This window comes from Nocardia sp. NPDC050717, from assembly GCF_040654275.1.
In the GTDB taxonomy this organism is placed as follows: domain Bacteria; phylum Actinomycetota; class Actinomycetes; order Mycobacteriales; family Mycobacteriaceae; genus Nocardia.
Genome location: NZ_JBFAHR010000004.1, coordinates 57,672 through 113,787 on the forward strand (window position 1 = coordinate 57,672; position 56,116 = coordinate 113,787).

The following is a 56,116-nucleotide window of genomic DNA, read 5'->3' on the forward strand; positions in this document are numbered from 1 at the left end:
CCAGGTGCTCGCTGTGCACCAGGTCGCCGCCCGCGATGGAGCCACCGGCCCGGCTCGCCTCGGTCCAGAGCCCGTCGGCGAGCCCGGTGACCACCGGAACGGCCGTGTCGGCCGGGCAGCCGAGCGCGACGACGAACGCGGTGGGACGCGCGCCCATGGCGACGATGTCGGCGGCGTTCTGCGCGATGGCCTTGCGGCCGATCTCGACGGGGCTCGACCAGTCGAGCCGGAAGTGCCTGCCCTCGACGAGCATGTCGGTGCTCACCACGAAGCGGCCGTCGGGCGCGGCGATCACCGCGGCGTCGTCGCCCGGCCCGAGCAGCACGTGCGCGGCCTGCTCCCTGCCCGCGTTGATCAGGTCGATCACCGCGAACTCGCCCAGCTCACGCACCGTCCGCGGACGGCTGTCCTCGCTGATGACCGGCCCCTTCCCGCTGTGCTGACGACCGACGAAATCGCCACGACGGTACCCTTTCGGAGGCGATCGGACACAACGGAGAGGACCAGGCGGTTATGGCGGCGGATTCGTCGGACCCGGCAGCGGCGGACGACCGGGACGGAAAGGCACCAGCCGCGGACCCCTCCGCCGACACGACGAAGCCCACCTCGGACACGCCGGAGGCCAGCGCCGAGCCCGACACCGGCTCGGGCGACGCGTCGCCGAGCGCCGATCCCGAGTCCGCTGCGATCCCCCTCACCAAGTCGACCGATGACGCGGGCACCGAGGCCGAGGCGGATTCCGGCACCGCGGCGGCCGATCCGGTGGCCGCGCCCTCCTACTCCCCCGCGCTGATCGCGACCGCCGTCGCGCTTCCGGTCGTGCTGATCGTCGGCGTGCTCGTGGCCGCCGTCATCGCCCTGCGCGCCCCCGTCGAGCGCGAACCGCTCGCCCTCGGCCCCGTCCCGGCCCCCGCGGCCGACAGCCCGGCCTGCCAGGCCGTGCTCCCGGCGCTCCCCGCCGACCTCGGCGACTACACCAAATCGACCCTCGTCGAACCGGCCCCGCCGGCCACCCGCGCCTGGCAGCACCCCGACGGCGGCGAGCCCATCGTGCTGCGCTGCGGCCTGGACCGGCCTCTCGAATTCAACCGAGCGTCCCCGCTACAGGTCGTCAACGGCGTGCAGTGGTTCCAGGTGCGTGACGAGGTCGGCAAGGTCGGCACCTGGTTCGCCGTCGATCGCGAGACCTACATCGCGCTGACCGTCCCCGACGGCTCGGGCGCGGGCGCCATCCAGAACATCTCCGACATCATCAGCGCCCACCTCCCCGCCCGCGAACCAACTCCCGGCGAGCTGTAGTTCAGCCGGAGCACCGGCCGCCACCGCACCCCCACCACGTTTTCGGCCGCCTCGACGCCGAAACCCCGCGGCGCCAGCCGCAGACGACTCAGCGCAGGCCGGTACCGCGGGCGATCGCCGTCTCGATCAGGGTCGACACCAGCGCCGGGTAGTCGATGCCGGTCGCCTCCCACATCCGCGGGTACTGCGAGATCGGGGTGAAGCCCGGCATGGTGTTGATCTCGTTGATCACCGGCCCGTCCGCGGTGACGAAGAAGTCGACGCGGGCCAGTCCCTGGCAGTCCAGCGCGCGGAACGCGCGGATCGACAGCTCGCGGATCTGGTCGGCCACCTCGTCGTCGAGCTTGGCAGGCACATCGAATTCGCACACGTCGTCGAGGTATTTGGTGGCGAAGTCGTAGAACTCGGGGGCGGCGGCGTCGGCATCGGGCATCCGGATCTCGGAGACCACGCTCGCCCGGACCTGCCCGTCGGCGAATTCCAGGACGCCGCACTCGACTTCGCGGCCGACGATGCCCGCCTCGACGATCACCTTCGGGTCGTGTTCGCGCGCCGCGGCGACGGCCGCGTCCAGCTCGGCCCAGTCGGTGATCTTGGTGATGCCGATCGACGACCCGCCGCGCGCCGGCTTCACGAACGCGGGCAGCCCGATCCGTGCGCGTTCCGCGGCGGTCATGGTGGCGGTGCCGGGCCGCAGCACGACCTGCACACCCACGGGCAGCCCCTCGGCGGCGAGCAACTTCTTGGTGAACTCCTTGTCCATGCCCGCGGCGCTGGCCAGCACACCGGCGCCGACGTACGGCACGCCCGCCAGTTCGAGCATGCCCTGCAGCGTGCCGTCCTCGCCGAACGGGCCGTGCAGGATCGGGAACACCACGTCGACGCGGCCGAGCGCGGCGGAGGCGTCGTCGAGGGCCACCAGGGTGCCGGATCTGCTCGGGTCGGCCGCCAGGGTGAGGGCGGTGCCCGTGGCGTCGACGGCGGGCAGCGACCCGTGGCTGAGCGCGAGTTCGCCGATGCCGTCGGCGAGCACCCAGCCACCCTCGGCGGTGATGCCGATGGGTACCGCTTCGTAGCGCGCGGGATCGAGGTTGCGCAGCACGCTGCTCGCCGACACACACGAGACGGCATGCTCGCTGCTGCGTCCGCCGAACACCACGGCCACCTTGATCCGGTTCGTCATGAACGTCACCGTAACGGTTTGACCGGCGCGGGGCGCTATCGCCCTACTCGGGTTTGATCCGGCGGCCCAGCAGACTGCCGACCGCCTCGCTCACCGAAAGTCCCTCGTGGCACACCCGGTGCACCGCGTCGGTCAGCGGCATCTCCACCTGATGCGCCGCAGCCAGCGCGCGCACCGATGTGCACGACTTCACACCCTCGGCGACCTGGCCATTGGTCGCCTCCTGCGCGGCCAGCATGGACCCGCCCGCGCCGAGCACCGCGCCGAAGGAGCGATTGCGCGACAGCGGCGAGGTACAGGTGGCCACGAGATCGCCCACACCGGCGAGCCCGGCCAGGGTGACCGGCTGCGCGCCGAGCGCGACGCCGAGCCGGATCACCTCGGCGAGGCCACGGGTGATGAGGCTCGCGATGGTGTTGTCGCCGAGGCCCATTCCGGCGGCGATACCGCAGGCCAGCGCGATGACGTTCTTGCACGCGCCGCCGATCTCGCAGCCGATGACGTCGGTGTTGGTGTAGGGCCGGAAGTAGCCGGTGGCGCACGCCCGCTGCGCCACCTCGGCGCGCTCGGGATCGGTGCAGGCGATCACCGTGGCCGTCGGCTGGCACTGCACGATCTCGCCGGCCAGGTTCGGCCCGGAGAGCACCGCGATCCGACCGGGGTCGGCGCCGGTGACCTCCTCGATCACCTGGCTCATCCGCAGCAGCGTGCCGGTCTCGATGCCCTTGGCCAGGCTGAGCAGGGTGGCGTCGGGTCCGATGTCGCCCTTCCAACGGTCCAGATTCGCGCGCAGCGACTGCGAGGGCACGGCGAGCACCACCAGGTCGACCCCGTCGAGCGCGGCCCGCGCGTCGGCGGTGGCGCGCACCGGCGGCAGCTGCACGCCGGGTAGATAGAACGGGTTGCGATGTTCGCTGTTCAGCGCCTCGGCCACCTCGTCGCGTCTGGCCCAGATCGTGACCTCGGTCCCCGCCTCCGCCAACACCTTCGCGAACGCGGTGCCCCACGACCCCGCGCCCATCACCGCCGCCCTCGTCATCTGCTCAATATGCCATGCAAGGATTGAGGGCATGCGTCCGCACACCGTGCACGCCGTGATGGCGGTCAAGCACATCGATCGGGCCAAGAGCAGGCTGGCCGACATGCTGACTCCCGAACAGCGGGAGCGGCTGGTCCTCGCCATGTTCGCCGACACGGTGGTCGCCGCGACGGCGGTGCCCGAGGTGCTGTCGCTGACCGTGGTCACGCCCGATCCGCTGGTCGCCGCCCGCGCCGCGGCGCTGGGCGCGCACGTCATCGACGAGCCCGCGGGCGCATCGGACCCGCTCAACTCCGCGCTGGCCGCGGGTGCGGCCGACGTGCGGGACCGGCACGGTCCGGCCCATCTGCTGGCCCTGCAGGCCGACCTGCCCGCGCTGCGCCCGGCCGAACTGGCCGACCTGCTCACCGTGGCGCCGCACGGCGTGCGTTCGGTCGTCGTCGACCACACCGGCACCGGAACCGCGGCCCTGCTCGTGCGCGACACCGTCGCCGACCTGGCGCCGCGCTTCGGCGTCGATTCGGCCGGCGCCCACCGCGCCGCGGGCGCGCACGTCCTCACCGGGCACTGGCCCGGGCTGCGCTGCGATGTCGACACCCCCGCGGATCTCGACACGGTCCGTACGATCGGTGTCGGGACCCATACCGCGGCCACCTTGCGCGCGTTCGGATTGCCCGCGCACAGCGGCGATCCCGTGCGCACGGTGTGCTAGAGGGTCGCCACGACCGAGTCCTCGGTGTGAGTCCCCCGATGTCGTACTGCGAACTGCGCGGTTTGTAGGGGATGATTGACAGCGTGAGCGATACGGAAACCATCAAGCAGCAGGCCCCGATTTCCCCGCCACCCGCGGCCGCCAACGGCGCGGGCTCCGACACCACCACCCAGCGATTGCCCCGGGATCGCTACCTCAACCGGGAACTCAGCTGGCTGGACTTCAACGCCCGCGTGCTCGCGCTCGCCGAGGACGCCTCCCTGCCGCTGCTCGAGCGCGCCAAGTTCCTGGCGATCTTCGCCTCGAATCTCGACGAGTTCTACATGGTCCGTGTCGCCGGCCTCAAGCGCCGCGCCGAGACCGGGCTGTCGGTCCGCTCCGCCGACGGCCGCTCACCCTCGGAACAGCTGGAGATGATCGCCGCGCGCGCCCAGGAACTGGCCGCCCGGCACGCGCGCGTGTTCATCGACGACGTCAATCCGGCGCTGAGCGCCCACGGCATCGACCTGATCGGCTGGGCCGACCTCGACGACGACGAACGGCAGCGCCTCTCGGGCTATTTCACCGATCAGGTGTTCCCCGTGCTCACACCGCTGGCCGTCGACCCCGCCCACCCGTTCCCCTATATCTCGGGCCTGAGCCTGAATCTGGCGGTGACGGTGAAGGACGCCGACACCGGCGGTGAGCATTTCGCCCGCGTGAAGGTGCCCGACAACGTCGATCGCTTCGTGCGCGTGCGGCGCACCGCGGCGCCCTCGGCGATCGCGGCGTTCCTGCCGATGGAAGAACTCATCGCCGCGCACCTCGATCTGCTCTTCCCCGGGCTGACCGTGGTGGAGACCCATTCGTTCCGGATCACCCGCAACGCCGACTTCGAGGTCGACGAGGACCGCGACGAGGATCTGCTGCAGGCGATGGAGCGCGAGCTGGCGCGGCGCCGTTTCGGCAAGCCGGTGCGGCTCGAGGTCTCCGACGACATGACCGAGCACATGCTCGAACTGCTGCTGCGCGAACTCGAGGTCGATCCGGCCGACGTGATCCAGGTGCCCGGCCTGCTCGACCTGTCGTGCCTGATGCAGGTGTACGGCGTCGACCGGCCCGATCTCAAAGACGCGCCCTATGTTCCGGCCACTCCCGCCGCCTTCGGTGAACGCGAGACCCCGCGCAACGTCTTTTCGGCGCTGCGCGAGGGCGATGTGCTGGTGAACCACCCGTACGACTCGTTCTCCACGAGCGTGCAGCGCTTCATCGAGCAGGCCGCCGCCGACCCGCAGGTGCTGGCGATCAAGCAGACCCTGTACCGCACCTCCGGTGATTCGCCGATCATCAACGCGCTGATCGAGGCCGCCGAGGCAGGTAAGCAGGTCGTCGCGCTGGTGGAGATCAAGGCCCGCTTCGACGAACAGGCCAACATCAAGTGGGCGCGCGCGCTGGAACAGGCGGGTGTGCACGTGGTGTACGGCCTGATCGGCCTGAAGACCCACTGCAAGACCTGCCTGGTGGTGCGCCGGGAAGGGTCGACCATCCGGCGCTACTGCCACATCGGCACCGGCAACTACAACCCGAAGACGGCCCGGCTCTACGAGGACTTCGGGTTGTTCACGGCCGCACCGGAGATCGGCGCCGACCTGACCGACCTGTTCAACTCGCTGACCGGGTACTCCCGCAAGGAGGACTACCGCAACCTGATGGTCGCGCCGCTGGGCGTGCGCGACGGCATCATCGAGCGGATCGACCGCGAGATCGAACTGGCCGAGCAGGGCGACACCGCCGCCCGAATCCGGCTGAAGGCCAATGCCATCGTCGACGAGCAGATCATCGACGCGCTCTACCGGGCGTCCCTGGCCGGCGTGCCGGTCCAGATCGTGGTGCGCGGCATCTGCGGGCTGCGTCCCGGCGTCGCGGGGCTGAGCGAGAACATCGAGGTGCGCTCGATCCTCGGCCGGTTCCTCGAGCACTCCCGGGTGATCGAGTTCGGCGCGCAGGCCCAGACCTGGATCGGCAGCGCCGACATGATGCACCGCAATCTCGACCGCCGGGTCGAGGTGATGGTCCAGGTGAAGGACCCGCGCCTGGCCGAACAGCTCTCGGTGGTCTTCGATTCGGCGCTGGACCCGATGACGCGCTGCTGGGTGCTCCGCCCGGACGGTCGATGGCAGGCCAGCCCGACCGATGCCGATGGCGAGCAGGTCCGCGACCATCAGCAGTTCCTCATGCGCCTGCGACGCCCCGATCAGCAGTGAGCGAAGGCGCAGGGCTGTCCATGCGGGATCCCCGTGTGCAAGCCAATATCTACGCGGCCGGGGCCCTGGTGTGGCGCGCGGGCGACAAGGGCCCGGAGATCGCGGTGATCCACCGCCCGAAATACGGGGACTGGTCGCTGCCCAAGGGCAAGCTCGACCCCGGGGAGACACCGATCGTCGCCGCGGTGCGCGAGGTCGGCGAGGAGACCGGTCTGCCGTGCACCCTCGGCCGGTTCCTCGGGCACGTCACCTATCCGATCCCGGGCCACCGTCAGCTCAAACGGGTCTATTACTGGGCGGCCGAGGCGAAGGCGGGCGAGTTCACCGTCAACGACGAGGTCGACCAGTTGCGCTGGTATCCGCTGGACCGGGTGATGGATCAGCTGTCCTATCCGATGGACCGTCAGGTCGTGCGGATGTTCGCCCGGCTGCCCGCGCGCACCGCGACGGTGCTGCTGGTTCGCCACGCCAAGGCGGGCAAGCGCGGCAAGTTCGACGGGCCCGACGCGCAGCGCCCGCTGGAACCGGCGGGTGCCGCGCAGGCGAAGGCGTTGACGCCGAATCTGCTGGCGTTCGGGGCATCCGAGATCCACTCGGCCGATCCGCTGCGCTGCGTGCAAACCGTGACCCCGTTGGCGGAAGCGCTGAACACCGAAATCAATTGCGAGCCAATGTTTTCCGAGCAAGGTTACGATTCAGCGAAAGACGCGGCGCGACAACGATTTCTGTCGTTGATCACCGATCGGGGCGTCCCGGTGGTGTGCAGTCAGGGCGGGGTGATTCCCGATCTCGTGCAATGGCTCGCCGAGCGGGGCGAGCTCAGCCTGCCGCCCGCGCGCAATCGCAAGGGCAGCGTCTGGGCATTGTCGTTCACCGACGACCGATTGGTCGCGGCCGACCATCTGGACCGCGCACTCACGACCGGATTCGTCAAAGCCTAGAGCGGCCCGACCCGAAACAGCCGAAACGGCCCCGGAATCCCCGGGGCCGTTCTCGGTCCAGTGGTGGGTGATGCGGCCTACGTGCACATTCCCCGACCTGATCCCGCTGCGGCGGGATCAACATCAACGAGCACGACGGGCGGCAGTCTTCTTCGCAGCTGTCTTCTTGGCGGGGGCCTTCTTGGCGGCCGTGGTCTTCTTGGCGGCGGCGGTGGTGGTCTTCTTGGCCGCCGTCGTCACCTTCTTCGCGGGCGTCTTCTTCGCCGCGGTCACTTTCTTTGCCGCCGTGGTCTTCTTGGCGGCGGCGGTCTTCTTCGCGGCGGCCGTCGTCGTCGTGGTCTTCTTGGCGGCGGGGGCCTTGGTGGCTGCCTTACGGGCGGTGGTCTTGGCGGGGCCCTTCGACGGCGTCGCCTTCTTGGCGGCGGTCTTCTTGGCCGCCGTCTTCTTGGCTGCCGCCTTCTTCGCCGCCACGGGGGCGTTCACGCCCCGCTTCACGGCGGGTCCCGACGCGGCCAGCTTCTGCTTGCCCGCGATCACCGCCTTGAACTGAGCACCGGGCCGGAAGGCAGGCACCGAAGTCGCCTTCACCTTCACGGTTTCCCCGGTACGCGGGTTGCGGGCAACCCTGGGGGCACGCTTGCGCTGTTCGAACACACCGAATCCGGTGATCGTGACGCTTTGACCTTTGTGCACGGCGCGAACGATGGTGTCGACCACGTTCTCGACAGCCGCAGTAGCCGTGCGCCTGTCCGTACCCAACTTTTCGGTCAGAACGTCGATCAGTTCCGCCTTGTTCATTGAATCCTCCGCAGACTAATGGCCCGTCGTCGGACCGACTAGGTACCACGGTAAACCCAGTTTGGGCAAGAGTCTATGTGCCACGCCAAAATTCATGTGGTTTAGCACACGTCCAGCTACCGCCCCCAGGGGATGCGCCGCCAATCGCCGGTGGTGATTACGCTTGCGAAATAGGCTCCGGCAGCGTCACGGGTTTCCATGACGGCCTAGCCTTTTCGAACTCGCCGATCGTCGCGGCCTGCCGCAACGTGAGCCCGATGTCGTCCAAACCCTCCAGCAGACGCCACCTGGTGTAGTCGTCAATATCGAACGGCAACACGACGGTTCCCGCCGTCACGGTGCGCGCGGAGAGGTCGACAACCAATTCGAGACCCGGCTGTTCCTCGATCAGCTTCCACAGCATTTCGACATCGTTCTGTGACATCTGCGCGGCCAACAGGCCGCCCTTCCCCGCATTCCCCCGGAAGATGTCGGCGAAACGCGAGGAGATCACGACCCGAAAGCCGTAGTCCGACAGCGCCCACACCGCGTGCTCCCGGGAGGACCCGGTGCCGAAATCCGGTCCGGCGACCAAGACGCTGCCGCGGGAGTACGGCTCGGTGTTCAGAATGAAGTCCGGATCCGCCCGCCAACCGGCGAACAAGCCGTCCTCGAAACCCGTACGGGTCACCCGCTTCAGGTAAACGGCCGGGATGATCTGGTCGGTGTCGACATTGGACCGGCGCAGCGGCACCCCGATGCCTTTGTGAACAGTGAAGGCTTCCATAACGATTCTCCTTCGATCGTGGAGGTCGGGCGCTCAGGCCAGATCGGCGGGCGAGGACAGGGTTCCGCGGACGGCGGTCGCGGCGGCCACCAGCGGCGAGACCAGGTGGGTGCGGCCACCCTTGCCCTGCCTGCCTTCGAAATTACGGTTGGAGGTGGAGGCGCAGCGCTGGCCGGGCTCGAGCTGATCGGGATTCATGCCGAGGCACATCGAGCAGCCCGCCTGGCGCCATTCCGCGCCGGCGGCGGTGAAAATCTCGCCGAGTCCTTCTTTTTCCGCCTGCGCCCTGACCTTCATCGACCCGGGTACGACCAGCATTCGCACACCGTCGGCGACGTGACGTCCCTTCAAAACATCGGCCACCGCGCGCAAATCCTCGATCCGCCCGTTGGTGCAGGAACCGACGAAAACGGTGTCGACGCTGACCTCACGCAGCGGCGTGCCCGGCGTCAGGTCCATGTAGCGCAACGCCTTCTCGGCGGCGTCGCGCTCGCTCTCGTCGGCGATCTGGGCGGGGTCGGGGACGTTCGCGCCCAGCGGCAGGCCCTGGCCCGGGTTGGTGCCCCAGGTGACGAACGGGGTCAGCGTGTCGGCGTCGATGTGCACCTCGGCGTCGAAAACCGCGCCCTCGTCGGTCTTCAGCGCCTCCCAGGCGGCCACCGCGGCGTCCCAGTCGGCGCCCTGCGGCGCGTGCGGGCGGCCCTTCAGGAATTCGTAGGTCACCTCGTCGGGGGCGATCATGCCGGCGCGGGCGCCCGCCTCGATGGACATGTTGCAGATGGTCATCCGCGCTTCCATCGACAGCTTGCGGATCGCCTCGCCGCGGTACTCCAGCACATAGCCCTGGCCGCCGCCGGTGCCGATCTGCGCGATCACGGCCAGGATCAGGTCCTTGCTCGTGACGCCCGGCGCCAATTCGCCGTCGACGGTGATGGCCATCGTCTTGAACGGGCGCAGCGACAGCGTCTGGGTGGCGAGCACGTGCTCGACCTCGCTGGTGCCGATGCCCATGGCCAGCGCGCCGAACGCGCCGTGGGTGGAGGTGTGGCTGTCGCCGCACACCACGGTCATGCCCGGCTGGGTCAGCCCCAGCTGCGGGCCGACGACGTGCACGATGCCCTGCTCGGTGTCGCCCATCGGGTGCAGGCGCACGCCGAACTCGGCGCAGTTGCGGCGCAGCGTCTCCACCTGGGTGCGCGAGATCGGGTCGGCGATCGGCTTGTCGATGTCGACGGTGGGGACGTTGTGGTCCTCGGTCGCGATGGTGAGATCGGGACGGCGCACCGGCCTGCCCGCCGCCCGCAGCCCGTCGAAGGCCTGCGGACTGGTCACCTCGTGCACGAGGTGGAGATCGATGTAGATCAGGTCGGGTTCACGGGAGGAACCATCGCCTTCGCCAGGGACGACGACGTGCTGTTCCCACACCTTCTCGGCCAGTGTGCGGGCGCGCTCGGCCATTGCTTGATCACCTTTCGACGGACATACTTGGTATCTCAAGATATGAGACGTTAGTATCGTTCTATGAGACAGCATAGCGGTATCGGTGTTCTCGACAAAGCCGTGGCGGTGCTCTACGCCGTCGCGGACGAGCCATGTGGTCTCAACGACCTGTGCACCCGCACCGGCTTGCCCCGCGCCACGGCGCACCGGCTGGCGGTCGGGCTGGAGACGCACCGGCTACTGGCCAGGGACGGCAACGGGCTGTGGCGCCCCGGCCCCGCCCTCACCGAGTTGTCGGCGGGGGCCACCGATCCACTGGTGGAGGCGGCAGGGGCCATTCTGCCCCGCCTGCGCGAGATCACCGGCGAGAGCGTCCAGCTGTACTGCCGCGACGGCAACGCCCGCGTCTGCGTGGCCGCCCTTGAGCCGCCCGTCGGCCTGCGCGACACGGTGCCCGTCGGCTCACGACTACCGCTCACCGCGGGCTCGGCGGCGAAGGTGCTGATGGCGTGGGCCGATCCGGAGTTACAGCGCACCGTCCTGGCCGACGCGGTGTTCGGCGACCGGGCGCTCGCCGAGGTCCGCAAGCGCGGCTGGGCGCAGAGCGCCGCGGAACGCGCGCAGGGTGTGGCCAGCGTCTCCGCCCCGGTGCGCGACGCGGCCGGCGCCGTCGTGGCCGCGGTCTCGGTGTCGGGACCGATCGACCGGATGGGACGCAGGCCCGGCGCGCGCTGGGCGGCGGATCTGGTCGCCGCCGCCGAGGCACTGCACAAGAGACTGTGAACGAGAAAGACCCCCGGTCGAATATCGACCGGGGGTCTTTCTTTGTAGCCCCGACGGGATTTGAACCCGCGCTACCGCCTTGAGAGGGCGGCGTCCTAGGCCGCTAGACGACGGGGCCAGGACGATCTCACCGAAGTGAAACCTTGCTGGGGTACCAGGACTCGAACCTAGAATGGCTGAACCAGAATCAGCTGTGTTGCCAATTACACCATACCCCAAGGATGGAAACGCTCGGCCCCCATCTCACCGAGTGGTTGTCGGTGTTGCGAGGCCGTGTTCCGCGGCGAGAAGAAGATTACCAAACACAGTGGGGTAAACTACAAATCGCCTGGTCAGAAGCCTATTTTTGGCTGTTTTTCGGCTCCGGGGCGGGGCCGTGCCCCGCCCCGGGGACGCTCACTCCGCCGTGGGCACCCAGCCGCGGGCCGCGCGCAGCCGGTCGAGGGAGATCTCGCGCCCGAGCAGCTCCATCGACTCGTAGAGCGGCGGGCTGATGTGCGAGCCCGTCACGGCCACCCGCACCGGCGCGAACGCCTTGCGCGGCTTGAGCCCCAGATCCTCGATCAGGGCCTTCTTCAGCGCCTCTTCCAGGGCCGGGGTGGTCCACTCGGTCAGCGGCTCCACCGCGGCGATCGCGGCGTCGAGCACCGGATCGACCTCCGCGCCGAGGTTCTTGCTCCCGGCGGCCTGGTCGACGGCGAACTCCGCGGGCGCCACGAACAGGAACTTCAGCAGGTCCCACGCGTCGCCGAGCACCACGATGCGGGTCTGCACCAGTTCGGCCGCGGCCAGGAAGGTCGTCTCGTCGATTTCGGCGCCGATATGCCCCTGCGCGGTGAGATACTCGCGCAGCCGGTGGCCGAAATCACCCGGCTCGAGCAATCGAATCTGCTCGGCGTTGATGGCGTCGGCTTTCTTCTGATCGAATCGCGCCGGATTCGAATTCACGGTCGAAATGTCGAACGCGGCGACCATCTCCGCCATGGAGAACACGTCGCGGTCCTCGGCGATACTCCAGCCGAGCAGGGCGAGGTAATTCAGCAAACCCTCGGGGATGAATCCGCGATCCCGGTGGACGAACAGATTCGATTCGGGATCGCGCTTGGACAGCTTCTTGTTGCCCTGGCCCATCACGAATGGCAGATGGCCGAACTCGGGAGTGAACTCGGCGACCCCGATACGCCGCAGCGCCGCGTACAGCGCGAGCTGACGCGGTGTCGAGGACAGCAGATCCTCACCACGCAGCACGTGCGTGATCCTCATCAACGCGTCGTCGACCGGATTCACCAGGGTGTAGAGCGGGTCGCCGTTGCCGCGGGTGAGCGCGAAATCGGGCACGGTCCCGGCCTTGAAGGTCGTTTCCCCGCGCACCAGATCGTTCCAGCTGAGATCGGTTTCGGGCATCCGCAACCGGATCACCGCGGGCCGTCCCTCGGCTTTGTAGGCCGTGATCTGCTCGGCCGTCAGATCGCGGTCGAAATTGTCGTAGCCGAGTTTCGGATCGCGGCCCGCGGCGCGGTGACGGGCCTCCACCTCCTCCGGCGTGGAGAAGGACTCGTAGGCCTCGCCGGCCTCGACCAGCTTGCGCACGACGTCGAGATGCAGATCGCGGCGCTGCGACTGCCGGTAGGGCTCGTACGGGCCGCCGACCTCGGGGCCTTCGTCCCAGCTCAGCCCGAGCCAGCGCAGCGCGTCGAGGATCGCCTGGTAGGAATCCTCGGAATCGCGTGCGGCGTCGGTGTCTTCGATGCGGAAGACGAAGGTGCCGCCGTGATGGCGCGCGTACGCCCAGTTGAACAGCGCCGTGCGGATCAGGCCGACGTGCGGCGTGCCGGTCGGCGACGGGCAGAAACGGACCCGTACTTCAGTCATGACTCTCTCTCCGCGGTATCAGCGCTTGGTGGCAACGGGATTGGTGAGGGTGCCGATGCCCTCGACGGTGACCGACACGTTCTGCCCGGCCTGCAGCGGGCCGACGCCTTCCGGTGTGCCGGTGAGGATCACGTCACCGGGCAGCAGGGTCATCACGGTCGACACCCATTCGATGATCTTCGGGATGTCGTGCAGGAACAGCGAGGTGCGGCTGCGCTGGCGGACCTCGCCGTCGACCTCGGTGACCAGTTCCAGATCGGCTGGGTCCAGCGCGGTTTCGATCCAGGGGCCGAGCGGGCAGAACGTGTCGTAGCCCTTCGCGCGGGTCCACTGTCCGTCGTGGCGCTGCTGGTCACGCGCGGTGACGTCGTTGGCGACCGTGTACCCGAGGATGACCTCGGCGGCCTTGGCCGCAGGCACGTCCTTGCAGGGGCGGCCGATGACCACGGCCAGCTCGCCCTCGAAGTCCACCTGGGAAGAGCTGGGCGGCATGATGATCGGCGCGTTCGGGCCGACGATCGAGGTGTTCGGCTTGATGAAGATCACCGGATCGACCGGCGCCTCGCCGCCCATCTCGGCCGCGTGGGCGGCGTAGTTCTTGCCGATGCAGATCACCTTGCTGGCCAGGATCGGCGCCAACAGGCGCACATCGGCCAGCGGCCAGCTCCGCCCGGTGAACGTCGGATTGCCGAACGGGTGTTCGGCGATCTCCTTGGCGGTGGCATCGCTTCCGTCGCCCTCGATACTGACGAACGCGACTCCATCCGGACTGGCAACTCGACCTAAGCGCATGCCCCGGAGTCTATCGAGGCGTGCCCACCTGCCCGAACGCGCCCGTGACGCGGCACGCGCCCGGCGATAGCCGTGCCGCATCGCGGTGCGAAGACTCACACCGATGTGATTCGAAGGCGCTGCCCCCGTGCGGGATTCGCCGCCGGCGCGTCGCGGACGGGCTGTGATCTGTCAGACACCGAAATCGAGGGCGCGATTCGGCGGTCACCGGTGTAGCGTGAGCACTGATGTTCAAACCTTGAGACATCAATCTCAAATATTGAGATGCAATCGTGCAATTCGGGCGAGGTGAGAATCGTGACAGAGGTGCGGCCGACGGTCGAGGTGCCCCGGATCGGCGACGGCAGACGCTGGCTCATGCTCGCCCTCGGCGTCTTCGCGCAGACCTCGAGTTCGATGTTCATCCACGGCACTCCGTTCCTGCTGCCCGCCCTCACCGCGCGCGGCGATTCGCTGGCCGCCGCGGGCGCACTGGTGGCGCTGCCGACCGTCGGGCTGGTGTGCACGCTGATCGCGTGGGGCTATGTCGTCGACCGGATCGGCGAACGCGTCGTGCTGGTGGCGGGCACAGCGCTGATGTGCGCCGCCGGTGTCGGCGCCGCGCTGGTCGACAATCCATCCGCGTTCGGCGCGCTGCTGTTCCTCGGCGGCGTGGGCGCGGCCAGTTCCAACGGCGCCAGCGGCCGGGTGATCGTCGGCTGGTTCCCGCCGCAGCGCCGCGGCCTGGCGATGGGCATCCGGCAGACGGCGCAGCCACTGGGCGTCGGCCTGGGCGCGCTGAGCATTCCGTGGGTCGCCGCGCAGCACGGCATCCCGGCCGCGCTGCTGGTCCCCGCGCTCCTGGCCGGCCTCGCGGCGGCCGGCTGCCTGGTCGGGATCATCGATCCGCCCCGTCCGCCCGTCAAGGCCGCCGACCGCGCCAACCCCTACCGGGGCGACTCCACCCTGTGGCGCATCCACGGCGTCTCGATTCTGCTCGTCTTCCCGCAGGCGACCCTGTGGACCTTCGCGCTGATCTGGCTGCATCGCGACCTGGGTTGGTCGCTGGCCGCCGCGGGCACGCTGATGACGGTGACCCAGTTCCTCGGCGCCGCGGGCCGCATCGGCGCGGGCGCCTGGTCGGATCGGGTCGGCAGCAGGCTCACGCCGCTGCGGCAGGTGGCGATCGCCGCGGTCGTGTCGATGGCGGCGCTGGCGGTGACCGCGTGGACCGGCTGGTGGTGGGTGGCGGTACCGCTGATGGTCATCGCCTCGGTCGTCTCGGTGTCCGACAACGGGCTGGCCTTCACCGCCGTCGCCGAGATCGCCGGTCCGTTCTGGTCGGGCCGTGGGCTCGGTATCCAGAACACGGGCCAGAATCTCGTCATCGCCGCCATTCCCCCGGTTTTCGGCGCCCTGATCACCGCGACGAACTACCCCACCGCGTTCGCGTTCGCGGCCGTGGCTGCCGTCGCCGCGGTGCCCCTGGTCCCCCGCGACAAGCGAAACTGACACCACCACAGCGCGTTTCGGCGCGAGATCGAAACACGTTGCACCGCTGAGGATTCACCGAGGCATAAGAGATCGGCCCGTGTCGTCACATGACGACACGGGCCGATCGTGCGTTCAGCGTCCTCAGACGATGGCGGCGATCCGGTCGCCCACCTCGACGGTGGAGGCGGTGCCGGTGCGCGAGGCCAGGTCCTTGGCGACGGCGGACTCGATGCGCGCGGCGCCCTCGGTGTTGCCGAGGTGGTTGAGCAGCAGCGAGACCGACAGGATGGCGGCGGTCGGGTCGGCCTTGGACTGGCCCGCGATGTCGGGGGCACTGCCGTGCACCGGCTCGAACATCGACGGGTTCACCCCCGAGGCGTCGATGTTGCCCGAGGCGGCCAGGCCGATGCCACCGCTGACGGCGGCGGCCAGGTCGGTGATGATGTCGCCGAACAGGTTGTCGGTGACGATCACGTCGAAGCGGCCCGGGTCGGTCACCATGTGGATGGTGGCGGCGTCGATGTGCTGGTAGGCGGTCTGCACCTCGGGGAACTCCGCGGCGACCTCGTTCACGGTGCGCTGCCACAGCGACCCGGCGAAGGTGAGCACGTTGTTCTTGTGCACCAGGGTCAGGTGCTTGCGGCGCGCCTGCGCGGTGGCGAAGGCGTAGCGGACCACGCGCTCGATGCCGAAGCGGGTGTTGGTGGACACCTCGGTCGCCACCTCGTGCGGGGTCTCGACGCGGATCGCGCCACCGGTGCCGGTGTAGGGGCCCTCAGTGCCCTCGCGCACGACCACGAAGTCGATGTCGGGGTTGCCCGCCAGCGGGCTGGTGACGCCCGGGTACAGCCGCGACGGACGCAGGTTCACGTGGTGATCCAGCGCGAAGCGGGTCTTGAGCAGCAGGCCGCGCTCGAGCACGCCGCTGGGCACCGACGGATCGCCGATCGCGCCGAGCAGGATGGCGTCGTGCTGCTTCAGCTCGGGCAGCACCGACTCCGGCAGGATCTCGCCGGTGCGGTGGTAGCGGGCGGCGCCCAGGTCGTACTCGGTCTTCTCGACACCCGGCGAGACCACGTCGAGCACCTTGAGCGCCTCGGCGATGACCTCGGGGCCGATGCCGTCACCGGCGATGACTGCGAGTTTCATGAACTAACTCCGTTCGAAGTCGGGCGGTCGTGCCGCGCCGCGGATACAGGTGCGCGCCGTCACCGTGGGGTGACGGCGCGCTACTGCCGATGTCCCGGAGACCGGGACGTCACAACTCAGGCCAGGTCGACGAGCACGACCTTCGACGCGCCGACGGCCTCGGCGATCGCGGTCTGCACCTCGGTGGGCACCTCGCGGTTGACGCGCAGCACCACGGTGGCGCCCTCGGCGTCCACGTCCTGGCTCAGCTGCGCGGCCAGGATGTCGATCTCGGCCTCGCCCAGCTTGGTGCCGATCTTGCCCAGCGCGCCCGGCTTGTCGCCGTAGTTCAGCACGGCCAGGTTCAGGCCCTCGGCGCGCATGTCGTAGTTGCGGCCGTTGATGTTGACGATCTTCTCGACCAGGTTCGGCTCGGTCAGCGTGCCTGCCACGTTCAGGGTCGAGCCGTCGCCGAACACGGCGCGCAGGTCGACGACGCTGCGGTGGTTCGGGCTCTCGGTGGCGGTGGTGACCTCGGCGGTGATGCCGCGCTCCTTGGCCAGCGCCGGGGCGTTGACGAAGGTGACCTGGTCCTCGACCAGCGCCGAGAACACCCCGCGCAGGGCGGACAGCTCCAGCACGGCCACGTCCTGCGAGGCCAGCTCGCCGCGCACCTGCACCTCGACGCTGACGGGCAGCTCGTTGGCGATGGCGCCCAGCAGCGCGCCCTGCTTGCGGACCACGTCCAGCCACGGCGCGACGACGTCGTTGACGGCGCCACCGGTGACGTTCACCGCGCCCGGCACGAACTCACCGGCCAGCGCCAGCAGCACCGACTTGGCGACATCGGTGCCTGCGCGGTCCTGGGCCTCGGCGGTGGAGGCACCCAGGTGCGGGGTCACGACGACCTCGGGCAGCTCGAACAGCGGGCTGTCGGTGCACGGCTCGGTCTCGAACACGTCCAGGCCCGCGGCCCGCACGTGGCCGGACTTGATCGCGTCGGCCAGCGCCTGCTCGTCGATCAGGCCACCGCGCGCGGCGTTGACGATGATGACGCCCGGCTTGGTCTTGGCCAGGGTCTCGGCGTTGAGCATGCCCTTGGTCTCGGGGGTCTTGGGCAGGTGGATGGAGATGAAGTCGGCGCGCTCGAGCACCTCTTCCAGGCTCAGCAGCTCGATGCCCAGCTGGGCGGCGCGCGCGGGCGAGGTGTAGGGGTCGTACGCGACGATCTTGGTCTCGAAGGCCGCCAGACGCTGCGCGAACAGCTGGCCGATGCGGCCCAGGCCGATGACGCCCACGGTCTTGCCGAGGATCTCGACACCGTTGAACTTGCTGCGCTTCCAGGTCTTCTCACGCAGGGTCGCGTCGGCGGCCGGGATCTGGCGCGCGGCGGCGAGCAGCAGGGTGACGGCGTGCTCGGCGGCGGTGTGGATGTTGGAGGTCGGGGCGTTGACGACCATCACGCCACGCTCGGTGGCGGCGGGCACGTCGACGTTGTCGAGGCCGACGCCGGCACGGGCGACGATCTGGAGCTTCTTGCCCGCCTCGAGCACCTCGGCGTCGACGGTGGTCGCGGAACGCACGAGCAGCGCGTCGGCCTCGGGCACCGCGGCGAGCAGGGCCGGGCGGTCGGGGCCGTCGACCCAGCGAACCTCGACACCGTCACCGAGCGCGTCGACGGTCGACTGGGCGAGCTTGTCGGCGATCAGAACTACAGGACGGCCTGCTTGGCTCACTGTGGGGTACTCCTGGGGAAGAAAGGGGTCGGCAGTTACCGCCGACCAGGATAGTCGGCGAGGTTCGGTTGCCCTTACCCCCCTGCCGAAAACCGGGTGAATCCTGGGCGGCGCGCCGCCTACCATCGCCCCATGTCCATGCGCACCGTCCCCGCCTCGATGGATCCGGCCGTCGTCGCCGCCGTCGACGCCGAGCTCGACCGGGTGGCGGCCGCGCACGGGGTCACCATCCGCCTGGCCATCGAAAGCGGCAGCCGTGCTTGGGGTTTCCCCTCGCCGGACTCCGACTACGACTGCCGGTTCGTCTACGTGGCCGGCCTCGAGACCTATCTGTCGCCCTGGCGTACGCGCGATGTGATCGAGACGCCGCTGGTTGGCCTGCTCGATGTGAACGGCTGGGATCTGGCCAAGGCGTTGCGCCTGCTCGTGCAGGGCAACGCGGTGCTGATCGAGTGGTTGATGTCACCCATCGTCTATCGCGGCGACGCGGCGTTTCGCGCCCGGTTGCGCGAGGTGGCGGCCGAGGTGGCCGATCGCGACCGGGTGGCGCGGCACTACCTGCACCTGGGCGCGCGTCAGTACGCGCTGTTCGAGCGCAACGGCGGTTTGAAGAAGGTGTTCTACGCGCTGCGGCCCGCGATGGCGCTGCGCTGGTTGCGCGAGCATCCCGGCGCCGCGGTGGCGCCGATGCATCTGCCGACGCTGCTGGCCGAATGCGAGCTGCCCGCCGACTTCGTCGCCGCGGTCACCGACCTGACGGAGCTGAAGTCGCGGACCAGGGAAATGGGCGCCGGCGCGGTCCCGGCTCCGATCGCTGCCTTCATCAGTGCCGAATTCGACACGGCGACAATGGTGTTCGCCTCGCGCGAGCCCCGCGACCTGACCGCGGCGCGGGCGATCACCGACGAGTTCTTCCGGGCGGAGGCCCTCGCCGTGGGCTGAGCGACCCCCCGGAAACGCAGAAACTCCGCACCGGTCCGGTGCGGAGCTTCAACTCATACGCTGGTCAGCGCAGGAACTAGATGACGCGAACGTCCTGTGCCTGCGGGCCCTTCTGGCCCTGACCGATCTCGAACTCCACACGCTGACCCTCGTCGAGGGAGCGGAAGCCCGAGCCGCTAACAGCCGAGTAGTGCACGAAGACGTCGGGTCCGCCGCCGTCCTGCGCGATGAAGCCGAAGCCCTTCTCGCTGTTGAACCACTTCACAATGCCCTGAGCCATTTCTAAAACCTTCTGTAGACGAGCCAGGTCCTAATAGTCCGGTCCCGGTCTCCCCAACAACAATGCCATGATCCGACGAATTCGGCCACACCCGTCTCGGTCGACTGTGAGGAACCCAACGCCGACCCGTCGGAGGCTGGGACGCTCACACACTCCACGGCGGATGCTCAGCGTATGCCGAGGTGGTAGCGGCGCGGATGCCACATTCTCCGTGCGCATCCGGTGAAACCGACCGCCCCGCTTCACCATCGATTCCTCTACGCTCCGCCGACAGCACACCGTCACCGCCCCTAGAAATTTGACGAAACCCAGTACGGCAAATTTTCTACCAGCGTATTTTCCGTGTTCGTGAGGCAGTGAACACCTCGCGGAGTAGCGCGCAAGGGAGCAGATAGTGCTGGACATCAACCATTTCACTTACGGCTGGATCACCCCGCTGCTGGCCTATCTCATGTCCGTCCTCGGGTCGATGCTGGCGCTACGTTGCATGGTTCGCTCGCGCGCCTCCGGTAACCACGGCGGCTGGCTGACGGCGGCCGCCATCGCACTCGGCGGTACCGGAATCTGGGTCATGCATTTCATCGCGATGCTCGGATTCTCCGTGCACGGCGCGACCATCCGATACAACGTGCCGATCACCCTGTTCAGCGCCGCGGTCGCGATGGCGGTGGTGTGGTTGGGCCTGTCGATCGTGGTGCGCCGCAGCTGGGACAGCGCCGCGTTGCCGGTCGGCGGCACGATCACCGGACTCGGGGTCGGCGCGATGCACTACGCGGGCATGTACGCGATGAAGACCGACATCGAGATCGTCTACGACCCGCTGGTGGTGGCGTTGTCGATGGTGATCGCGGTGGTCGCCGCGACGGCCGCGCTGTGGTTCGCCCTGCACATCCACGGCATCATGGCGACGATCGGCGCCGCCCTGCTGATGGGCGTGGCGGTCACCGGCATGCACTACACCGGCATGTTCTCGATGAGCGCGCACACCAGCGCCCATGTCGCCCACGCCGCGGGCGCGACCGCGACCCAGCTGCTCACTCCGCTGATCGTCAGCATCAGCATGGTGACCATGATCCTGCTGATGCAGGTCGGCATCACCGAGGCGGAGGACCCCAACCTGACCAGGCCCGTCCACGGCCAGCGCGCCAGCCGCTTCTGGCCGAGCGGCCAGAACTGACGCCCGAACTTGTCGTACCCCGCTGGGACAATCAGGAGGTAGCGAATCACCGGCCGGGCCTGGGCTCGGCCGAGTCTCACCGGGGGTCAACTTGCTGAATCTCATCATCGTGGCCGCGCTCTGCGCCGGTATCGGCGCTGTCGCCCTGCTCGCCGCCTCGATCGCCGAATCCCGCGCGACCGACGCACTGACCGCCTCGCACACCGCGTCGCATTTCATCGGCGACGGTAACCCCACCGGCAGCTTCTTCGTCCTGCGGGCCCGCCACGACCGGTTGCATCGGCTCAGCACCCGGCTGTTGGCCGTGTGCGCGGTCGCCGCGCTGGCCGCGACCGGGTTCGCGATCTACGCCGTCGCCGTCTACTGACCGCTAGAGGACCCGGACGTGGTGCGCTTCCGGACCACGCCGGGTCTCCCTGATCCCGAATTCCACCCGCTGACCGGCTCGCAAGGTGCGGAAACCCGCACCGACGAGCTCGGTGTACTCGACGAAGATCTCGGCCCCGCCCGCGTCCGGGGTGATGAACCCGAATCCCTTGCCGCTGTCGAACCAGCTCACCACGCCGCTCGCCATCGACCAGCCTTCCGAATCATTTGCCTGACATGCTGATTCGTCCATGGTCGCACGCCCGGGCCGTCCGCCCCGCATGCCGGGTGACCGGATGCGGCCGCGACACGTCCGCGTGCCGCGGCGAGGAGCCGATCGCGGGCCCGCGACCTCGATAGACTCCCGCATGGTCTCTCCTGGACTGACGCCTCGGCCGGATCGGAGATTCGTGCACACAGACGAGCAGCGGCGCGCGACGGGCCACGACACCCGACCGCGCACCGTGGCATGGATCCGATGAAGTCCCCGGCGCGGCGTCAGATCCGCACCATTGTCAAAGCGCTGACGGTGTTCGTCGCGGCGTCGGTCGCGGTGCTGGCCATCATGCTGCCGATCAGTTTCGCCGCGCTCGCCTCCGCCCGCCGTCTCGACCTGCTGGTGTTCAACATCCCGCGCGCGATGACCGGCGGCGCGTTCGTCGCGGTCATCACCGCCGCGATCACCGTGGCGGTCGGCAGTGCCCGCGCCGCCAGGTGGACCGCGCTGATCGCGCTGTCCGGCATCCTGCTGACCCACCTGGCACTCGCCCCGACCAGTGACCCCACCCAGGTCACCGGGCTCTCCCTGCCCACCCTGAACTTCGTCGACGCCCTGCTGGCAGGCGCCGCGCTCGGCGCGCTGGCGGTCGCGGTGTGGGACGAGCCGCTGCCGCGCACCGTCTTCCTGTTCGCCGTGCCGAGCGCGACCGTCCTCGGCGATCTCACCGAGACACCCACCGACAAGTCCTCCGCGGGGTTCGCCGGCGTGCTGGCCGGCTCGCTGCCGCTGTGGTTCATCGGCGCCAGCGTGCTCGCGCTCGCCTACTTCGCGATCACGGCCGAGGCCCGGCCGCACCGCCTCCTCGACACCGCGATCCCACTGGCGCCGGTGTTCGCGGCGGTCATCGCGTTCTCGACGATTCTGACGACCTCCCTGGCCCTGGCCGACAGCGAGCATCACGTACTCGCACTGATTCTCGGCGCCGTGGTGGTGGTCGCGGCGGCGACCGCGGCGGCGCTGATCCTGCCCGACCGCGACGGCCTGCTCCTGCTGTTGATGACCGGCTTCGCCGTCACGGGCAGTCTCGTCATCACGCTGCCGCGCTCAGGGTGGATCGACGTGGGCACCGTTGTCGCGGTAGGTGCCGGACTGCTGGCGGGCCGGCGCGGTCCGCGTCCCCTGTTCGCCGCGGCCGCCGTCGTCGCGCTGGCCGTGTTCGTCCTCGCCACCGATGTGATCGAACCACCGGCGAACTGGATCGCCGCGCTCGGTTGCCTCGCTCTCGGCGCGGTCTGCGGCTACTGCGTCGGCTGCGCCGTCCCCGCGAGCCCGGCCTCGGCCACCGTCGGCCTCGCGATCCTGTTCGTCCCGTCCCTCGGTGTCGCCTTGAGCGACAACCGCTTCGGCCACCTGGCCTACTCGTCGACCTGGTACCGCACCGCCGACGTCCATCGCGACGCGACGCCGGCTCTCATCGCCCTCGTGATGGCCTGCGGCTGCGCCGTCGTCATCGCCCTGCTCCTCCGCCACCGCTCCGAACCGAGCTGATCAGGGCTCCTGCCAACCGAATTCGGCAAACGTCCGCCCGGCGACCACCGCATCGAGCGCGACACGGCAGTACTCCACCATGTCCGCGGGCAATTCACCGACGGGGAACCAGCGCAGTTCCGAACACTTGTCCGGCTCACGGTTGCTCACCTCGCCCCGCCATCGCCGCACGACGAAGAACATCTGCACCCGTTCGTGACTGTGCAGCACATGCGCGAATTCCACATCACCCGCGTCGATCTCGACCCCGACCTCTTCGCGCGCCTCCCGGATCAGCCCCGCGACCGCCGTCTCCCCCGCCTCGAGATGTCCCGCGGGCACGTGGAACAACCCGTCACCGAAGCCGGTCCCGAGCCTGCGTCCCAACAGCACCCGGCCGTCCGCGTCGAGCAACACCAGATGAACCCCGACGAGCACCCGATACTTCGCCACTGTGACAGCCTACCGAGAACCGCCAGACCGCCCCTATCACAGCCGATTTCGGGGTATACCCAGTGCATGAGTTTCCCGGTGACCTTCGGGCTCGCCCAGATCGGCCTGCTCCTCCTGATCGCCCTCGCCCTGCTGGTCGCCGCGGTGCTCGCGGCCCGGCGCCACCGCGGCACGAAAGCCATCGCCGCGCGCGGTCTCCCCGGCCTGGCACTACTCCTGGTGGCCGTGCTCCTGCTCTGGATCGCCACCCTCCTCCAGACCTACCTCGGCCTCACCGGCGAGATCAAGGCCGCCCACGTCATCGCGAAACCCGTTGCCGGACAAGACGCCCAACTCGACATCGAACTCACCCTGTTCGGCGAAGACGGAGCCCCCGACACCACCTCCACCCACCGCATCGAAGGCAACCTCTGGGTCCTCCAAGCCAACATCGTCGAGCTCCACCCCTGGGTCAACGCCCTCGGCTTCCACTCCGGCTACAAGATCACCCGCCTCTACGGCCAACGCCTCGACGGCAAATCCCCCACCCAGGACCACCTCTTCCTCAACGGCGGCGACCGAGACTTCTTCGAAGACATGAACTCCGGATCCTGGTACACCTCCCCCTTCGTCAAGTCCGCCTACGGCAACGCCGTCATCGCCACCCCGGGCGAGTTCGACGTCCTCATCTCGAGGGATGCCATCAAGGTCCGCCAATCGAACTGATCCACTTGTCGTTCTTCAACGCTGTGCCGTTCGATCGGCTGTCATCCCAAGGAGCCAACGTGCCCGTGCCCTACCCCCCGCCGGACAAGCTGCCCGTCAAGGTCTGCGAGATCCCGTCATGTCCGTACCGCCGACGCGCAACTCGCGACGGTCGGCGTGTGTGCCAACAGCACCAGCGGATGTGGGATAACCACAACCGCTTCACCCTGTCACTGAACCTCGCCTCGGTCGAGTTGAGATATACGCGCGCGGGGTATCCCGAAAAGGGCGGTAAGCCATGACAATTCAGCGTCCGGACAAGACTGGGCAGCGATCACGGAATCGGCGGAGCAGGCGGTGAAACACGCCCCTTTGGGCGCATCATTTGGACGCCTGGCTACCCAGAACGCCGACCGTGCCCCAATGCCAACAAGCCGCCACAGTGCCCGGCGTAGCAAGGACCGCACCTCACCTCGACGGCACACGCTGACACGGGCGTGAGCAGATCAGCTCACTCGCGAAATGTGGTTCCGATAATACTCGTGCCGAATATGGTCCCCCTGACCCGTAAACGCCCGAAAATCACCTATTCGGTACGCGAGACCGCTGGACCTCTCATCCTTGATGATCTCGAAGTCCTTGTCCAGCAGGGAGATTCGACGATCGATTTCGGGATCGTCAATAGCGAGTTTCGCCCGCTGAATGATTTGCGCCGCGGTAAGGAATATGTCCGGGTCCTGCTGGGCCTGGTCCCGCAGAACCTTGTATATGGGATCTGCGAGCGGATCGTCATTGCGCTCGATCGGATCGCCGATGCGCCGAAGCGCGCGGGAAATGGACTGCCCGATCGCTTTGGCGACAGGGGGTGGAAACGCATTTCCAATCTGTCGGTATTGTGCCGTCTTCTTCCCCGTGAAGATCCAAGCGAACTCGCCGTCCCCGGCCTCCTCCAGATCGGATCGATGGGCTTCGTCCTTGGCCATCACCCATCCTTGGATGCGCGCAACCATCTCGACTGTCAGTTTCGGGCCGAACTCGGTCATCGGACGCTTATCGTAGGGCGGCGCGGTGTCATGCACGCCGTAGGCATCTACACCGAGTTCTGCCCACGCTCGCTTCGCCCTGGTCGGGCCCAGGTCAGCACCACCGTGTTTCTTCGATCCACCGACGATTGTCGGAGCGATGCCGTTTGCCTTCTCCGCCCACGCGGTCGCGCCCTTCCATCCACGTTCCATCATCAATGGCAGGAGCGTCTCCCCGACGGTTTTCACTTCGCCAGTGGCCTCGGGCCACTTGAAGTACTGGAAATCTTCGGGTGCCATAGCAACGAGAACGAAGCGGGGCCGCAGCTGAGGCACTCCGTATTCGGATGCCTGGATAAGGCGCCACTCGGCCGAGTAACCGAATTTACTGAGCCGGTCCAGAACGTGCTGCCGGTATCCAGCGAAGCGCGGCATGCTCAGCCCACGAACGTTCTCGAGCAACAGCGCACGCGGTCTCATGACATCGACTTGTTCGACAGCCCAAGCAAACAAGTCCCGTTCGTCATTCGCGCCGAGCTGCTTTCCCGCAATGGAGAACGGAGGACACGGAACACCACCTGCGAGCAGATCGATCTGCCGTCCACCTTGTCCTTCTGCGTCCGGAGCAAAGGCCTTCGGGTTGAATACCTCCGGATTGGCCACGTCACCGACCTCGACCTTCCAGTGCGGACGATTACGCTGGATCGTGTCCGCAGCGGTTTGGTCGAGTTCGACCGCAAGCTTGTGCTCGAAGCCTGCTCGCTCGAGCCCGAGCGCCTGGCCGCCGGCTCCGGCGCAAATCTCGATGACGCTGAGCTCGGTCACGCGGTGTCCCTTCTGCGAAGTGATGTATCGAGCGATCCTGTGGGACGCGGATGACTATCATGCCGTGCAGTCAGCGACCAGTCGAAAGCTGGGTAAGAGATGGATCGAGACGACTTGTCACCGCCGATGCCGGGAAGCCGTCGTGGCGTGCCGACAGCATCGTCACCAGGGCGCGGGCGCAACATGCGTGCGATCAGGCGCACCGACACCAAACCAGAGGTCGAGCTACGGAGCGAACTGCATCGGCTCGGGTACCGGTTCCGGAAAGACTTCCCGATCGCGGTCGAGGGTCGCAGGCCAGTCAGGCCGGACATCGTGTTCACAGCTCGCCGGGTCGCGGTGTTTGTCGATGGCTGCTTCTGGCACGCATGCCCTGAGCACGGCAGATCGCCGACCACGAACGAGTGGTACTGGACACCGAAGCTCCGCCGTAACGTCACGCGAGATCGGGAAGCCGACGCCGCGTTGTCGACTGCTGGTTGGACAGTGGTCCGGGTATGGGAGCACGAACCGATCGCGGCCGCACTGACCGCGGTGGTCGACAAGCTCGATCGGGACCCGAACATATGAGCGATCGTAGGTGATCAGCTAGCTGGGGTCACGGCAACCCACCGGCAGAGCTAAGTTGGCAGATATGGGGATGACCTTCGGAACTGACCTGCTGGGGTGGAAGCGCAGCCGCAAGAACAAGCTGGGCTGGCAGTGGGTACCGAATACCGCTGACACCGACAACGTGTCGAGCCTTCGGTTGTCAGCAGCTGTGCTCGAGTACCTGTCCGCCCCGAATCCGAACGGCGGTGCATCGGATCCGGTCGAGCCGCCGGGCAACCCGGGGGTTCTGCTCGAGACCCAGGTCGCGGCAGACCTCGCCACCGAGCTTCCGCGGCTGGATCCGCTACGCAAGTGGGAAATCCGGAAAGGGCAGAGCATCGTCAACTATGCGCAATACCAGCACCTGGCTGCTATGGACCGCGCGATTGCGAATGATCCCAACCTTCGCGTCACCCTGGGGACCGACTACTTGATCAAGCCGGACGTCCTCGTGGGTCTCCTCAGTACCCCGACTGCGACAGAGCATCCGTGGTTACATGCGGCGCTGGCCTGCAAGTGGACTATCCGGTCCGACCGGGTCCAGAACATCCGTCATGAGAACGGAAACATGATCCGGCATCGACGGGGTCGCCTGCCTCATTTGGTGACCATCACTGCAGAGCCGTTGCCGACGCGGCTGGCATCGATCGCTCGCGGCACCGGCGAAGTCGACGCCACCTACCATCTGGCATATCCCGCAATGGCCCACGCCGTGGCAGCGGTCGGAACCGGCGAACAGCGAGATGCGTGGGCAGAGGTCACAGAACAGGGGCGCCTGCTGGACTACACGCAACTCGCTGCGTCACTGGCCACTTGGTAGCCCGCCGGGGATCGTCTACTCGGGCGGAGCGACCACGTCATCGAAATGCCGCAGTAGCGCACGAACGTCCGCAGCGTCCATGCCGGCACCAGCGGCAGGCTCTTCTTCCAGGTCAGCCAGTTGCTGAACGTCTGGATCATCGAGAATCGCCGCCATGAACCTCAGCTTCGCATCCAAGCGGAGGCGCACCACCTCGTCGACGGTGCCGCGAGTGGCGAGGACCGTCACTCGCGTCTCCGTACCTGGTGCGAGCCCGAGCCGGTGGATACGGTCCAGACTTTGCAGGAACCGGCCAGCCATGAAGTCCCTGTCAACGTAGACCGCGTCGTGGCAGATGTGGTGGAGGCTGACGCCTTCGCCAAGCGTCGCCGGGTTGGAGATGAGGACATGGCAGTCTGGGTCTTCCCGGAATCGCCGCAATTGCTCGTCCCGGTCCGGGGTGCCGCCGTAAACCGTCGCAGGGCCGAAGTTCTCGAGAAGCTTCTCGAGCGTAGTCAAGCTACGGACAAAAGTCGTCCATACCAGGGTTTTCCGGCCGGCCGACGCGTTGTCGGCGACGATCTTGACAGCTTCCTGGTACTTGGGTGACAACTCGATGCTGGGTAGGTTCTGGAGCAGGTCGAACAGCGAATCGCCCGGCGACGGCTGAAGTGGGGGAAGCTGGTACTCCAGTGGCTCATATCGGCTCGTACCTTCGAGGAGCAGGGCAGGGCTGGTCGCGGCCATCAGCATCCGCAGCATCGCCCGCCCGAGTGCCTCGATATTCCCGCGCGAGCTCTCGGCGCGGGCGGAGTAGTTCCCTTTGAGCGCTTCGTAAACCTCCGCATGTAGAGGAGGCATGTCCACATACCTGATCCTCGACTCAAACGGGGGCAGCCCGAGTTCATCCTTCGTCGTGCGGGTGAACAGCGGACGGAGTACCGCGCTGGCACGCGCGAGATCACCACCCCCAACAGCCTCGATCACAGCCCGTTTACCGTGCCCGGGCCACACGAACGAGAGCAAGCTCTCCAAGTCACGTGCGCCGTTCGGTGCCGGCGTTCCGGTCAAAATCAGCCGACGATTCGCCAACGGACCGAGAGCAAGAGCCGCCGAGCCGTACGTACCACGCGCACCGAGCTTGATCCGGTGGGCCTCGTCCAGCACGATCATCGAGGGCTTGGCGCGGAGCCAGGTTGCCAAAGTGTCCAGCGAACGATCGAGGCGTTCGTAATTCACAATGCAAAGTTCCGCGAGCGAATCGGTGGTGCGGCCGGTAACGGCACTGCGCAGCGGTTCCGCAAAACAGTACGAGCTCTCGTACTCCCAGGACTCGTATGCTGACTTCGGACCGACAACGAGCAGCCGCTCCGCCTCTCCCCGAGCGCGTGCCGCAGCATATACCGCCAGTGCCACACGCGTTTTGCCTGCACCAGGAACGCTGAAGTTCGCTCCGTGTCGCAGCGACAGGAGCCTAGCAATGTCTCGCTGCTGGAACGAGGTGAGCTCGCCGGTCCAGTCATGGCCGAGCAAGTCGGCGACTGAGTCCGGATGTACGGCGTCCGCCGAGTTCGCGTCTGTCCCATCGAGGTTCCGCTCGACAGCTTCGGTGTCGTCGAGAACCCCGGTGACGAGCACCCGCAGGTCTTCGGCCCACTGAACATCAGGATGGGACCAGCTACCGAGCTCACCCAAATTTACGAGGAAATCATCGAGATCCACTTCGGCGGACAAGGGTCCCCTCGCGCCGGAAGTACTGAGACGGGAGACCAGCTGCTGGAATTCAGGCTGGAAGTCCGGCGTCGTAAGCAGCTCCACGCGCATGCGAGTCACTCCGAACCGCAGGCGGAGCGAAGGATTCTGAACGTTGGTCATTACAACCGGGCCCTACTCTCGATCGCGGCAGCGAGCCAGTCGAGACCGTTTCCGGGAATCTTGACCGATCGCTGAGCCTCTATCGCGAGCTGCTCCAGGACAGTATGCAATTGAACCAGTGCGTCGTCGAACGCGTCTTCGTCGAGACTCGAATTCCCTCTCGCCAATACAACATCATTGACAGCCTGCTCGAGGTCCTTACAGGCCGCCACGACCCGGTCAGGAGCAGCGAGACGCTTCTTCCGGAGCATCGCGTCACGACCAGCCACCGTGATCGCGTTGCCGAAGGCCTCCTTATACGACGAAATCACCTTACTGGCTTCAGTTTTGGCATGTTCCCCGACGGCTTCGCCGGCAGCGGCAACAGCTTTCGCCTGCAGGAGCTTGTCGGTGATCGCCCGTGCAGTAGCAACATCAGCCCCTGATGCCTTTACGCTGCGACCGAGTCCAGGGATCGCAACAGCATCGCCGGCGCCCGGGTCCGTTCCCCCGAACTCCTCGATCAACCCTTTGTCGAGATACCGTTCCTGAAAATCGGTTCCGACGAACCGCACATCAGTCTTGGCATATTCCAGCACAATCGCTGCGAGTCGAGACTCTTTCAGCAACTCCGCTCGTTCTTTGTTCTTCTTATGCTCGTCCTGATATGCACGGTAGAGTTCAGCCAGTTTCTCCTGAGACTGTTCGAAATCCGCGAGCCGCATCGACTCCTGGTCGGCGGTTCGGCTGCGATCGATGCAATTCCGCAGCTCAGCCAATACCCAGAAGTCCCGCTCTACGACATTTGCAGTCGTGTGAAAGGTCTTCGCGATGACCGATATCGGGCGGTGAAGCTGATCCCGCTGCTCTTCCAGCGCGAGCAGTCGATTGACATATGAGTAGTTGCGTCGTTCATCGCGCCGCAACTGGAGGGAGACCTCGACCGCATTGATATCGTCCCAAGTGCACGATGCCGGCAGCACCCCGACACGCATGCTGGTGGCCGTTCGTCCAGCTCGCAGCGCAGCGCAGCGGGTATTGCCGTTGACAAGGATTCCTTCGCGAGTGATCAAGCCAGGTTCGATCTGGCCGAACTGTTCTAGATGCTCGGCCAGCTTGTCGAACTCAGGGTCCTGCTGCGCCAGGTCCGCAGGCCGGCGAGTGAGCAGGTGCCGTAGGTAGTTCTGGCTCTCCTGGCTCCACGGGTCATCCGAAAGCGCGGCGTCACGCACCGGATCCAGACTGCGCTGCGCCCGAATCCGGTGTGTACCGGGGTTGTAGTACAACGCGGTGATCGGCATGTCGATGACCTGAACGTGGAGCGGGGCATCGCGCCACTCCAGCGTCAGAGTCTCGGCGACACCGACGTTGTGGTCGAGGTCCCCGAGTCGCTGCGCCACCATCGCGCGAACAGCGTCCGCTGTGGGGGGAACACCAAAGTCTGTGAACATTCCTGTGGTCTCTCTCGATCAGATATTTGTGGGCTTGGGGCCGGACCGCCGCTGCGACTACTTCAACCTGTCCCGGACTTCGCCCCGCGACTCCGCTGGGAGCGTCCTGTACAGCGCCCACAAGTCTTCCGCCTCGCTGAAACCACGTGCATCCCGCTCGATCCACTGACTCAGCATCTGTTTCTCATAGGTGGTCAGCTTATCGACTCTGTTCAGCACGTCACCAAGGTCGGCGATCGCGTCGCGGCCTCCAATTCGGCATCGGCTGCACTCGAGAACCATCTGCACCGACGTTCCACCATCTGGCAGCCTCACCGTGCGGCGGGCGACGTCGAGCTGCGACGCGACGTAAGTGCCGGCGTAGGTCTCCCCCGGACCGATGCCGCATGAACGGCACTTACGCCCGTCCTTCACCATGACCTCGTAGCGTTCGGCCGCCGTGATCGTTGCACCGGCCGGCCTTGTGGCCTTGCCTGGTTCCCACACCGCTATGCCCTGCTCCACGAACCGCTGCTCATGCGGACCGAGCGATGCATCCTCGCGATTGGTATCGATCCGCCAGCCGAAGTCGCGGAGGTCTCGCATCCGCCGATCGACCTGAGACTTGTCCGGAAACGCGTCTCGCAGCTGACCCTTCGTGAAGAGGCCGCCAACCCCAACTTCCTGCACCAACCACAGCGCGCAGGCCTTCATGGTTCCAAGCTTCGGGTCATTCCATACAGGTACAGCCATCAGCAATCGGTCCTCTCACGTCGACGTTCCAGGAAGAGATCGCCGATCCGGATTGGTCCAGCGGCCTGGCCTCATCAACTCAACAGCACGATCCGGCACATGGAAACCCATCTGCTGTCCTGACTTTACAGCCGGTTATGTGCAGAAAGTCAGGACAGCCAACCTGTTTACCTCCAGGGTTACGGCAGTCACAATAGGTTCGGTCGTGCGCCATCTGTCTTGGGGGAGAGCTGTATTGATCAAGTGCTCGGACTACAAATTCGACCAGTCATGGTCCGCCCACCAGCGCCGGTTCTACTTCGAAGTACGCAAGTTGATGTGCTGCACACGCATGTCTCATCGCGAGCTGAGCAAGAGGGCTGAAGTCAGCAAGTACTCAGTCTCCAGATTGCTCGCTGGTCAGTACAAGTTCGGCCCCCGCGAGTCGACTCTGTGGCAGGTCTACAACTTCGCGGCGTCGGAGATCGATAGCGATCTGGAACTCCTCACCTGGGAGAACCTCCTCGAGTTGCGGCTCGGCATCGCTGACAAGCCGGGCGGCAAGGACATCGCGGCTCGCTTGACGGCTGCGGTTCCGTGCCCACAATGTGGGGCATCCGTGCCTACTGAGCCGGCTGAACCGCGCGCTTCGGAAGAGGAGACCTGGGAGGCCGCAGTCGGTGTTGATGTGCCGGTCCCCCTTGCCAGCGGGGACCGGCACATCAACACCGACATCGCGTGGCCGAGCCGCCCCCTTCTATGGCCGCCGGCATCGGACCTTGCGGGTTACATCGCGACCGGTGAGCTGGAGAGCTCGAGCCGCATGATTCATCACGTTGGCACGGATGCCCTACCAGAGGAAGCTGCAAACGCGCTCATTGCATGCCGCGACCTGGATCTGCTGGACGCATTAGCCGCGATTATCAATTACGCAGGATTGCGGGAGGATCGCGAGGTACTGCTGATCCTCCGCCCACTGTTGCTGCACGAACGGCATGCCGATGCCGGCGCGCTGTTGAACCGAGCGCTTTCCAGCAGTGAGCATCGCTAGGATCCTGCGCTGCTGGCCCAGGAGCCCCTGGGGCGATGGTCCGTCCGGTTCGACGTCGGCGACGCGGATCGGTCTACCCGAATGAGCAAATCAGGATCGCCGCGTTATGCCGGCAGCAAGCCGAGAGACCGCGACAAATCTAGGTGTTGAGATCGTGAACCGCTCTCTTCAATACTTGCAGGTCAGGGTGGCCATCTGCTGCCAAGAGGTAAACGCCGTGGAAGTTCGTCACTGAGACGCTGGTTCACATGTATCTGTGCCGGAATTTTCGTTGTACCGCACAGATATTGGCGAAGTACTGGTGAGTATCGGGGTGGGGCGGCATGCTCGGGGTGAGAGTCGCGCGTTGTTCAGGAGTCACATGGTTGTTCGAGGTGACCGGGGTGATGGCGCGCCGGAGACGTTGCCCGCGTTGCAGGGGCTGCCGGCGGAGGAAGCGCGGGATCTGTTCGAGTTGATGCGGTCGGCGGTGACGTTCGAGGCCAAGGCGTTGGACAAGTCGATCGACTCGATCATGGGGGCGTTGCCGCGGCCGTTGCGCGCGGTGACGAAGAAGATCATGTTCGGCGGGCGATGACGGATCTGACGACGCGGGCGCAGTTGATTCTGCTGGCCCGGACGCTGCACGTGCATCCGCAGCGGGTGCACCATCTGCGCTACCTGGGGGCGGATCGGTTACACGAGTTGCAGCAGCAGATCTCGGGGGTGCTGTTCGATCAGCACACCGAGACGTTTCGGCGGATCAGCGCGCTGGTGCCGTTCATTCCGCTGTCGATTTCGATTCCGTTGGTGCAGCGGCTCGTTCCGCCGATGACGACGGGGCGGGCGGCGGGGGCTGTGGGTGTGGAGCATCCGTTGAAAGCCGCGGAGACGTTGACGATGCTGGATCCGCGGTACGCGGCCGATTGCGCGCCGTATCTCGATCCGCGGGCGATCGAGCAGATCGCGGACATCGCGCCGACGCAACCCGTGGTCGAGATCGTCAACGAGTTGCTGCGGCGGCGTGACTATGTGACGGCGGGGCCGTTCCTGTCTTGCGCGACAACGGAATTGATCGCGGCGGTCGAGGCGGGGGTGCACGACGACGCGGGGCTGATTCATTCGGCGGCGTACGCGTACGACGTCGAGATCCTCAGCGCCGTGGTGCGGCAGTTGCTGGACGGGCCGCATCGGCGGGTGCCGAGGATGGCGCAGACCGTCCTGGCGGGGACGCCCGCGCTCCAGCACGCCGCGCTGTCGGTGTTCTCGCGGTGCGCGACCGATGTGATCAGCCGGGTGGGTGACGTGCTGTTCGGCAACGCCCGGCCGCGGGATGTCGCCCTGCTGGTCATGAACGCGCTGAGGGTGGGGGCGGCGCCGGAATTCCTCACGATGGCAGGGCATCTCACGCCGCTCGGGTTGTGGACGCTGGTCGGGAATTCCGTGTTCGGCGACGCCCGGGTGGCGGCGGGGCTGGTCCGGGCGCTGGACGGTAGCGACGACGCGGGCAGCTGGCGGGGACTGTTCACGTTGACCACTCGCATGGACGGCCAGTTCAAGTCGGTGGTCGGCGGTTCGCTGGCCGAGTTGTCCGACGCCGCGGTCGCCGAGTTGCCCGCGCGGGCTACCGAAACCGGGTGCTGGCCTGCACTGCTCGATGTGGTCGCCGTGGCGGGGTCCGATGCCCGCGCTCGGTTCGGCGCGGTGTGGGCCGGGCTGGGTCCGGAGCGGCGGGCGCATCTGCACCGGTGCATCACCGAGCATCAGTACGACACGCGGCTGGCCGAGATCACCGCGATGGTCGCGCCGGTGGCGGTCGATCAGCTGTTCTTCCATCGTCGCCGCAAGCAGCGATACCGGCAGGGGTGAGCCGCCGGCGCGACCTCGGGATGGATGTGCGTGAGAGTGGGTACCCGGGACATCGACTGTCGATTCCAGGAGGAACCATGTATCCCGCTCCCGCCCAGCGTCCCGCCACCGGAGGGACTGCGATGACCGCGGCGATACTGGCGGTGCTCGGCGGACTGGCCGCGTTCGGCGGGGTGCTCATGTACGTGGTGAACACGGTGCGCTTCGACAGTCCGCTGTTCGGGTGGGGGTACACGCCCGGCTGGGTGTCGATCGTCGTCGGGGTGTCGTTCGTGATCGACCTCGTCGCCGCGGTCCTGCTGCTCGCGGGGGCGGCGCAGGTGTTCGGCAGGCGCGGGGCGGGGCCGACGCTGGTGGCGCTGGGGAGCTTCGGCGTGCTCGTGGCATACCTGCTCGGCGTGCTGACGGGGCTGGCGATGAGCCTCCAGTACGACCTTCCGATCTTCAACGGGCAGAGTTCGATCTTCGGGCACACCAGCGTCGACAGCATGCTCGGGGCCTATGTCGACATCCCCTGGGTGGTCTCGCTGCTGGTGATGGTGTTCCCGGTGGTCACGTTCGTTCTCGCGGTGTTGCCGTCGACTCGTCGGTGGTGCAAGAGGGCGAACTTCGCTCGGCCGGGGTGGCCCGCCCAGGGGATGCCGTACGGGATGCCCGCGGCAGGTCCGCAGTATCCGCCTTACCAGGGACAGGCCGTCCCGGGTTCCGTTGCGCCACAGCACAATCCCGGTCAGCCACCGTACTACGGCCCGAGGTAGTTTCCGTAGAGCTCACCCCCGCCGAATTCGACCGCGGCTGGCACGACAACGGCCTGCACCTCGGCCAGAACCCGTTGCGCAAGTGGTTGCATCACCTGCGGCCGCACGGCGCGTTCGGCAGCGTCGACTGACCGATCGGGTGCCTGCTCGCCTTCGGTGGGCAGGCACCGACGGACCGGCCGGTCCAACCCGGCGTCTGATAAGAACGAACGCGATGAATCTGCACCAACTACGCTACGCGGACCCAGGGAAGTGGCAAGCAGCGGCGAATGACCTACTCGCGGCGGCGAAAGACTGCGAGGAAGCGGTCGCCGAGATCCACGCCAACGGCACCCGTCGCTTGGAAGAATCGTGGCCAGACTACCTCGGCGAGATCGTGCGCGGCCGCATCGTTGGAGTCACGGGCAAGCTCGAAGAGATCGGCGTCCTGTTGCGGGGTGCAGTCACTGCCCTCGACACCCTGGAGGACGCAGCGCGTATCGCGCAATCCCAGGCGAGTTCGGCGATCTCGGCGGGGACCGTAGCCGGCCTGCGTTTGGAAGGCGAGTCATTCGTCGTTCCCACCGACCATCCTGATCCCGACGCCGCCGAAGACGATCGCACGCGGTGCAATGCGCTCATCAAAGACGCGGTTGACGCCGCAACGCGAGCAGACGAAGAGGTGGCGGGCGCACTGCGCAAACTCGCTATCAGTGTGGACAGCAGCTCGCTCGACGAGGCGATCAAGCAACAATCAGCGGCGGTCACCGATGCGCTCGACGCTATCCGTGAGACGCTGCCCGCGGGCCAATCCCCCGATGTCGTTGCGCAGTGGTGGAACTCACTGTCGGTGGAACGACGACAGGACCTGATGCTGGCGGTCCCCGTCGAACTGCACAATCTCGACGGAATACCGGAGAGTGTCAAGACGGAACTCGAAGGATCCAACGGCTACAACGCGGTGAAGGCTGTCGAATTCGCTCGTGCCCACGCGAACGACACCTCGATCGACATCTTCGAGAACAACTGCGCGAATTTCGTGTCGACAACGATGTCGGCGGCCGGATTGGATTCGAAGGGCACGCTCACCACCGACGACGACGGCTGGAACCACAGCCGGACGGCCGGGATGGATTTCGATCCACCGGGCCCAGGATCGCTGCAGGGGCTCAGCTACACCGACACTTGGTACAACGCCGAGGCACAGAAGAAGTTCTTCCTGGACAACGGCGCGCAGGACGTCGGCGTCCAAGGAGCGAAGCCAGGCGACGTGATCTATTGGGAGCACACCCAGAACGTGGGTAGCTACTCCCCTGGCGAAGCCCACCACACAGCGATCGTGACCGGTGTTCTGCCGAACGGCGACGTTCTCTACACCCAGCACACGACGAATGGGAAAGACTTCAGCCTGACCGATCGCGTCGGTTTCGCGAACCAAGACGGCGGTACCCAGAACATCCGCGTCATCCGACCCAAGGAGACCTGGTAGTGGCGCTTCAGCCGAAGATCACCATCGCTGCCGCCACGGGCGCGTTCCTCGGCGCGATCGGCGCGCTGGTCGCGGCAGATGCGATGCTCGACGACCGCAGACGTGAGCTGCTTGCCACCCGCTGCGCGGAGACCATCGACGTGCCCGGCGCCGCGGTACTGCTCAATTCGCTGGGTGCGGGTCTGCTCATGGGCACGGCCATACTGCTAATCGCCGTTGTCGTGTCGGTTGCGCGCACCACGTCCCGCTGGAAGCCGATCGGCCTTCTGGCCGCAGGCATCGCCGTCGTTGTCACCTGCCTGTACGCGGCACTGGTCACCTTCGCGACTGTTTCTCCAGGATCGAACGAACCCGCGTCATCCGAGTACCACCCCTGCGCAGCCAGGATCTGAGAGGGACAACCATGGGCGAAATCTGCATCGACCCCGCGACAGCCGCGCAGGCGGGAACCGCGATCTCGACAAATAGTAGCGATTCCCGAGCCCGCGTCGAGACCCAATTCGACGAGATCGCCCCCGCCGCCGAGGCCAATGACGGGTGGAAGACCGGGCCTGCACTGGTCGATCTGGCGTTCATGCGAAAGCGCGACATCCTCGCCGGTCTCGACGAACTGGAGAGCATCGGTCAGAAGATCGTCGAAATCGTTTCGGCACGGGTTTCCGTCGACGAGCGGTACGCCACCAGCCTCGATCGGATCGGTAAGGCTGTGGACACGATGTCGGAGTAGCACCGCTAGGTCGACGCGGTGAAGCGCGAGCCCCATTCGGCCACTCGGACAAGGAGTTCCGGGGGTTCGTGGACGGTGAAGGGGGCCTCGGCGCGGCCCAGGACGAGGAGGGGCCAGTCCAGGTTGTCGGCGGTCATCTCGATGTGGGTGCGGGTGTCGGAGAGGGGGGTGACGGTGCACCAGCGGCCGACGCGGGCGGTGATGTCGGGGGCGGGGGCCTCGATGTCGGCGTGGACGGTGTAGAGGGTTTTGCCGAAACCTATTCCAGCGCGGACGAATTCGGCCGCGTCGGGGGCGGGGAGGTCGCGGGGGCGGAAGCGGATGCCGGTGGTGTGGGAGTCGGAGAGGCGGTCGACGCGGAAGGTGCGCCAGTCGTGGCGGGTGAGGTCGTAGGCGACCAGGTACCAGCGGCGGCCGAGGGAGACGAGGCGGTGCGGTTCGACCTCGCGGGTGCTGGTGCGGCCGTCGGCGGCGGTGTAGGTGAAGGAGAGGCGTTCCTCGACGCGGCAGGTCATGGCCAGGTCGGTGAGGACGGCGGGGTCGAGGTCGGCGAGGGGGACGGAGTTCCAGCCGGAGGAGATGGTCATGGCACGTAGGGCGTCGACGCGGCGGCGCAGGCGGGTGGGCAGCACGGTGACGAGCTTGGCCAGGGCCCGCACCGACGGTTCGGCCAGGCCGTCGGCCGCGCCCTGCGAGCCCGCCTGTAGACAGACGGTGATGGCGACGGCCTCGTCGTCGTCGAGGACCAGCGGCGGCAGCGCGGCGCCGGCCGCCAGCTGATAGCCGCCCTCCACGCCGGGGCGCGCGTGCACGGGATAGCCGAGGTCACGCAGCCGGTCGATGTCGCGGCGCAGCGTGCGCGCCGAAACGCCGAGGCGCTCCGACAGTTCCGTGCCTGGCCAGTAGCGATGGGTCTGCAGCAACGACAGCAGACGGAGGGTGCGTGCGCTCGTGTCGGCCATGTTTTCCAGTATCCGCGCAATTGCGGACAGAAAGTGGCCGCAATGGGTTCTACCTTGGGTTCATGACTTCAGAGACGCTTCTCGACACCGAACGCACCGACCTGCTGGAGATGCTGGGCAAGCACCGCTTCTTCCTGCGGAACACCACCCGCGACCTGACCGACGAGCAGGCCGGGCTGCGCACCACCGTCAGCGAGCTCTGCCTCGGTGGGCTGATCAAGCACGTGGCCTCGGTCGAGGCCAACTGGGCGAAGTTCATCGTCGAGGGCCCGGCGGCCACCCCCGATTTCGACTCGATGACCGAGGAACAGCTCGCCGCCTGGTCCGACGCGTTCCGGATGCTGCCCGGCGAGACCCTCGAAGGCCTGCTCGCCGAGTACGAGCGGGTGGCCGCGCGGACCGACGAGCTCGTGCGCACCGTGCCCGATCTGAACGCGAGTCAGCCGCTGCCGGAGGCGCCCTGGTTCGAGCCCGGTGCGCGCTGGAGCGCCCGGCGCACGTTCATGCACATCATGTCCGAGACCGCGCAGCACACCGGCCACGCCGACATCATTAGGGAAGCGCTGGACGGCGCGAAGTCGATGGGCTGAGCTCGGCGAGGATGGCCTCGGCCGCCGCGCGATGCTCCGCGGCGGCGGCGGGGTCGTCTAGCACCTCGGCGATCCCCTGGTGCGCCATCGCCTCCTCGAATCGGTAGCCGAGTCGCGGTGCCAGGTCGAGGGTTTCGCGATACAGGCGCACCGCGTCGTCGGGAAGGCCCGCGAGACGGCAGGTTTCGGCGTAGCCGTTGAGGAAGTGGATCTTCCAGTGCTCCTCGAACAGTTCGTCGAGCAGGGCGAAGGCCGCGCGGTGGCTGGCCAGCGCCTCGTCGTAGCGGCCCATCTGGCGCAGCGCGACGCCCCGGCAGTTCAGGCACCAGGCCTCGTTGTGCTTGTGGCCGTCCTCGCGGGCCAGTGTCAGCGCCTCGGCCAGATGATCCAGTGCCGCTTCGGGTTCGTCGGCGGCGATGGAGACACCGAGGGTGATGCGGGCGGGCAGCGACGGCGGCCATCCGGGGTCGGCGTGCGGGATGTCGAGAGCCTGCCGGGCCAGCTGAGCGGCCTGCTCGCGCTGACCGAGTTGCAGCATCGCCCACGCCTCGCTGGCGATCGCGTGCGCGGCGCCCATCGGGCAGTCGGCGGCGGTGTAGAGCTCGCTCGCCCGACGGAACAGGGTCAGCGGACGTTCGACATCGCCTTCGTCCCAATGGAGTTGGGCGCGGCGCATGGTCAGTTCGGCTTCGGTGAGGGTGTCGCCCGCCGCGCTCACCAGGGGCTCGGCGGCGGCGTACGCCTCGGCGGCCTCGGCCATGCGGCCCGCGTTGTAGCGGGCGAAGCCGAGGTCGCTGTGCGCCTCGGCCAGCTGCAGTGGATCGCCGAGATGCTGTGCGGCGGAGAGGGATTGCTCGAACAGGGCATTGAGATGGGTGGTGCCGCAGCGGCGCGCGAAATAGGCACGCATGAAGCGCGGCAGTTCGCAGACGTGCACGTCGGCCCTGGCCGCGACCGCCGCGTAGAACGCCGACATGAGGTTGGTGTACTCGGCGACGAACCACAGGAACGCGGTGTTCTTGTCGGCGAAGCGGGGCAGTTCGGCAGGCGGCGATCCGGCCGAGACGGGTCGCCCCGGTGACAGGAACGGCATGGCGGCGTCGGCGGCGGCCGCGGTGTGCACGTAGTAGTCGAGCACGCGCAGCAGCGCCCTGTCCCGCTCGGCCTGCGAGTCCTGGTCGAGGGTCGCGCGGCGGGCGTGCTGGTGCACCAGATCGTGCAAACGGTAGCGATCCTCGGCGGGCTGCTGCACGAGGTGGGCGTCGAGCAGTTCCTCGAGCATCGTCCGCGCGGTGCGCAGCGGGATGTCGGCCAGCGCGGCCGCCACGTAGTCGGTGAACGAGGAGCCGGGCAGCAGCCCGAGCAACCGGAACAGCCGCCGCTGGTCACGGTTGAGCTGCCGGACCGACATGCCGAAGGCGGTGTCGAATTCGCTGGGGCCCTCCGCCATGCGCTCCACCAGGATGCCGACCGACCAGCCGGGCCGATGCCGCAGGCGGGCGGCGGCCAGGCGCAGCGCCAGCGGCAGGTGTCCGCACAGCCGCAGCACCTCGGCGGCGGCGTCGGGGTCCTTGGCCAGCCGCCCGTCGGGCCCGTCGCCGCTGGCACGGGCCAGCAGCTCGGCGCTCTCGGCCGCGGACAACACGTCGAGGGTCACCGGCGGCACCTCGTCGAGCCCGAGCAGCCGGTTGCGGCTGGTGATCAGTGCGACCGAGTCGCCCGCGCCGGGCAGCAGCAGCCGCACCTGGTCGGCGTCGACGACATTGTCCAGCACCACAACGGCTTTGAGCTGAGCCAGCTCCGAGCGCCAGCACGCGGCCCGCTGTTCCACGTCCTCGCCCTGCGGGATCTTCTCCGAAGGCACCTGCAACGCGGCCAGCAGCGAACGCAGCGCGGCGTCGGGGTCGAGCGGTTGCCGGCCGTCGGTGAAGCCGTGCAGGTCGAGGTAGAGCTGGGCATCGGGATAGTCGGCGGCCAGGCGGTGCGCGGCGTGCACGGCCAGCGAGGTCTTGCCGACCCCGGCCATGCCGTCGATGGCGACCACCCGGTCGGTGCGTACGGCGTCGAGCACCGCGTCGAGGGCTTCGGCCCGGCCGGTGAAGTCGGGGATGTCGCGGGGCAGATCGTTGCGCGGGGGCCGCGGCGCGTCGGCGGGTGGGCTGGGCGGCTGCACCTGGCGACTCGTCTTCGGCGGCGCGGGCAGCGGGTTGGTGGCCCGCTCCCACAGCGGGCGCAGCGGCCGCGGATCGCGTTTGACCAGGCGGCACAGCTCCAGCACGGCGGGCCACGGCGGCACGGTCTGACCGCTCAGATACCGCGACAGCGACGACGAGCTCAGCCCGGTGTCGCGGGCGAGCGCGCGCACGCCCTGGCCCGACAACTCCTGGATCATGCGCAGGCGCGCGGCGAGTTCGTCCTGCGGATAGGCCCGCGCCTGCTGCTGCACAACCACCGTTCGCACTCCATCGTCCCGGCCCGGTACGACTGATTTCCCACCGACAAGTGGGAGGTCAGGGCCGTTTTTCACTGTCCCACAGTGTCCCACAGGCATCGTGTTCCCGTGCCGCCCGGGCTGTTATTGAGACACACCGCGAACAGCGGAGAAGAACACCACGAAGGAGAACATCATGCAGTCCCGGATGCAGAACCCCGCCATGGTCCTCACCGACGCCATGGGCCCGATCCAGCAGGTCCTGAAGGCGGTGCAGACCGGCGGCGTCGACGGCGAGATCCTCGAGCTGGTGCACCTGCGGGTCAGCCAGATCAACGGCTGCAGCGCCTGCGTCGACGGCGGCACCAAGACCGCACGCAAGGCGGGCGTGTCCGAGGAGCGGCTGGCCACCGTCGTGGCCTGGCGCGAGACGCCGTACTTCACCGACGAGGAGCGCGCCGCGCTGGAACTGGCCGAGGCGGCCACCCGCATGGCCGACCGTCCCAACGCGGTCACCGACGAGGTCTGGGACGCGGCCGCCAGCTACTTCGACGAACGTCAGCTCGCGTCCATCGTGCTGATGATCGGCGTCACCAACATGTTCAACCGGCTCAACGCCACCACCCGCCAGATCGCGGGCGCCTGGGCCTGAGGCCCCCTCACCAGAAAGGACAGACCGATGGCCGACACCTCGCACGGGGGCTTCTCCCGGTGGATGCAGCACAAGATGAACGCCAGGATGAACCGCAAGATCCGCAACGGCAAGGGCACCTTCATGGGGATGAACGTGCTGATCCTCAACACCGTCGGGCGCCGCTCCGGCACACCGCGCCAGACCCCGATCTCCTGGTTCCCCGGCGGCGAGGACGCCTGGCTGCTGGTCGCCTCCGGCGGCAAGAACGGCGACCCGGACTGGCAGCGCAATCTGCTGGCGCACCCCGAACAGGCCAGCATCGAACTGCCGGGCGAGTCCCCGCGACAGGTCGTGCCCGAGGTGCTCACCGGTGCGGAACGGGCGAAGGCCTGGGACGCGATCACCGCCGAGCAGCCGCGCTACGGCAAGTACCAGGCCAAGAGCGAGCACGAGTACGCGGTCGTGCGGCTGTCGTCGCGATGACCACCGCTATGGTGAGCTGTCCGGGCCGGGGCAGCTCACCGCGGTCTCAGGCCGGCAGCAGCCTGCCGATCACCTCGGCCAGCTGACGCACGTTGCGGCACTCGTGCATCGTGACGACCTCGGTGTAGGCCTCGGCGGCGGAATCGCCGGTGTTCCACGACCGCGACGGTTCCGGATTGAGCCAGTACACCGCCTTCGCGTGCGCGGAGATCGCTTCCAGCGCCGCCAGATTCGGGTCGGTACGGTTCGTGCGAGCGTCGCCGAGAATCAGCACACAGGTGCGCGGACCGACCGCGTCGAGATACCGGTCGACGAAGCCCTGGAACGCCTCGCCGTAGTTGCTGGAGCCGAACCGGGTGACCCCCGCCTCGCGCACGATGTCGCGCGCGAAGCCCGGCGCCGGTGGCTCGCCCGGGGTGAAGTAGCCGGTGATCTCGGCGCAGGTGTCGACGAAGCCGAAGCTGCGGACCCGGCTGAACTGGTCCTGGAGTGCCTGCACCAGCTGCAGGGTGAACTCGGCGAAACCGCTGACCGAGCCCGAGACATCCGCCAGCACAACGAGATCGGGGCGACCGTGGCGGCGGGCACGGAGGACCGGATCGATCGGCACGCCGCCGGTACCCATCGAGCGGCGCAAGGTCCGGCGCAAGTCGATCTGGCCGCGGACCGCCTTCTTCCTGCGCACCGCGAGCCGGGTCGCGAGCTTGCGGGCCAGCGGATGCACCAGGCGGCGCATCTCGGCCAGATCCTGTGAGCGGGCGCCGAGGAAATCCAGGCTGTCTCCGGAGCTTTCGACACCGCGGCGCGCGATGTTCTCGACACCGCGCAGCTCGGCCGACCGCAGCCTGGCTTCGGACTGCACGGCAGCGCGGAACCGATCGACCCGTCGACGGGCTTCGATCGTGTGCACGGCGGCGTCGAATTGCCCCGCGCCGCCGAGTGTTTGCGCGACCTCTTCGGAGATCTCGTCGGGGCGTAACGACTTCATCGTCAGATACGACGACCAGCCCGCCCCGGAAGCCCCGCTCACCCGGCCCGCGGTCTCCCCCGCGCCGCCGTAGGCGCCGAAGGTGTCGAGCGCTTCCCTGGCCAGCTCGGCGTTGTCCTCGCCCGCCACCAGCGCAGCGGTCACCCGCTCGCGCAACGAATCGGGATCGGCGCCCGGGCGCGGCGCCGGCCTGCCGCCGCCGAAGAACAAGTCGAAGAGCTGGTCGAAGACCGAGCGCTGGCCGTTGCGGCGAAGCAGGCACGCGGCCAGGCCCGAGCGCAGCAGCGCCAGGTCGGCGGTGCCGAGAACCACGATCGCGGCGGCGGCGTCGACGGTTTCGCTGGGGCCCGCGTGGATGCCGTGTTCGCGGAGCAGGCCGACGAAATCGACCAGCCGGTCCGCGGTGGGCACTGCCATCCGCTCGGCCGCGGTCGTCATGACGTCACCGTGCCCAGATCTCGCGCCCGCGGCCGGTCGAGGAGCGGCCGACGGTGAGTCCCACGCCCGAGCCGGGCGCCCAGCACCGACCGGCGATCAGCACCGCGCGCGCGCGTGCACGGCCGGCGATCGGAATCGCCGCGGAACTCAACGCGGACCGTCATCGGGACCGTCCAGTGCGAGACGCTCGACAGCGAGCCGATGGTCGGACTGGTACTTCAGCAGCACACCCAGCGTCGAGCGCACCACCCCGGCCGAGAGCGTCCGCGTGCCCAGCGCCACCAGCGTCTTGGCCCAGTCCACGGTTTCGGCGATCGACGGCGCCTTGCGCAGCGACAGCTGCCGCAGCGCGCTCACTGTCGTCACCACCGGCTCGGCCAGCGCCGCGTCCAGCTCCGGCACCTTCAGCCGGATGATCGCCTTCTCCAGCTCGGCCGTCGGATAGTCGATGTGCAGATACAGACAGCGCCGCTTGAGTGCCTCGGACAGCTCCCGGTGCGCGTTGGAGGTGAGCAGCACGAACGGCTTGCGTATCGCCGTGACCGTGCCGAGCTCCGGGATACTCACCTGGTAGTCGCTCAGCACCTCGAGCAGCAGGCCTTCGATCTCCACGTCGGCCTTGTCGAGCTCGTCGATCAGCAGCACCGTCGGCTCGGGGTTGCGGATGGCCGCCAGCAGCGGCCGGGCCAGCAGGAACTCCTCGGTGAACACGTGCTCGCGAGTGCCCTCCCAGCCCTCGCCGGACGTGGCCGTGATGCGCAGCAGCTGCTTGGCGTGGTTCCACTCGTAGAGCGCCCGCGCCTCGTCGATGCCCTCGTAGCACTGCAGGCGGATCAGCTCGGCCGAGACCGCGGCCGCGACGGCCTTGGCGAGCTCGGTCTTGCCGACCCCGGCCGGACCCTCGATCAGCAGCGGCTTACCGAGCTGGTCGGCCAGGAACACCGCGGTCGCGATGTCGAGGGACGGCAGGTACCCGGCCGCGCTCAGCCGGTCGGTCACCTGGTCCACCGAGGAAAAGAACCTACTCATCGGTAACCAGTGTAGGGGGCGACCGGAACCGGCGGCGCGCGACGTCGGGCCGGCCGCGGGCCCGGTCAGTAGGCGTGCGGTGCCGCGGTGATCCGGCCCGAGTCGATGGCCGCGAGCAGGGACAGGCGATCGGTGACGGTCTGGTCCGCGTAGGCCAGGCCGAACTCGCCCATCGCCCGGTCGAATCCGTCACCGGTGCCGAGATAGGCGGCGATGGCCACGCGGTCACCGGTCCGGGCGTGCGCCCGCGCCAGCACCGATCCGCACAGCGCGGCGTAGCGGGCGAGCCCACTGTGGGACAGACCCGCGATGTCGGCCGAGCCCTTCATGTCGCGCAGCTGCCGCCAGTAGAAGAACCGCCCGGCCGGACCCGTGGCCCAGCCGAGGAACACATCGCTGGCCGACTGCATCAACCGCTGCCCGACCACGACCCGGTGCCCCTGATGGTGGTACTTGCTCGGCTTCAGATGCGGCGCGAGCACCGAGGTCTCAGCCTCCTTCACCTGCAGGAACAGCGGACTACCCGACTCCTTGTCCATCAGCAGCGCGATGAAGCACCTGGTACCGACACTGCCGACACCGACCACCTTCATCGCCTGATCGACCAGCCGGTAGCGATCGATCAGGGTGCGCCGCTCGTCGGGCAGGCTGCGCCGGTAGTCGCCGAAGACGTCGTTGAGTTCCTTCTCGTCGGCCAGTTCGATCGGAACGAGCAACGGCGGCTGGTTCTTGATCCGCGGCACCCCGTTCGCGTCCGGTTCGGTGAGCTTGGCCAGCGCCTGCAGGCTGGTCTTGTTCCGGGCGGACGTGACGGTCTTGTCGAACTTCCTGCGCTCCTTGGGTTTCTGGACGAGTTCGGCGACCTGATCGACATCGACGAGTTCGTACCAGACGGTGAGGCTGTCGGTCTCGGCGAGCTGGTGCATGGTCTCGCGGTAGCCGCGCGCGGCCGCCTCGACGGCCGTGGCCGCACGCTCGTCGTCACAGCCGTTGTCCCTGGCGGCGACGGCGACGCTGGCGGCCAGGCGTTTGACGTCCCACTCGAACGGACCGGGCAGCGTCTCGTCGAAGTCGTTGACGTCGAAGACGAGCTTGCGTTCCGGCGAAGCGTAGAGGCCGAAGTTCGACAGGTGGGCGTCACCGCACAGCTGCACGGTCAGCCCGGTGTTCGCGCTCTGCGCCAGATCGGCGGCCATGATCGCGGGCGCACCACGCAGAAAGGTGAACGGCGACTGCCGCATCCGCGCGTACCGGATCGGCACCAGTTCGGGCACCCTGGTCGCGGCCTGCCGCTCCAGGATCGCGACCGGGTCCTCGCGATTCGGCCCGGCTCCCCACTCCCCCAGCTGCGATCGCGAGATCCGCTTCCGCGCCGCCTTCCCCAGCTCGATCGCCTCGCCCGCGAAGTCCTCCACCGTCTCGTTCGTCATCGAGCAAGTCTCGCGCTACCGTCACCGAACAGCAAGGATCCGCGCCGCGCCCACCACCGGCAAACGCCCGAGGGGCCCGCTCGCGCACGGCGAACGGGCCCCTCGGGGGAAAGACGCGGAACTTACGCGGTTTCGGTGATCGGGCGGTCGACCCAGCTCATCAGGCCGCGCAGCTTGGCGCCGGTGACCTCGATCGGGTGCTCGGCGTTCTGCTTGCGCAGGCCCTCGAGCTCCTTGTTGCCGCCCTCGACGTTGGCGACGAGGCGCTTGACGAAGGTGCCGTCCTGGATGTCCTTGAGGATCGCCTTCATGCGCTCCTTGGTGTCGGCGTCGATGACGCGCGGACCGGACAGGTAGCCGCCGAACTCCGCGGTGTCGGACACCGAGTAGTTCATGCGCGCGATGCCGCCCTCGTACATGAGGTCGACGATCAGCTTCAGCTCGTGCAGGACCTCGAAGTAGGCCATCTCGGGGGCGTAGCCCGCCTCGACCATGACCTCGAAACCGGTCTTGACCAGTTCCTCGGTGCCACCGCAGAGCACGGCCTGCTCGCCGAAGAGGTCGGTCTCGGTCTCTTCCTTGAAGGTGGTCTTGATGACGCCGGCGCGGGTGCCGCCGATGCCCTTGGCGTAGGAGAGCGCCAGCGCCTGGCCCTCGCCGGTCGGGTCCTGGTCGACCGCGATCAGGGCGGGGACGCCCTTGCCGTCGGCGAACTGACGGCGCACCAGGTGGCCGGGGCCCTTCGGGGCGACCATCGCGACGGTGACGTTGGCCGGAGCCTTGATCAGACCGAAGTGGATGTTGAGGCCGTGGCCGAAGAACAGCGCGTCGCCGTCCTTCAGGTTCGGCTCGATGTCGTTGGTGAAGATCGAGGCCTGCGCCGTGTCGGGCGCCAGCACCATGATCACGTCGGCCCACGCCGACACCTCGGCGGGGGTGCCGACGGTCAGACCGGCCTCTTCGGCCTTCGGGCGAGACTTCGAACCCTCGGCCAGGCCGACGCGGACGTCGACGCCGGAGTCGCGCAGGCTCAGCGAGTGCGCGTGGCCCTGGCTGCCGTAGCCGATCACGGCGACCTTCTTGCCCTGGATGATCGACAGGTCAGCGTCGTCGTCGTAGAACATCTCGACTGCCACTTGGTTGGTCCCTTCTGAATGAATGCGGTTGGGAAAAGTTATCGCGGAGGTTGCTGCGGTCGGTTCAGCGGGTCGCGGTGATGGACTTCGGTCCGCGGCCGACGGCCACGACACCGGACTGCACGATCTCGCGGATGCCGTAGGGCTCGACCATGCGCAGCAGGGCATCCAGCTTGGACCGGGTGCCGGTGGCCTCGATGGTCAGCGCGTCGGGCGAGACGTCGATCACCTTGGCGCGGAACAACTGCACGGCCTCGATCACCTGCGTGCGCACCGAGGCGTCGGCGCGCACCTTCACCAGGATCAGCTCGCGGGCCACCGAGGCGTCGGCGTCCTGCTCCACGATCTTGATGACGTTGATCAGCTTGTTGAGCTGCTTGGTGACCTGCTCGAGCGGCAGATCGTCGACGGTGACGACGATGGTCATGCGCGAGATCTCCGGGATCTCGGTGCCACCGACGGCCAGCGACTCGATGTTGAAGCCGCGGCGCGAGAACAGGCTCGCGACACGCGCCAGCACGCCCGGCTTGTCCTCGACGAGAACGCTCAGGGTGTGGGTTGTGCTCATTCCTGGTTGCCCTTCTCGAATGCCGCCTGCTCGCGCTCCATCGCCTCGTGGATGACGGCCGGTTCGGCGACCGCCTCGTCCTCGTCGAAGAGCGGGCGGATGCCGCGGGCGAACATGATCTCGTCGTTGCTGGTGCCCGCGGCGACCATCGGCCACACCTGGGCGTCCTTGCCGACGATGAAGTCGATCACGACCGGGCGGTCGTTGATCGCCTGCGCCTGCCGGATCGCGGGCTCGACATCCTCTTCCTTCTCCACGCGGATGCCGACACAACCCAGTGCCTCGGCCAGCTTGACGAAGTCGGGGATGCGCAGGGTGTGCGTGCCCAGATCGGTGTTGGAGTAGCGCTCCTCGTAGAACAGGGTCTGCCACTGGCGGACCATGCCGAGGTTGCCGTTGTTGATCAGCGCGACCTTGATCGGCACGCCCTCGACGGCACAGGTGGCCAGCTCCTGGTTGGTCATCTGGAAGCAGCCGTCACCGTCGACCGCCCAGACCTCCTTCTCCGGCGTGCCCATCTTGGCGCCCATGGCGGCCGGGACGGCGTAGCCCATGGTGCCGAGGCCACCGGAATTGAGCCAGGTGCGCGGGTTCTCGTACTTGATGAACTGCGCGGCCCACATCTGGTGCTGGCCGACACCGGCGCAGTACACGGCCTCGGGGCCGGCCAGGCGACCCAGCGCGTCGATGACGAACTCCGGCGACAGCGAACCGTCGGTCGGGGTCTTCCAGCCCAGCGGGTAGTTGTCGCGGATGTCGCTGAGGTAGGTCCACCACTCGGTGAGGTTCAGCAGCGGCGCGGCGCCTGCCTGCGGATCGGCCTTGAGGGTCTCGATCAACTCGACGATCACCTCACGCGCGTCGCCGACGATCGGGACGTCGGCGTGGCGGTTCTTGCCGATCTCGGCCGGATCGATGTCGGCGTGGATGACCCGCGCGTCGGGCGCGAAGGAGTCCAGCTGGCCGGTGACGCGGTCGTCGAAGCGGGCGCCGAGGGTGATCAGCAGGTCCGACTTCTGCAGGGCCGCGACGGCGCCGACGGTGCCGTGCATGCCGGGCATACCCATGTTCAGCCGGTGGCTGTCGGGGAACGCGCCCCGGGCCATCAGGGTGGTGACGACCGGGATGCCGGTCAGCTCGGCGAGCTCGAGCAGCTCGGCCGAGGCGTCGGACTTGATGACGCCGCCGCCGACGTAGAGCACCGGCGCCTTGGCCTCCAGGATCATCCTGGCGGCCTCGCGCACCTGCTTGCCGTGCGGCTTGGTCACCGGGCGGTAGCCGGGCAGGCGCATCTCCGGCGGCCAGGAGAAGGTGGTCTGGGCCTGCAGCGCGTCCTTGGTGATGTCGACCAGGATCGCGCCGGGGCGACCCGAGGCGGCGAGGTAGAACGCCTCGGCCAGGATGCGCGGGATGTCGATCGGGTCCTTGACCAGGAAGTTGTGCTTGGTGATCGGCATGGTGATGCCGGAGATGTCGGCTTCCTGGAAGGCGTCGGTGCCGACCAGGCTGGACGCCACCTGTCCGGTGATCGCCACGATCGGGACCGAGTCCATCTGCGCGTCGGCCAGCGGGGTCACCAGGTTGGTGGCGCCGGGGCCGGAGGTGGCCATGCACACGCCGACCTTGCCGGAGGCCTGCGCGTAGCCGGTCGCCGCATGACCGGCGCCCTGCTCGTGGCGCACCAGCACGTGACGGACCTTGGTGGAGTCGAACAGCGGGTCGTAGACGGGAAGGACCGCGCCGCCGGGAATGCCGAATACGGTGTCGACGTCGAGCTCTTCGAGGGACCGGACCACCGACTGCGCGCCGGTGACGCGCTCGGGCGCGACCTGGCGGCGGGTGGGGTTGGTCGCCGGGCCGCCAGCGGAGGGCTGGCCGGCCGAAGGCGCTGACCTGCGGGCCGATGGCCCGGGTCGTGCGGTTGGTGCACTCACCGTCTTCGTTCCTAACTTTGTCGTTCTGACCCCGGACAACACTGGTGTGCCTGAACACGCGGTGCCTTGACATAAAAAATCCCCCGACCAGCACAGGGCTGTTCGAGGGTGGCGCGTCGCAACGCGAGCTGACGTATTCGACTCAGATAGTCAGGCTCAACGCTGGACGCGCCGGCCGATTACGAGCAACTCGTTTCTGATCACGCACACGACGTTATGCGCGCGTGAACCGAAGAGTCAAACAGACTACTCTCTGCATCCCATTATGTGGGACGCGAGTGGTTGCGTGGGTCCGTGTACCAGGATGCGAGGATAGGAGGGTGTCATCACCGCATCAGTCCGTGCCACCGGCTAAATCGTCCCACACCACCGACGCGGGAACCGATACGGGTCGCCCCACGCGGCCCGGCGGCCTGCGTGGCGCCGGACCGGGGCGCCTCGCCGCCATCGGCGCGGTGGTGCTCGCGTACCTGATCTTCGTCGTCGTCGGCACCGTCCAGGGCTGGTCGCTCGGGCTGCGGATCGGGCTGATCGTGCCCGCCGCGGTGATCGTCTGGCTGCTGGTGCCGCGCAAGGCGAGCACCCCGACGCCGGGCGTGCACGTGATCGGCGTTCCCAAGCTCGCCTACATCGGCGTGCTGGTGCTGGCGTTCTGCGTGTTCTTCCCGTTCGTCGGCTGGCCGGTCGGGCTGTGGTGGCTGCTGCTGGCCCCGGTGATCGCGATCTTCTGGGTGGTCAGGACGCACACCACGATCTCCGCCGCCGGGCTCGACCTGAGCTCGATGTTCGGCTCGAAGCACCTGGACTGGGCGCAGGTCAAGGGCATCAGCATCCCCAAGCGCGGGTACGTGCGCGCCCGCCTGACCGACGACTCCGAGGTGAAGCTGCCCGCCGTCGGCTACGACCGGCTGCGTGAGCTCATCGACGCCTCGGGTGGTCGCCTGCCCGACGTGTTCGCCGCCGCCGAGCAGGCCGAGGCCGAGCGCATCGAGACCGAACGCGCGGCCGAGCGGGCCGAGGCCGAGGCGAAGACCGAGGACACCGGCGAGCAGGACTGAGCGTCGGCTCGGTCACTGTGGGAATCGGCACGGTGCCGGATGCTGTTGTGCGGGTAAGCTGACGGCACCCGGGCACCCCGCGCCGACGGCACCACCGCGGCGACACCCTCCGGAGCGACACTCCCGCCTCGAGCCCGGTTCCATCGCCCTTGCACGCACCACCGGCGCGACGCGACCACCGCCCGCCGGAGTAACGTGCAAGGTTGCCGGACGCACCGCGCACTCGCACTGTGCCGCGCAGGTCAGCCCCCTGCGCGCACGCCTGGACGCACCCAGCGACACTACGAGGACTCCCCCATGCCACCGCTTCGTTCACGCACCACCACCATCGGCCGCAACGCCGCGGGCGCCCGCTCCCTCTGGCGCGCCACCGGAATGACCGACTCCGATTTCGGTAAGCCGATCGTGGCGATCGCGAACTCCTACACACAGTTCGTGCCGGGCCACGTGCACCTCAAGAACATGGGCGACATCGTCGCCGAGGCCGTGCGCGCCGCGGGCGGCGTCCCGCGTGAGTTCCACACCATCGCCGTCGACGACGGCATCGCGATGGGCCACGGCGGCATGCTGTACTCGCTGCCCTCGCGCGAGATCATCGCCGACTCGGTCGAATACATGGCCAACGCGCACACCGCCGACGCCCTCGTCTGCATCTCCAACTGCGACAAGATCACCCCCGGCATGCTCAACGCGGCCATGCGGCTCAACATCCCGGCCGTGTTCGTCTCCGGCGGTCCGATGGAAGCGGGCAAGGCCGTGGTCGTCGACGGCGTCGCGCATGCCCCGCTGGACCTGGTCAGCGCGATCTCCGCGAGCGCGAACCAGGCCGTGTCCGAGGACGGTCTCGACGAGGTCGAGCGCTCGGCCTGCCCGACCTGCGGTTCGTGTTCGGGCATGTTCACCGCCAACTCGATGAACTGCCTGACCGAGGCGCTCGGCCTTGCCCTGCCCGGCAACGGCTCCACGCTGGCCACCCACTCGGCGCGCCGCGCGCTGTTCGAGAAGGCAGGCACCGTCATCGTCGACATCGCCACCCGCTGGTACCGCGACGACGACGCCTCGGTGCTGCCCCGCAACATCGCAAACGCCAAGGCCTTCCGCAACGCGATGGCCCTCGACGTGGCCATGGGCGGTTCCACCAACACCGTGCTGCACACCCTCGCCGCCGCGCAGGAAGGCGAGATCGACTTCGATCTGGCCACCATCGACGAGATCAGCCGCCGGGTGCCGTGCCTGTCGAAGGTGTCGCCGAACTCGGACTACCACATGGAAGACGTGCACCGCGCCGGTGGCATCCCCGCCATCCTCGGCGAGCTGCGCCGCGCCGGCCTGCTCGAGATGGACGTGTCCACCGTGCACACCGCCGACTACGCGGAGTTCCTCGACACCTGGGACATCCGCTCCGGCAAGGCTTCCGACGAGGCGCTCGAGCTGTTCCACGCCGCGCCCGGTGGCGTGCGCACCGTCGAGCCGTTCTCCACCAGCAACCGCTGGTCCTCGCTGGACACCGACGCCGCGGGTGGCTGCATCCGCGACCTCGAGCACGCCTACACCGTCGAGGGTGGGCTGTGCGTGCTGCGCGGCAACATCGCGCCCGACGGCGCAATCCTCAAGACCGCGGGCATCGACGAGGACCTTTTCACCTTCGAGGGCCCGGCCGTGGTGGTCGAGTCGCAGGAGGAGGCGGTGTCGATGATCCTGGGCAAGAAGATCCAGGCCGGTGACGTGATCGTCGTGCGCTACGAGGGCCCCTCGGGTGGTCCCGGCATGCAGGAGATGCTGCACCCCACGGCGTTCCTCAAGGGCGCGGGCCTGGGCAAGGTGTGCGCGCTGATCACCGACGGCCGCTTCTCCGGCGGCACCTCCGGCCTGTCGATCGGGCACATCTCCCCCGAGGCCGCCCAGGGTGGCGTGATCGGCCTGATCGAGAACGGCGACCGCATCCGCATCGACGTGCACACCCGCGCCCTCGAGGTGCTGGTGTCGGACGAGGTGCTCGCCGAGCGCCGCGCGAAGATGGACGCCTCCGAACGTCCGTGGCAGCCGCTGAACCGCGAGCGCCCGGTCACCACCGCACTGCGCGCCTACGCCGCGCTCGCCACGTCGGCCGACAAGGGCGCGGTCCGCCAGGTGCCGTAACTCTTCGACCGAACAGCACGAACGGCGTCCCTCGACTGCGCGGGACGCCGTTCGTCTGGGTGGATCAGAAGGGGCCGATGCCCGTCAACGGGTTGCCGCCGTGGAGGAACCAGTAGGCCGCGATCGCGGCGGCGATCGCCAGCAGGATCACCGTGAAGGAGCCGTAGGCGGGGCGCGTCGCCCAGCCGCGGCCGCGGTCGAAGGACCAGCGACCCGGACCGGTGAGGATGATCGCCGCCGCCGCGCCGACCAGGATGGTGTCGATCTCGACACCGGTGGGGGTCGCGGCGTTGTACTGGAAGCCGGGAACCATGCCCTGCTTCCACATCCACGCGGTGAGGATCGTCGCCAGCACGGCGCCTGCGGCGAGCGGGGTGGCCAGGCCGAGGACCAGCAGGATGCCGCCGCCCAGCTCACCCGCGATCACCAGGGCCGCCGACAACGTCGGGTAATCCCAGCCGCCGCTTTCCATCATCGTCTTGGTGCCGTCGAGGCCGGGACCGTGGAACCAGCCGGTCAGCTTCTGCAGGCCGTGGTAGATGAAGGTGTAGCCGACGACCAGGCGCAGCACGAACAGGCCGAGGTCGAGGGTGCCGCGGCGGGCTTCGCGGTTGCGGCGCTGCAGCCGCACCGAGCCCGCCGAGGCGGCGGCCGCGGGCGGGATCGAGGCGTAGCCGTAGCCGCCGTCGGCGTCCACGTCGCCCGCGGTGGGCACCTCGTCGCCGGGGTCGAGGCCGAGGTCCTCGTCGGTGCGTGGAATGTCCTTGTGCAGATCCGGTTTCGGCATCTGCGTGGTCGGCGAATCGTACGGGCTGGTCACCGGCTGCCCCGCCGACGACGCGGCGGGTCCGGGCTGCGACGACCCGTCGGCGTCGGGTGTGTCATTCGGCTTCACGCTCACCGACTCACCATAGGACGTGGCGCCGCCCAGTGCTGCCCTTCCCCGGATCAGGCGTGTCCGGCCCACGCGAGTGCCGGTAACGTCTGTCGCATGAGTTCGGTTTTCGCGGGACGCGTGGTAGTCGGCTTGACGCTGGGCGCCGTGCTGGTCGCCGGCTGCGCCCGGTTCGACGAGTCGGCGTCGAGTCCGTTCACCACCGAACCGTCGCTGGGTGGGTCCGACGCGCAGCCGAAGAAGCCCGAGGACTCCCCCTCGCAGGTGCCGCGCCCGACCGGGCCGTGCATCGATCCCGATCCGAATGTGATCGCCACCTGTCTGGATTCCGGTGGCGGGCTGATCCCGCTCGGCGACGGCGCGCTCGTCGCCGAGCGCAAGACGGGGCGCATCCTGCAGGTCACCCCGGTCGACGCGAGCACGCCGCAGCCCGCGCCGGTGGAGGTCGCCAGCGTGGCGGTCGACGGGTCCGGCGACGGCGGCATCTCCGACATCGCGCTCTCGCCCACCTTCGGCGAGGACGGGCTGATGTACGCCTACATCACCACCGGCAGCGACAACCGGGTCGTCCGGCTGTCGAAGAACGGCGGCGCGCCCAAGGAGATCCTCACCGGAATTCCCAAGGGCGCCACCGGCAATCGCGGTGCCATCGAGTGGGCCACCCCGACCCAGTTGATGGTGCTCACCGGCGATGCCGGAAACCCCGGCGCCGCAGCCGATCCCGGCTCGCTCGGCGGCAAACTGCTTCGGCTGGAATCACCTTCGTCGGGCACCAACACCCCGCAGGTGGTTGCCTCGGGCATCGGCACCGCGGGCGACATCTGCCGCGACGGCAAGAACGGCATGTGGGTCACCGACCGCACCGCCGCCGAGGACCGGCTCCAGCACCTGGGCACCGACGGCGCGCTGACCGTCTCCTGGACCTGGCCCGACCGGCCCGGCGTCGGCGGGTGCACCGCCACCGGTGACGGTGTCGCGGTCGCGCTGAGCGAGGGCAAGGCCCTGGCCGCGGTCGGCGCCGACGCCAACACCTTCGCCGTGACCACCGCCCCCACCCTGATCGCCCAGGACAAGTACGGCAAGCTCCTCGGCGCCACAGCGGGCGCCGACGGCAGCGTCTGGGTGACCACGATCAACAAGACCGACGGCGAGCCAGGCGAATTCGACGACCGCGTCGTCCGCATTCCGCCCCCACAGGGCGGCGCGGGCGGCCCGGACTAGGAAAGCGATCGCCCCCCCACCGGGTTCCGGTGGGGGGCGATTTCGCGTCCGTCTACGCGCAGGCGGCCAGGACGAGTTCGCGGACCTTGGCGGCGTCGGCCTGGCCGCGGGTGGCCTTCATGACGTCGCCGACGATCTTGCCCGCGGCCTGGACCTTGCCGGAGCGGATCTTCTCGGCGATGTCGGGGTTGGCGGCCAGTGCCTTGTCGACCTCGGCCTGCAGGGCGGAGTCGTCGCTGACCATGCCGAGGCCCTTGGCCTCGACGATGGCGGCCGGCTCGCCCTCGCCCGCGAGGACGAAATCGACGACCTGCTTGGCGACCTTGTTGTTGACCGTCTTCGCCTCGACCAGCCCGATCACCGCGGCCACCTGGGCGGGCGTGATGGGCAGGTCGGCGAGGGCGACCTCGCGCTCCTTGGCCTTCTCGGTCAGGTAGGCGACCCACCAGGAGCGCGCCTCGTTGGCCGGGGCGCCCGCCTCGACGGTGGCGATGATCAAGTCGAGCGCACCCGCGTTGACCAGGTCGCGCATCACCTCGTCGGACAGACCCCACTCGGCCTGGATGCGCGCGCGGACCAGCCACGGGTACTCCGGGATGGTGGCGCGCAGCTCGTCGACCCAGTCGGCGGACGGGGCGACCGGTTCGAGGTCCGGCTCGGGGAAGTAGCGGTAGTCTTCGGCGGTCTCCTTGCGGCGACCCGCGGAGGTGGAGCCGTCGGCCTCGTTGAAGTGGCGGGTCTCCTGCACGATCTCGCCGCCCGCGGTGAGCACGGCCGCCTGCCTGCGCATCTCGTAGCGCACGGCCACCTCGACGCTCTTGAGCGAGTTCACGTTCTTGGTCTCGGTGCGGGTGCCGAATTCCTTGGCGCCGATCGGCATCAGCGAGACGTTGGCGTCACAGCGCAGCGAGCCCTGCTCCATCTTCACGTCGGAGACATTCAGCGAGCGCAGCACCTCGCGCAGCGCGGTGACGTAGGCGCGGGCCACCTCGGGCGCGCGTTCACCGGCGCCGGTGATCGGCTTGGTGACGATCTCGATCAGCGGCACCCCGGCCCGGTTGAAGTCGAGCAGCGAGTGGCTGGCGCCGTGGATGCGCCCGGTCGCGCCGCCCACGTGCAGCGACTTGCCGGTGTCCTCCTCCATGTGCGCGCGCTCGATCTCGACCCGGAAGGTGGAGCCGTCGTCGAGCACGACATCGAGGTAGCCCTCGGTCGCGATCG

General features: G+C 68.0%; 53 protein-coding genes and 2 tRNA genes (2 of these 55 only partly in view). 26 read left to right on the top strand and 29 right to left on the bottom strand.

Features of this window, described 5'->3' with window-relative positions; translation table 11 throughout:
• A protein-coding gene (locus AB0H56_RS10865) for a thiamine-phosphate kinase (RefSeq protein ID WP_357161238.1) crosses the window boundary here: on the bottom strand, positions 1-418 show its 5' portion. Its footprint begins 587 nt before the window's first position; 418 of the gene's 1,005 nt are visible here — the first part of the coding sequence; its start codon is at positions 416-418; the stop codon falls past the left edge of the window.
• A 344-nt stretch (positions 419-762) separates the two neighbouring features.
• On the opposite strand from AB0H56_RS10865, the gene AB0H56_RS10870 reads away from it, so the two are divergent.
• Positions 763-1,299: a DUF3515 domain-containing protein gene (locus AB0H56_RS10870; RefSeq protein WP_357161241.1), complete on the top strand. Its 537-nt coding sequence runs from the start codon at positions 763-765 to the stop codon at positions 1,297-1,299.
• An 88-nt stretch (positions 1,300-1,387) separates the two neighbouring features.
• On the opposite strand, the gene AB0H56_RS10875 is transcribed toward AB0H56_RS10870, so the two are convergent.
• Both AB0H56_RS10875 and AB0H56_RS10880 read right to left on the bottom strand, forming a co-directional pair.
• Positions 1,388-2,482: a D-alanine--D-alanine ligase family protein gene (locus AB0H56_RS10875; RefSeq protein ID WP_357160392.1), complete on the bottom strand. Its 1,095-nt coding sequence runs from the start codon at positions 2,480-2,482 to the stop codon at positions 1,388-1,390.
• Positions 2,483-2,525: 43 nt separating this feature from the next.
• Positions 2,526-3,521 carry an NAD(P)H-dependent glycerol-3-phosphate dehydrogenase gene (locus tag AB0H56_RS10880; protein ID WP_357160395.1) on the bottom strand — a complete coding sequence of 332 codons (996 nt, stop codon included), beginning with the start codon at positions 3,519-3,521 and terminating at the stop codon, positions 2,526-2,528.
• A gap of 31 nt (positions 3,522-3,552) precedes the next feature.
• On the opposite strand from AB0H56_RS10880, the gene cofC reads away from it, so the two are divergent.
• The 3 genes from cofC to AB0H56_RS10895 all read left to right on the top strand — a co-directional run bounded on the left by cofC (position 3,553) and on the right by AB0H56_RS10895 (position 7,417).
• A complete protein-coding gene (gene cofC / locus AB0H56_RS10885) occupies positions 3,553-4,233 on the top strand; it encodes a 2-phospho-L-lactate guanylyltransferase (RefSeq protein ID WP_357160398.1) in 681 nt (226 codons plus the stop codon).
• Positions 4,234-4,304: 71 nt separating this feature from the next.
• A complete protein-coding gene (locus AB0H56_RS10890; RefSeq protein WP_357160401.1) occupies positions 4,305-6,476 on the top strand; it encodes an RNA degradosome polyphosphate kinase in 2,172 nt (723 codons plus the stop codon).
• 20 nt (positions 6,477-6,496) lie between these two features.
• Positions 6,497-7,417 carry a bifunctional NUDIX hydrolase/histidine phosphatase family protein gene (locus AB0H56_RS10895; protein ID WP_357160404.1) on the top strand — a complete coding sequence of 307 codons (921 nt, stop codon included), beginning with the start codon at positions 6,497-6,499 and terminating at the stop codon, positions 7,415-7,417.
• Positions 7,418-7,540: 123 nt separating this feature from the next.
• Here AB0H56_RS10895 and AB0H56_RS10900 read toward each other — a convergent pair whose 3' ends face one another.
• The 3 genes from AB0H56_RS10900 to leuC form a co-directional block, all read right to left on the bottom strand.
• Positions 7,541-8,215, bottom strand: coding sequence for an HU family DNA-binding protein (locus AB0H56_RS10900; protein WP_357160407.1), 675 nt, complete (start codon positions 8,213-8,215; stop codon positions 7,541-7,543).
• Positions 8,216-8,372: 157 nt separating this feature from the next.
• Positions 8,373-8,981, bottom strand: coding sequence for a 3-isopropylmalate dehydratase small subunit (leuD, locus tag AB0H56_RS10905; RefSeq protein ID WP_110035935.1), 609 nt, complete (start codon positions 8,979-8,981; stop codon positions 8,373-8,375).
• A 33-nt stretch (positions 8,982-9,014) separates the two neighbouring features.
• Positions 9,015-10,439, bottom strand: coding sequence for a 3-isopropylmalate dehydratase large subunit (leuC, locus tag AB0H56_RS10910; protein ID WP_357160411.1), 1,425 nt, complete (start codon positions 10,437-10,439; stop codon positions 9,015-9,017).
• 63 nt (positions 10,440-10,502) lie between these two features.
• Here leuC and AB0H56_RS10915 point away from each other — a divergent pair, with 63 nt between their 5' ends.
• Entirely contained in the window at positions 10,503-11,204 is a 702-nt protein-coding gene (locus AB0H56_RS10915; RefSeq protein WP_110035937.1) for an IclR family transcriptional regulator, read from the top strand.
• Between the two features lie 45 nt (positions 11,205-11,249).
• On the opposite strand, the gene AB0H56_RS10920 is transcribed toward AB0H56_RS10915, so the two are convergent.
• The 4 genes from AB0H56_RS10920 to AB0H56_RS10935 form a co-directional block, all read right to left on the bottom strand.
• A tRNA-Glu gene (locus AB0H56_RS10920) sits at positions 11,250-11,322 on the bottom strand.
• A 28-nt stretch (positions 11,323-11,350) separates the two neighbouring features.
• Positions 11,351-11,422, bottom strand: a tRNA-Gln gene (locus tag AB0H56_RS10925).
• Between the two features lie 178 nt (positions 11,423-11,600).
• A complete protein-coding gene (gltX, locus tag AB0H56_RS10930; protein ID WP_357160415.1) occupies positions 11,601-13,076 on the bottom strand; it encodes a glutamate--tRNA ligase in 1,476 nt (491 codons plus the stop codon).
• Positions 13,077-13,094: 18 nt separating this feature from the next.
• Positions 13,095-13,868 carry a fumarylacetoacetate hydrolase family protein gene (locus AB0H56_RS10935; protein WP_357160418.1) on the bottom strand — a complete coding sequence of 258 codons (774 nt, stop codon included), beginning with the start codon at positions 13,866-13,868 and terminating at the stop codon, positions 13,095-13,097.
• A 357-nt stretch (positions 13,869-14,225) separates the two neighbouring features.
• On the opposite strand from AB0H56_RS10935, the gene AB0H56_RS10940 reads away from it, so the two are divergent.
• On the top strand, positions 14,226-15,359 hold the full coding sequence (locus AB0H56_RS10940) for an MFS transporter (RefSeq protein WP_357161244.1): 1,134 nt from the start codon (positions 14,226-14,228) through the stop codon (positions 15,357-15,359).
• 123 nt (positions 15,360-15,482) lie between these two features.
• On the opposite strand, the gene AB0H56_RS10945 is transcribed toward AB0H56_RS10940, so the two are convergent.
• The gene (locus AB0H56_RS10945; RefSeq protein WP_357160421.1) at positions 15,483-16,490 is read right to left on the bottom strand and encodes a 3-isopropylmalate dehydrogenase; all 1,008 of its coding nucleotides are present in this window, start codon (positions 16,488-16,490) and stop codon (positions 15,483-15,485) included.
• Positions 16,491-16,606: 116 nt separating this feature from the next.
• Positions 16,607-18,205, bottom strand: a complete 1,599-nt coding sequence (gene serA / locus AB0H56_RS10950; RefSeq protein WP_357160424.1) for a phosphoglycerate dehydrogenase — start codon at positions 18,203-18,205, stop codon at positions 16,607-16,609.
• Between the two features lie 132 nt (positions 18,206-18,337).
• On the opposite strand from serA, the gene AB0H56_RS10955 reads away from it, so the two are divergent.
• Positions 18,338-19,147 (top strand): nucleotidyltransferase domain-containing protein, encoded by an 810-nt coding sequence (locus AB0H56_RS10955; protein WP_357160427.1) that lies wholly within the window; start codon positions 18,338-18,340, stop codon positions 19,145-19,147.
• 76 nt (positions 19,148-19,223) lie between these two features.
• Here the strand turns inward: AB0H56_RS10955 and AB0H56_RS10960 are convergent, their stop codons facing one another.
• Positions 19,224-19,427 (bottom strand): cold-shock protein, encoded by a 204-nt coding sequence (locus AB0H56_RS10960; RefSeq protein ID WP_019048280.1) that lies wholly within the window; start codon positions 19,425-19,427, stop codon positions 19,224-19,226.
• Between the two features lie 394 nt (positions 19,428-19,821).
• Here AB0H56_RS10960 and AB0H56_RS10965 point away from each other — a divergent pair, with 394 nt between their 5' ends.
• Positions 19,822-20,604: an MHYT domain-containing protein gene (locus AB0H56_RS10965; protein ID WP_232999967.1), complete on the top strand. Its 783-nt coding sequence runs from the start codon at positions 19,822-19,824 to the stop codon at positions 20,602-20,604.
• A 91-nt stretch (positions 20,605-20,695) separates the two neighbouring features.
• Positions 20,696-20,971, top strand: a complete 276-nt coding sequence (locus AB0H56_RS10970; protein WP_110035941.1) for a hypothetical protein — start codon at positions 20,696-20,698, stop codon at positions 20,969-20,971.
• 3 nt (positions 20,972-20,974) lie between these two features.
• Here AB0H56_RS10970 and AB0H56_RS10975 read toward each other — a convergent pair whose 3' ends face one another.
• Positions 20,975-21,178, bottom strand: coding sequence for a cold-shock protein (locus AB0H56_RS10975; RefSeq protein WP_232999969.1), 204 nt, complete (start codon positions 21,176-21,178; stop codon positions 20,975-20,977).
• 270 nt (positions 21,179-21,448) lie between these two features.
• On the opposite strand from AB0H56_RS10975, the gene AB0H56_RS10980 reads away from it, so the two are divergent.
• Positions 21,449-22,738 carry a hypothetical protein gene (locus tag AB0H56_RS10980; RefSeq protein ID WP_357160432.1) on the top strand — a complete coding sequence of 430 codons (1,290 nt, stop codon included), beginning with the start codon at positions 21,449-21,451 and terminating at the stop codon, positions 22,736-22,738.
• Here AB0H56_RS10980 and AB0H56_RS10985 read toward each other — a convergent pair whose 3' ends face one another.
• A complete protein-coding gene (locus AB0H56_RS10985; RefSeq protein WP_357160435.1) occupies positions 22,739-23,170 on the bottom strand; it encodes an NUDIX domain-containing protein in 432 nt (143 codons plus the stop codon). It lies immediately after the preceding gene.
• Between the two features lie 66 nt (positions 23,171-23,236).
• On the opposite strand from AB0H56_RS10985, the gene AB0H56_RS10990 reads away from it, so the two are divergent.
• Complete coding sequence (locus tag AB0H56_RS10990) at positions 23,237-23,875, top strand: hypothetical protein (protein WP_357160438.1); 639 nt, start codon at positions 23,237-23,239, stop codon at positions 23,873-23,875.
• Between the two features lie 485 nt (positions 23,876-24,360).
• Here the strand turns inward: AB0H56_RS10990 and dcm are convergent, their stop codons facing one another.
• Positions 24,361-25,701 carry a DNA (cytosine-5-)-methyltransferase gene (gene dcm, locus AB0H56_RS10995; RefSeq protein WP_357160441.1) on the bottom strand — a complete coding sequence of 447 codons (1,341 nt, stop codon included), beginning with the start codon at positions 25,699-25,701 and terminating at the stop codon, positions 24,361-24,363.
• A gap of 183 nt (positions 25,702-25,884) precedes the next feature.
• On the opposite strand from dcm, the gene AB0H56_RS11000 reads away from it, so the two are divergent.
• Positions 25,885-26,271 carry a very short patch repair endonuclease gene (locus AB0H56_RS11000; RefSeq protein ID WP_357161247.1) on the top strand — a complete coding sequence of 129 codons (387 nt, stop codon included), beginning with the start codon at positions 25,885-25,887 and terminating at the stop codon, positions 26,269-26,271.
• Between the two features lie 64 nt (positions 26,272-26,335).
• The gene (locus AB0H56_RS11005; RefSeq protein WP_357160444.1) at positions 26,336-27,112 is read left to right on the top strand and encodes an NgoMIV family type II restriction endonuclease; all 777 of its coding nucleotides are present in this window, start codon (positions 26,336-26,338) and stop codon (positions 27,110-27,112) included.
• A 15-nt stretch (positions 27,113-27,127) separates the two neighbouring features.
• Here the strand turns inward: AB0H56_RS11005 and AB0H56_RS11010 are convergent, their stop codons facing one another.
• The 3 genes from AB0H56_RS11010 to AB0H56_RS11020 are packed head-to-tail and all read right to left on the bottom strand — an operon-like array spanning position 27,128 to position 31,128.
• Positions 27,128-28,915, bottom strand: a complete 1,788-nt coding sequence (locus AB0H56_RS11010; RefSeq protein WP_357160448.1) for a DEAD/DEAH box helicase — start codon at positions 28,913-28,915, stop codon at positions 27,128-27,130.
• 50 nt (positions 28,916-28,965) lie between these two features.
• Positions 28,966-30,396, bottom strand: coding sequence for a transcriptional regulator (locus tag AB0H56_RS11015; protein WP_357160451.1), 1,431 nt, complete (start codon positions 30,394-30,396; stop codon positions 28,966-28,968).
• A 57-nt stretch (positions 30,397-30,453) separates the two neighbouring features.
• The gene (locus AB0H56_RS11020; RefSeq protein WP_357160454.1) at positions 30,454-31,128 is read right to left on the bottom strand and encodes a hypothetical protein; all 675 of its coding nucleotides are present in this window, start codon (positions 31,126-31,128) and stop codon (positions 30,454-30,456) included.
• Positions 31,129-31,333: 205 nt separating this feature from the next.
• Between AB0H56_RS11020 and AB0H56_RS11025 the strand changes: the two genes are divergently transcribed.
• The 7 genes from AB0H56_RS11025 to AB0H56_RS11055 all read left to right on the top strand — a co-directional run bounded on the left by AB0H56_RS11025 (position 31,334) and on the right by AB0H56_RS11055 (position 36,959).
• Positions 31,334-32,158 carry a hypothetical protein gene (locus tag AB0H56_RS11025; protein WP_357160457.1) on the top strand — a complete coding sequence of 275 codons (825 nt, stop codon included), beginning with the start codon at positions 31,334-31,336 and terminating at the stop codon, positions 32,156-32,158.
• Between the two features lie 361 nt (positions 32,159-32,519).
• Positions 32,520-32,735 (top strand): hypothetical protein, encoded by a 216-nt coding sequence (locus tag AB0H56_RS11030; protein WP_146229188.1) that lies wholly within the window; start codon positions 32,520-32,522, stop codon positions 32,733-32,735.
• Positions 32,732-34,006, top strand: a complete 1,275-nt coding sequence (locus AB0H56_RS11035; RefSeq protein WP_357160462.1) for a hypothetical protein — start codon at positions 32,732-32,734, stop codon at positions 34,004-34,006. The genes AB0H56_RS11030 and AB0H56_RS11035 overlap by 4 nt, the downstream gene beginning before the upstream one ends.
• Positions 34,007-34,128: 122 nt before the next feature.
• Positions 34,129-34,764 carry a hypothetical protein gene (locus AB0H56_RS11040; protein WP_357160465.1) on the top strand — a complete coding sequence of 212 codons (636 nt, stop codon included), beginning with the start codon at positions 34,129-34,131 and terminating at the stop codon, positions 34,762-34,764.
• Between the two features lie 214 nt (positions 34,765-34,978).
• Complete coding sequence (locus tag AB0H56_RS11045) at positions 34,979-36,232, top strand: amidase domain-containing protein (protein ID WP_357160468.1); 1,254 nt, start codon at positions 34,979-34,981, stop codon at positions 36,230-36,232.
• Positions 36,232-36,624 carry a hypothetical protein gene (locus AB0H56_RS11050; RefSeq protein ID WP_357160470.1) on the top strand — a complete coding sequence of 131 codons (393 nt, stop codon included), beginning with the start codon at positions 36,232-36,234 and terminating at the stop codon, positions 36,622-36,624. The genes AB0H56_RS11045 and AB0H56_RS11050 overlap by 1 nt, the downstream gene beginning before the upstream one ends.
• An 11-nt stretch (positions 36,625-36,635) precedes the next feature.
• The gene (locus AB0H56_RS11055) at positions 36,636-36,959 is read left to right on the top strand and encodes a hypothetical protein (protein ID WP_357160473.1); all 324 of its coding nucleotides are present in this window, start codon (positions 36,636-36,638) and stop codon (positions 36,957-36,959) included.
• 5 nt (positions 36,960-36,964) lie between these two features.
• On the opposite strand, the gene AB0H56_RS11060 is transcribed toward AB0H56_RS11055, so the two are convergent.
• Positions 36,965-37,921, bottom strand: a complete 957-nt coding sequence (locus AB0H56_RS11060) for a YafY family protein (RefSeq protein WP_357160476.1) — start codon at positions 37,919-37,921, stop codon at positions 36,965-36,967.
• A gap of 62 nt (positions 37,922-37,983) precedes the next feature.
• Here AB0H56_RS11060 and AB0H56_RS11065 point away from each other — a divergent pair, with 62 nt between their 5' ends.
• Positions 37,984-38,511, top strand: a complete 528-nt coding sequence (locus tag AB0H56_RS11065) for a DinB family protein (protein WP_357160479.1) — start codon at positions 37,984-37,986, stop codon at positions 38,509-38,511.
• On the opposite strand, the gene AB0H56_RS11070 is transcribed toward AB0H56_RS11065, so the two are convergent.
• Positions 38,474-40,963, bottom strand: coding sequence for a tetratricopeptide repeat protein (locus tag AB0H56_RS11070; RefSeq protein ID WP_357160482.1), 2,490 nt, complete (start codon positions 40,961-40,963; stop codon positions 38,474-38,476). The genes AB0H56_RS11065 and AB0H56_RS11070 overlap by 38 nt on opposite strands.
• Before the next feature lie 175 nt (positions 40,964-41,138).
• Here AB0H56_RS11070 and AB0H56_RS11075 point away from each other — a divergent pair, with 175 nt between their 5' ends.
• Together AB0H56_RS11075 and AB0H56_RS11080 are read left to right on the top strand one after the other, a co-directional pair.
• Entirely contained in the window at positions 41,139-41,594 is a 456-nt protein-coding gene (locus AB0H56_RS11075; protein WP_357160485.1) for a carboxymuconolactone decarboxylase family protein, read from the top strand.
• Positions 41,595-41,621: 27 nt separating this feature from the next.
• Complete coding sequence (locus AB0H56_RS11080) at positions 41,622-42,059, top strand: nitroreductase family deazaflavin-dependent oxidoreductase (RefSeq protein WP_357160488.1); 438 nt, start codon at positions 41,622-41,624, stop codon at positions 42,057-42,059.
• 46 nt (positions 42,060-42,105) lie between these two features.
• On the opposite strand, the gene AB0H56_RS11085 is transcribed toward AB0H56_RS11080, so the two are convergent.
• The 6 genes from AB0H56_RS11085 to AB0H56_RS11110 all read right to left on the bottom strand — a co-directional run bounded on the left by AB0H56_RS11085 (position 42,106) and on the right by AB0H56_RS11110 (position 49,582).
• The gene (locus AB0H56_RS11085) at positions 42,106-43,485 is read right to left on the bottom strand and encodes a VWA domain-containing protein (RefSeq protein WP_357160491.1); all 1,380 of its coding nucleotides are present in this window, start codon (positions 43,483-43,485) and stop codon (positions 42,106-42,108) included.
• A gap of 147 nt (positions 43,486-43,632) precedes the next feature.
• The gene (locus AB0H56_RS11090; RefSeq protein WP_357160494.1) at positions 43,633-44,514 is read right to left on the bottom strand and encodes a MoxR family ATPase; all 882 of its coding nucleotides are present in this window, start codon (positions 44,512-44,514) and stop codon (positions 43,633-43,635) included.
• Positions 44,515-44,579: 65 nt separating this feature from the next.
• Positions 44,580-45,944 (bottom strand): DUF2252 domain-containing protein, encoded by a 1,365-nt coding sequence (locus AB0H56_RS11095; RefSeq protein WP_357160497.1) that lies wholly within the window; start codon positions 45,942-45,944, stop codon positions 44,580-44,582.
• A 122-nt stretch (positions 45,945-46,066) separates the two neighbouring features.
• Positions 46,067-47,068, bottom strand: a complete 1,002-nt coding sequence (gene ilvC, locus AB0H56_RS11100; RefSeq protein WP_280340439.1) for a ketol-acid reductoisomerase — start codon at positions 47,066-47,068, stop codon at positions 46,067-46,069.
• Positions 47,069-47,144: 76 nt separating this feature from the next.
• A complete protein-coding gene (gene ilvN, locus AB0H56_RS11105; protein WP_019048314.1) occupies positions 47,145-47,648 on the bottom strand; it encodes an acetolactate synthase small subunit in 504 nt (167 codons plus the stop codon).
• Positions 47,645-49,582 (bottom strand): acetolactate synthase large subunit, encoded by a 1,938-nt coding sequence (locus AB0H56_RS11110; protein WP_357160500.1) that lies wholly within the window; start codon positions 49,580-49,582, stop codon positions 47,645-47,647. Before AB0H56_RS11110 ends, ilvN begins: the two co-directional genes overlap by 4 nt.
• Positions 49,583-49,902: 320 nt before the next feature.
• Here AB0H56_RS11110 and AB0H56_RS11115 point away from each other — a divergent pair, with 320 nt between their 5' ends.
• Positions 49,903-50,640: a PH domain-containing protein gene (locus AB0H56_RS11115; RefSeq protein WP_357160503.1), complete on the top strand. Its 738-nt coding sequence runs from the start codon at positions 49,903-49,905 to the stop codon at positions 50,638-50,640.
• A 297-nt stretch (positions 50,641-50,937) separates the two neighbouring features.
• On the top strand, positions 50,938-52,779 hold the full coding sequence (gene ilvD, locus AB0H56_RS11120) for a dihydroxy-acid dehydratase (protein ID WP_357160506.1): 1,842 nt from the start codon (positions 50,938-50,940) through the stop codon (positions 52,777-52,779).
• Between the two features lie 64 nt (positions 52,780-52,843).
• On the opposite strand, the gene AB0H56_RS11125 is transcribed toward ilvD, so the two are convergent.
• Positions 52,844-53,680 carry a DoxX family protein gene (locus AB0H56_RS11125; protein WP_357160509.1) on the bottom strand — a complete coding sequence of 279 codons (837 nt, stop codon included), beginning with the start codon at positions 53,678-53,680 and terminating at the stop codon, positions 52,844-52,846.
• 90 nt (positions 53,681-53,770) lie between these two features.
• Between AB0H56_RS11125 and AB0H56_RS11130 the strand changes: the two genes are divergently transcribed.
• Positions 53,771-54,895, top strand: coding sequence for a PQQ-dependent sugar dehydrogenase (locus tag AB0H56_RS11130; protein ID WP_357160512.1), 1,125 nt, complete (start codon positions 53,771-53,773; stop codon positions 54,893-54,895).
• 52 nt (positions 54,896-54,947) lie between these two features.
• On the opposite strand, the gene gatB is transcribed toward AB0H56_RS11130, so the two are convergent.
• Positions 54,948-56,116, bottom strand: partial view of an Asp-tRNA(Asn)/Glu-tRNA(Gln) amidotransferase subunit GatB gene (gene gatB, locus AB0H56_RS11135; protein WP_357160515.1) — the 3' portion only. 337 nt of this gene lie beyond the right edge of the window; the window shows 1,169 of its 1,506 coding nt (coding positions 338-1,506); its start codon lies off the right edge, out of view — the gene reads right to left on this strand; the stop codon is at positions 54,948-54,950.

Excerpts from the sequence above, each read along its gene's own strand:
- AB0H56_RS10880 (WP_357160395.1), bottom strand. The coding sequence starts at position 3,521 with ATGACGAGGGCGGCGGTGATGGGCGCGGGGTCGTGGGGCACCGCGTTC.
- AB0H56_RS10945 (WP_357160421.1), bottom strand. The coding sequence starts at position 16,490 with ATGAAACTCGCAGTCATCGCCGGTGACGGCATCGGCCCCGAGGTCATC.
- AB0H56_RS10915 (WP_110035937.1), top strand. The coding sequence starts at position 10,503 with ATGAGACAGCATAGCGGTATCGGTGTTCTCGACAAAGCCGTGGCGGTG.
- gltX (WP_357160415.1), bottom strand. The coding sequence starts at position 13,076 with ATGACTGAAGTACGGGTCCGTTTCTGCCCGTCGCCGACCGGCACGCCG.
- AB0H56_RS10900 (WP_357160407.1), bottom strand. The coding sequence starts at position 8,215 with ATGAACAAGGCGGAACTGATCGACGTTCTGACCGAAAAGTTGGGTACG.
- AB0H56_RS11085 (WP_357160491.1), bottom strand. The coding sequence starts at position 43,485 with ATGACGACCGCGGCCGAGCGGATGGCAGTGCCCACCGCGGACCGGCTG.
- AB0H56_RS11030 (WP_146229188.1), top strand. The coding sequence starts at position 32,520 with ATGGTTGTTCGAGGTGACCGGGGTGATGGCGCGCCGGAGACGTTGCCC.
- AB0H56_RS11055 (WP_357160473.1), top strand. The coding sequence starts at position 36,636 with ATGGGCGAAATCTGCATCGACCCCGCGACAGCCGCGCAGGCGGGAACC.
- AB0H56_RS10990 (WP_357160438.1), top strand. The coding sequence starts at position 23,237 with ATGAGTTTCCCGGTGACCTTCGGGCTCGCCCAGATCGGCCTGCTCCTC.
- AB0H56_RS10975 (WP_232999969.1), bottom strand. The coding sequence starts at position 21,178 with ATGGCGAGCGGCGTGGTGAGCTGGTTCGACAGCGGCAAGGGATTCGGG.
- AB0H56_RS10955 (WP_357160427.1), top strand. The coding sequence starts at position 18,338 with ATGTCCATGCGCACCGTCCCCGCCTCGATGGATCCGGCCGTCGTCGCC.
- AB0H56_RS11130 (WP_357160512.1), top strand. The coding sequence starts at position 53,771 with ATGAGTTCGGTTTTCGCGGGACGCGTGGTAGTCGGCTTGACGCTGGGC.
- AB0H56_RS11060 (WP_357160476.1), bottom strand. The coding sequence starts at position 37,921 with ATGGCCGACACGAGCGCACGCACCCTCCGTCTGCTGTCGTTGCTGCAG.
- AB0H56_RS11095 (WP_357160497.1), bottom strand. The coding sequence starts at position 45,944 with ATGACGAACGAGACGGTGGAGGACTTCGCGGGCGAGGCGATCGAGCTG.
- ilvD (WP_357160506.1), top strand. The coding sequence starts at position 50,938 with ATGCCACCGCTTCGTTCACGCACCACCACCATCGGCCGCAACGCCGCG.
- AB0H56_RS10875 (WP_357160392.1), bottom strand. The coding sequence starts at position 2,482 with ATGACGAACCGGATCAAGGTGGCCGTGGTGTTCGGCGGACGCAGCAGC.
- ilvC (WP_280340439.1), bottom strand. The coding sequence starts at position 47,068 with ATGTTCTACGACGACGACGCTGACCTGTCGATCATCCAGGGCAAGAAG.
- AB0H56_RS11040 (WP_357160465.1), top strand. The coding sequence starts at position 34,129 with ATGACCGCGGCGATACTGGCGGTGCTCGGCGGACTGGCCGCGTTCGGC.
- AB0H56_RS10960 (WP_019048280.1), bottom strand. The coding sequence starts at position 19,427 with ATGGCTCAGGGCATTGTGAAGTGGTTCAACAGCGAGAAGGGCTTCGGC.
- AB0H56_RS11005 (WP_357160444.1), top strand. The coding sequence starts at position 26,336 with ATGGGGATGACCTTCGGAACTGACCTGCTGGGGTGGAAGCGCAGCCGC.
- AB0H56_RS11065 (WP_357160479.1), top strand. The coding sequence starts at position 37,984 with ATGACTTCAGAGACGCTTCTCGACACCGAACGCACCGACCTGCTGGAG.
- AB0H56_RS10935 (WP_357160418.1), bottom strand. The coding sequence starts at position 13,868 with ATGCGCTTAGGTCGAGTTGCCAGTCCGGATGGAGTCGCGTTCGTCAGT.
- ilvN (WP_019048314.1), bottom strand. The coding sequence starts at position 47,648 with ATGAGCACAACCCACACCCTGAGCGTTCTCGTCGAGGACAAGCCGGGC.
- cofC (WP_357160398.1), top strand. The coding sequence starts at position 3,553 with ATGCGTCCGCACACCGTGCACGCCGTGATGGCGGTCAAGCACATCGAT.
- AB0H56_RS11000 (WP_357161247.1), top strand. The coding sequence starts at position 25,885 with ATGCGTGCGATCAGGCGCACCGACACCAAACCAGAGGTCGAGCTACGG.
- AB0H56_RS10980 (WP_357160432.1), top strand. The coding sequence starts at position 21,449 with ATGAAGTCCCCGGCGCGGCGTCAGATCCGCACCATTGTCAAAGCGCTG.
- AB0H56_RS11010 (WP_357160448.1), bottom strand. The coding sequence starts at position 28,915 with ATGCGCGTGGAGCTGCTTACGACGCCGGACTTCCAGCCTGAATTCCAG.
- AB0H56_RS11045 (WP_357160468.1), top strand. The coding sequence starts at position 34,979 with ATGAATCTGCACCAACTACGCTACGCGGACCCAGGGAAGTGGCAAGCA.
- AB0H56_RS10890 (WP_357160401.1), top strand. The coding sequence starts at position 4,305 with ATGATTGACAGCGTGAGCGATACGGAAACCATCAAGCAGCAGGCCCCG.
- AB0H56_RS11075 (WP_357160485.1), top strand. The coding sequence starts at position 41,139 with ATGCAGTCCCGGATGCAGAACCCCGCCATGGTCCTCACCGACGCCATG.
- AB0H56_RS11090 (WP_357160494.1), bottom strand. The coding sequence starts at position 44,514 with ATGAGTAGGTTCTTTTCCTCGGTGGACCAGGTGACCGACCGGCTGAGC.
- AB0H56_RS10940 (WP_357161244.1), top strand. The coding sequence starts at position 14,226 with ATGCTCGCCCTCGGCGTCTTCGCGCAGACCTCGAGTTCGATGTTCATC.
- leuD (WP_110035935.1), bottom strand. The coding sequence starts at position 8,981 with ATGGAAGCCTTCACTGTTCACAAAGGCATCGGGGTGCCGCTGCGCCGG.
- leuC (WP_357160411.1), bottom strand. The coding sequence starts at position 10,439 with ATGGCCGAGCGCGCCCGCACACTGGCCGAGAAGGTGTGGGAACAGCAC.
- AB0H56_RS11035 (WP_357160462.1), top strand. The coding sequence starts at position 32,732 with ATGACGGATCTGACGACGCGGGCGCAGTTGATTCTGCTGGCCCGGACG.
- AB0H56_RS11015 (WP_357160451.1), bottom strand. The coding sequence starts at position 30,396 with ATGTTCACAGACTTTGGTGTTCCCCCCACAGCGGACGCTGTTCGCGCG.
- AB0H56_RS10895 (WP_357160404.1), top strand. The coding sequence starts at position 6,497 with ATGCGGGATCCCCGTGTGCAAGCCAATATCTACGCGGCCGGGGCCCTG.
- AB0H56_RS11080 (WP_357160488.1), top strand. The coding sequence starts at position 41,622 with ATGGCCGACACCTCGCACGGGGGCTTCTCCCGGTGGATGCAGCACAAG.
- AB0H56_RS11020 (WP_357160454.1), bottom strand. The coding sequence starts at position 31,128 with ATGGCTGTACCTGTATGGAATGACCCGAAGCTTGGAACCATGAAGGCC.